Source organism: Schlesneria sphaerica, assembly GCF_044336245.1.
Lineage (GTDB): Bacteria > Planctomycetota > Planctomycetia > Planctomycetales > Planctomycetaceae > Schlesneria > Schlesneria sphaerica.
In genome coordinates this window covers 3,137,179-3,194,849 of the sequence record NZ_CP172346.1, presented here as the reverse complement: position 1 = coordinate 3,194,849, position 57,671 = coordinate 3,137,179, and the positions used below count along the sequence as shown (strand labels likewise).

Annotated in this window: 47 protein-coding genes, 1 tRNA gene and 1 other RNA gene (1 of these 49 running past the window's edge); 25 read left to right on the top strand and 24 right to left on the bottom strand. The window is 56.9% G+C overall.

What is annotated here, in order from left to right; genetic code table 11:
* The 3 genes from clpB to ACGY09_RS11690 form a co-directional block, all read left to right on the top strand.
* Positions 1-754, top strand: partial view of an ATP-dependent chaperone ClpB gene (clpB, locus tag ACGY09_RS11700; RefSeq protein WP_397571661.1) — the final stretch only. 1,868 nt of this gene lie to the left of the window's left edge; 754 of the gene's 2,622 nt are visible here — the last part of the coding sequence; the start codon falls outside the window, past its left edge; the stop codon is at positions 752-754.
* 428 nt (positions 755-1,182) lie between these two features.
* A complete protein-coding gene (locus ACGY09_RS11695; protein WP_373650073.1) occupies positions 1,183-1,644 on the top strand; it encodes a MarR family winged helix-turn-helix transcriptional regulator in 462 nt (153 codons plus the stop codon).
* 330 nt (positions 1,645-1,974) lie between these two features.
* On the top strand, positions 1,975-2,379 hold the full coding sequence (locus ACGY09_RS11690; protein WP_397571660.1) for a DUF1398 domain-containing protein: 405 nt from the start codon (positions 1,975-1,977) through the stop codon (positions 2,377-2,379).
* A gap of 42 nt (positions 2,380-2,421) precedes the next feature.
* Here the strand turns inward: ACGY09_RS11690 and ACGY09_RS11685 are convergent, their stop codons facing one another.
* The 5 genes from ACGY09_RS11685 to truA all read right to left on the bottom strand — a co-directional run bounded on the left by ACGY09_RS11685 (position 2,422) and on the right by truA (position 10,586).
* The gene (locus ACGY09_RS11685) at positions 2,422-5,274 is read right to left on the bottom strand and encodes a protein kinase (RefSeq protein ID WP_397571659.1); all 2,853 of its coding nucleotides are present in this window, start codon (positions 5,272-5,274) and stop codon (positions 2,422-2,424) included.
* A 57-nt stretch (positions 5,275-5,331) separates the two neighbouring features.
* Entirely contained in the window at positions 5,332-7,203 is a 1,872-nt protein-coding gene (locus tag ACGY09_RS11680) for an adenylate/guanylate cyclase domain-containing protein (protein ID WP_373650080.1), read from the bottom strand.
* A gap of 18 nt (positions 7,204-7,221) precedes the next feature.
* Complete coding sequence (locus ACGY09_RS11675; RefSeq protein ID WP_397571658.1) at positions 7,222-8,748, bottom strand: cyclic nucleotide-binding domain-containing protein; 1,527 nt, start codon at positions 8,746-8,748, stop codon at positions 7,222-7,224.
* A 173-nt stretch (positions 8,749-8,921) separates the two neighbouring features.
* Positions 8,922-9,533 carry a carbonic anhydrase gene (locus ACGY09_RS11670; protein WP_397571657.1) on the bottom strand — a complete coding sequence of 204 codons (612 nt, stop codon included), beginning with the start codon at positions 9,531-9,533 and terminating at the stop codon, positions 8,922-8,924.
* 180 nt (positions 9,534-9,713) lie between these two features.
* Complete coding sequence (gene truA, locus ACGY09_RS11665) at positions 9,714-10,586, bottom strand: tRNA pseudouridine(38-40) synthase TruA (protein ID WP_397571656.1); 873 nt, start codon at positions 10,584-10,586, stop codon at positions 9,714-9,716.
* A 224-nt stretch (positions 10,587-10,810) separates the two neighbouring features.
* Here truA and ACGY09_RS11660 point away from each other — a divergent pair, with 224 nt between their 5' ends.
* On the top strand, positions 10,811-12,286 hold the full coding sequence (locus ACGY09_RS11660; protein WP_397571655.1) for a GDSL-type esterase/lipase family protein: 1,476 nt from the start codon (positions 10,811-10,813) through the stop codon (positions 12,284-12,286).
* A gap of 66 nt (positions 12,287-12,352) precedes the next feature.
* Here ACGY09_RS11660 and ACGY09_RS11655 read toward each other — a convergent pair whose 3' ends face one another.
* Entirely contained in the window at positions 12,353-13,309 is a 957-nt protein-coding gene (locus tag ACGY09_RS11655) for an HAD family hydrolase (RefSeq protein ID WP_397571654.1), read from the bottom strand.
* A gap of 240 nt (positions 13,310-13,549) precedes the next feature.
* Between ACGY09_RS11655 and ccsA the strand changes: the two genes are divergently transcribed.
* A complete protein-coding gene (gene ccsA / locus ACGY09_RS11650) occupies positions 13,550-14,431 on the top strand; it encodes a cytochrome c biogenesis protein CcsA (protein ID WP_373650086.1) in 882 nt (293 codons plus the stop codon).
* Entirely contained in the window at positions 14,428-15,699 is a 1,272-nt protein-coding gene (gene hemA / locus ACGY09_RS11645) for a glutamyl-tRNA reductase (protein WP_373650087.1), read from the top strand. The genes ccsA and hemA overlap by 4 nt, the downstream gene beginning before the upstream one ends.
* A 158-nt stretch (positions 15,700-15,857) precedes the next feature.
* Here hemA and ACGY09_RS11640 read toward each other — a convergent pair whose 3' ends face one another.
* Positions 15,858-16,799, bottom strand: a complete 942-nt coding sequence (locus ACGY09_RS11640) for a hypothetical protein (RefSeq protein ID WP_397571653.1) — start codon at positions 16,797-16,799, stop codon at positions 15,858-15,860.
* 18 nt (positions 16,800-16,817) lie between these two features.
* The gene (locus tag ACGY09_RS11635; protein ID WP_397571652.1) at positions 16,818-17,297 is read right to left on the bottom strand and encodes a hypothetical protein; all 480 of its coding nucleotides are present in this window, start codon (positions 17,295-17,297) and stop codon (positions 16,818-16,820) included.
* Between the two features lie 242 nt (positions 17,298-17,539).
* On the opposite strand from ACGY09_RS11635, the gene hemE reads away from it, so the two are divergent.
* The 3 genes from hemE (at position 17,540) to ACGY09_RS11620 (ending at position 20,827) form a co-directional block, all read left to right on the top strand.
* Entirely contained in the window at positions 17,540-18,595 is a 1,056-nt protein-coding gene (gene hemE / locus ACGY09_RS11630; protein ID WP_373650090.1) for a uroporphyrinogen decarboxylase, read from the top strand.
* On the top strand, positions 18,579-20,135 hold the full coding sequence (hemG, locus tag ACGY09_RS11625; protein ID WP_397571651.1) for a protoporphyrinogen oxidase: 1,557 nt from the start codon (positions 18,579-18,581) through the stop codon (positions 20,133-20,135). The genes hemE and hemG overlap by 17 nt, the downstream gene beginning before the upstream one ends.
* Positions 20,136-20,416: 281 nt before the next feature.
* Positions 20,417-20,827, top strand: coding sequence for a thiol-disulfide oxidoreductase DCC family protein (locus tag ACGY09_RS11620; protein ID WP_397571650.1), 411 nt, complete (start codon positions 20,417-20,419; stop codon positions 20,825-20,827).
* A gap of 46 nt (positions 20,828-20,873) precedes the next feature.
* On the opposite strand, the gene cmk is transcribed toward ACGY09_RS11620, so the two are convergent.
* Positions 20,874-21,536, bottom strand: a complete 663-nt coding sequence (gene cmk, locus ACGY09_RS11615; protein WP_397571649.1) for a (d)CMP kinase — start codon at positions 21,534-21,536, stop codon at positions 20,874-20,876.
* 191 nt (positions 21,537-21,727) lie between these two features.
* Positions 21,728-22,123 (bottom strand): glyoxalase superfamily protein, encoded by a 396-nt coding sequence (locus ACGY09_RS11610; protein WP_397571648.1) that lies wholly within the window; start codon positions 22,121-22,123, stop codon positions 21,728-21,730.
* A gap of 221 nt (positions 22,124-22,344) precedes the next feature.
* Here ACGY09_RS11610 and ACGY09_RS11605 point away from each other — a divergent pair.
* Both ACGY09_RS11605 and tig read left to right on the top strand, forming a co-directional pair.
* Positions 22,345-22,417, top strand: a tRNA-Gly gene (locus ACGY09_RS11605).
* A gap of 32 nt (positions 22,418-22,449) precedes the next feature.
* Positions 22,450-23,919, top strand: coding sequence for a trigger factor (gene tig / locus ACGY09_RS11600; RefSeq protein WP_373650095.1), 1,470 nt, complete (start codon positions 22,450-22,452; stop codon positions 23,917-23,919).
* Between the two features lie 280 nt (positions 23,920-24,199).
* On the opposite strand, the gene ACGY09_RS11595 is transcribed toward tig, so the two are convergent.
* From ACGY09_RS11595 to mqnE, 6 genes are all read right to left on the bottom strand, one after another.
* Positions 24,200-25,531: a DUF1552 domain-containing protein gene (locus ACGY09_RS11595; RefSeq protein ID WP_397571647.1), complete on the bottom strand. Its 1,332-nt coding sequence runs from the start codon at positions 25,529-25,531 to the stop codon at positions 24,200-24,202.
* An 88-nt stretch (positions 25,532-25,619) separates the two neighbouring features.
* Positions 25,620-28,604 carry a DUF1592 domain-containing protein gene (locus ACGY09_RS11590; protein ID WP_397571646.1) on the bottom strand — a complete coding sequence of 995 codons (2,985 nt, stop codon included), beginning with the start codon at positions 28,602-28,604 and terminating at the stop codon, positions 25,620-25,622.
* Between the two features lie 250 nt (positions 28,605-28,854).
* A complete protein-coding gene (locus ACGY09_RS11585) occupies positions 28,855-29,901 on the bottom strand; it encodes a hypothetical protein (protein ID WP_397571645.1) in 1,047 nt (348 codons plus the stop codon).
* 163 nt (positions 29,902-30,064) lie between these two features.
* Positions 30,065-30,478: a VOC family protein gene (locus ACGY09_RS11580; protein ID WP_373650099.1), complete on the bottom strand. Its 414-nt coding sequence runs from the start codon at positions 30,476-30,478 to the stop codon at positions 30,065-30,067.
* Positions 30,479-30,597: 119 nt separating this feature from the next.
* Positions 30,598-31,185: a hypothetical protein gene (locus ACGY09_RS11575; RefSeq protein ID WP_397571644.1), complete on the bottom strand. Its 588-nt coding sequence runs from the start codon at positions 31,183-31,185 to the stop codon at positions 30,598-30,600.
* 130 nt (positions 31,186-31,315) lie between these two features.
* Positions 31,316-32,437 (bottom strand): aminofutalosine synthase MqnE, encoded by a 1,122-nt coding sequence (mqnE, locus tag ACGY09_RS11570; RefSeq protein WP_373650101.1) that lies wholly within the window; start codon positions 32,435-32,437, stop codon positions 31,316-31,318.
* A gap of 372 nt (positions 32,438-32,809) precedes the next feature.
* On the opposite strand from mqnE, the gene ACGY09_RS11565 reads away from it, so the two are divergent.
* Together ACGY09_RS11565 and ACGY09_RS11560 are read left to right on the top strand one after the other, a co-directional pair.
* Positions 32,810-33,193 carry a diacylglycerol kinase family protein gene (locus ACGY09_RS11565; RefSeq protein WP_373650102.1) on the top strand — a complete coding sequence of 128 codons (384 nt, stop codon included), beginning with the start codon at positions 32,810-32,812 and terminating at the stop codon, positions 33,191-33,193.
* Positions 33,194-33,385: 192 nt separating this feature from the next.
* Positions 33,386-34,627 (top strand): cell surface protein, encoded by a 1,242-nt coding sequence (locus ACGY09_RS11560; protein ID WP_373650103.1) that lies wholly within the window; start codon positions 33,386-33,388, stop codon positions 34,625-34,627.
* Between the two features lie 94 nt (positions 34,628-34,721).
* On the opposite strand, the gene ACGY09_RS11555 is transcribed toward ACGY09_RS11560, so the two are convergent.
* A complete protein-coding gene (locus ACGY09_RS11555; RefSeq protein WP_373650104.1) occupies positions 34,722-35,045 on the bottom strand; it encodes a DUF6793 family protein in 324 nt (107 codons plus the stop codon).
* 259 nt (positions 35,046-35,304) lie between these two features.
* Here ACGY09_RS11555 and ispD point away from each other — a divergent pair, with 259 nt between their 5' ends.
* The gene (ispD, locus tag ACGY09_RS11550; RefSeq protein WP_397571643.1) at positions 35,305-36,039 is read left to right on the top strand and encodes a 2-C-methyl-D-erythritol 4-phosphate cytidylyltransferase; all 735 of its coding nucleotides are present in this window, start codon (positions 35,305-35,307) and stop codon (positions 36,037-36,039) included.
* Between the two features lie 79 nt (positions 36,040-36,118).
* Here ispD and ACGY09_RS11545 read toward each other — a convergent pair whose 3' ends face one another.
* Positions 36,119-37,510, bottom strand: coding sequence for a sigma-54-dependent transcriptional regulator (locus tag ACGY09_RS11545; RefSeq protein ID WP_373650106.1), 1,392 nt, complete (start codon positions 37,508-37,510; stop codon positions 36,119-36,121).
* Between the two features lie 372 nt (positions 37,511-37,882).
* Here ACGY09_RS11545 and ACGY09_RS11540 point away from each other — a divergent pair, with 372 nt between their 5' ends.
* The 4 genes from ACGY09_RS11540 (at position 37,883) to ACGY09_RS11525 (ending at position 41,932) form a co-directional block, all read left to right on the top strand.
* On the top strand, positions 37,883-39,295 hold the full coding sequence (locus ACGY09_RS11540; protein WP_397571642.1) for a glycosyltransferase: 1,413 nt from the start codon (positions 37,883-37,885) through the stop codon (positions 39,293-39,295).
* A gap of 237 nt (positions 39,296-39,532) precedes the next feature.
* A complete protein-coding gene (locus tag ACGY09_RS11535; protein ID WP_373650108.1) occupies positions 39,533-40,519 on the top strand; it encodes an energy-coupling factor ABC transporter permease in 987 nt (328 codons plus the stop codon).
* A complete protein-coding gene (cbiQ, locus tag ACGY09_RS11530; protein ID WP_397571641.1) occupies positions 40,509-41,171 on the top strand; it encodes a cobalt ECF transporter T component CbiQ in 663 nt (220 codons plus the stop codon). Before ACGY09_RS11535 ends, cbiQ begins: the two co-directional genes overlap by 11 nt.
* Positions 41,168-41,932 (top strand): energy-coupling factor ABC transporter ATP-binding protein, encoded by a 765-nt coding sequence (locus tag ACGY09_RS11525; protein WP_397571640.1) that lies wholly within the window; start codon positions 41,168-41,170, stop codon positions 41,930-41,932. The genes cbiQ and ACGY09_RS11525 overlap by 4 nt, the downstream gene beginning before the upstream one ends.
* On the opposite strand, the gene glgC is transcribed toward ACGY09_RS11525, so the two are convergent.
* The 3 genes from glgC to ACGY09_RS11510 all read right to left on the bottom strand — a co-directional run bounded on the left by glgC (position 41,929) and on the right by ACGY09_RS11510 (position 46,360).
* The gene (gene glgC / locus ACGY09_RS11520) at positions 41,929-43,146 is read right to left on the bottom strand and encodes a glucose-1-phosphate adenylyltransferase (protein ID WP_373653850.1); all 1,218 of its coding nucleotides are present in this window, start codon (positions 43,144-43,146) and stop codon (positions 41,929-41,931) included. The two genes, ACGY09_RS11525 and glgC, sit on opposite strands and share 4 nt — an antisense overlap.
* A gap of 14 nt (positions 43,147-43,160) precedes the next feature.
* Positions 43,161-44,630 carry a neutral/alkaline non-lysosomal ceramidase N-terminal domain-containing protein gene (locus tag ACGY09_RS11515; RefSeq protein ID WP_373650111.1) on the bottom strand — a complete coding sequence of 490 codons (1,470 nt, stop codon included), beginning with the start codon at positions 44,628-44,630 and terminating at the stop codon, positions 43,161-43,163.
* Positions 44,631-44,824: 194 nt separating this feature from the next.
* Positions 44,825-46,360 (bottom strand): YifB family Mg chelatase-like AAA ATPase, encoded by a 1,536-nt coding sequence (locus tag ACGY09_RS11510; protein WP_397571871.1) that lies wholly within the window; start codon positions 46,358-46,360, stop codon positions 44,825-44,827.
* A gap of 631 nt (positions 46,361-46,991) precedes the next feature.
* Between ACGY09_RS11510 and rpiB the strand changes: the two genes are divergently transcribed.
* From rpiB to ACGY09_RS11490, 4 genes are all read left to right on the top strand, one after another.
* Complete coding sequence (rpiB, locus tag ACGY09_RS11505; RefSeq protein ID WP_373650112.1) at positions 46,992-47,447, top strand: ribose 5-phosphate isomerase B; 456 nt, start codon at positions 46,992-46,994, stop codon at positions 47,445-47,447.
* A 194-nt stretch (positions 47,448-47,641) separates the two neighbouring features.
* Entirely contained in the window at positions 47,642-49,288 is a 1,647-nt protein-coding gene (locus tag ACGY09_RS11500) for a hypothetical protein (RefSeq protein WP_397571639.1), read from the top strand.
* 128 nt (positions 49,289-49,416) lie between these two features.
* Positions 49,417-49,838, top strand: an RNA gene (gene rnpB, locus ACGY09_RS11495) — RNase P RNA component class A.
* A 395-nt stretch (positions 49,839-50,233) separates the two neighbouring features.
* Positions 50,234-50,530: a hypothetical protein gene (locus ACGY09_RS11490; protein ID WP_397571638.1), complete on the top strand. Its 297-nt coding sequence runs from the start codon at positions 50,234-50,236 to the stop codon at positions 50,528-50,530.
* Positions 50,531-50,568: 38 nt separating this feature from the next.
* Here the strand turns inward: ACGY09_RS11490 and ACGY09_RS11485 are convergent, their stop codons facing one another.
* The 3 genes from ACGY09_RS11485 to ACGY09_RS11475 form a co-directional block, all read right to left on the bottom strand.
* A complete protein-coding gene (locus ACGY09_RS11485; protein ID WP_373650115.1) occupies positions 50,569-51,273 on the bottom strand; it encodes a DNA topoisomerase I in 705 nt (234 codons plus the stop codon).
* A gap of 163 nt (positions 51,274-51,436) precedes the next feature.
* The gene (locus tag ACGY09_RS11480; RefSeq protein WP_373650116.1) at positions 51,437-51,850 is read right to left on the bottom strand and encodes a hypothetical protein; all 414 of its coding nucleotides are present in this window, start codon (positions 51,848-51,850) and stop codon (positions 51,437-51,439) included.
* 54 nt (positions 51,851-51,904) lie between these two features.
* The gene (locus ACGY09_RS11475; RefSeq protein WP_397571637.1) at positions 51,905-52,693 is read right to left on the bottom strand and encodes an MBL fold metallo-hydrolase; all 789 of its coding nucleotides are present in this window, start codon (positions 52,691-52,693) and stop codon (positions 51,905-51,907) included.
* 433 nt (positions 52,694-53,126) lie between these two features.
* Here ACGY09_RS11475 and ACGY09_RS11470 point away from each other — a divergent pair, with 433 nt between their 5' ends.
* The 3 genes from ACGY09_RS11470 (at position 53,127) to ACGY09_RS11460 (ending at position 57,276) form a co-directional block, all read left to right on the top strand.
* Positions 53,127-54,200 (top strand): FAD:protein FMN transferase, encoded by a 1,074-nt coding sequence (locus ACGY09_RS11470; protein ID WP_397571636.1) that lies wholly within the window; start codon positions 53,127-53,129, stop codon positions 54,198-54,200.
* A gap of 154 nt (positions 54,201-54,354) precedes the next feature.
* Entirely contained in the window at positions 54,355-55,593 is a 1,239-nt protein-coding gene (locus ACGY09_RS11465) for a hypothetical protein (RefSeq protein WP_397571635.1), read from the top strand.
* A 102-nt stretch (positions 55,594-55,695) separates the two neighbouring features.
* Positions 55,696-57,276: a Gfo/Idh/MocA family protein gene (locus tag ACGY09_RS11460; RefSeq protein ID WP_373650120.1), complete on the top strand. Its 1,581-nt coding sequence runs from the start codon at positions 55,696-55,698 to the stop codon at positions 57,274-57,276.
* The last annotated feature ends 395 nt before the right edge of the window (positions 57,277-57,671 follow it).

Sequence of the window (57,671 nt, the reverse complement as noted above, 5' to 3'; positions counted from 1 at the left end):
GACAGAGCTGTGCAAGGCTCTGGCCGAGTTCCTGTTTGACGATGAACGGGCGATGGTGCGAATTGATATGAGTGAGTTCATGGAGAAGCACTCGGTCGCGCGTCTCATCGGGGCTCCTCCGGGATACGTCGGATACGAAGAAGGGGGCAAGTTGACGGAAGCCGTTCGTCGACGCCCCTACTCCGTGCTGTTGCTGGACGAAATTGAGAAGGCTCACCGAGACGTCTTCAATGTCCTGCTGCAGGTGCTCGATGACGGGCGGCTGACGGACAGTCACGGCCGGACGGTCGACTTCACTAACACGATTATCGTGATGACGTCCAATATCGGCAGTCAGACCATTATGGATCTGGCTGGGAAGGAGGATGATCATGAAATCCAGCGTCGAGTCCTTCAGGCATTGCGGAAAGAGTTCCTGCCGGAATTCCTGAATCGTATCGATGAGGTCATCGTCTTCCATCCATTGACGAAGAACGAGATTCGGCAGATCGTGGATCTGCAACTCGTCCGGCTGGAGAAGAGACTGGAGGAAAACGACTTCAAACTGATTGTGACCGATGCCGCACGGAAGCAACTGGCCGAAGAAGGATACGATCCGGTCTACGGAGCTCGACCGCTCAAGCGAGTGATCCAGCAGCGACTGCAGAACGAACTGGCGAACGCGATTCTCGGTGGCCAGTTCGAAGAAGGGACGACCATCACGATCGATGAGCAGAATGGCGAATTCACGTTCGCCGGAAGTCTCGATGAGTAACGAGCCCGCCCGGTCAGGGAATGGCACCAGACGGTTCACTGTCTGGATGAGGTGATCTCAAAAGAAACTCTCCCGGTTTTTTCCGGGAGAGTTTCTTTTTTCCCTGGTAGCGAAGGTGGCTGAAGAGATCGGTGCAGAGTTGAGGTAGCCCATGCCCAAGTCAGAGCCCAGGTCGGGCAAGCTGTCGGCAAGGCCGCTGAAACGGGAGCCCCTGGAATGGCCGCACGACCCTTTAGCGATCCGATTCTAAGCACTGTGTTCGTAGAACTGTCGACGTGGTGTTGACGTGTCAGGTTTTGTGAAGTAGTGTTTCCTAGGAAACTTCTTGTGGCTGTGGGTCTCAGGTCTTTGTGAGTTTCAGGTCAGGGGAAGTCCAGCAAGTTCGTGAGGCACGGGTGATGAGGTGATCGCGGTTCTGGAGATGACTCATGGAGAAGCAACCTCAGGTCAGTGAGCTGGAAACGCATCTGGGATATTGGTTGCGGTATGTTTCGAACCATGTCTCACATGCCTTCATGCAGAGGCTGGCAACGCACGGGGTGACCGTGGCGGAGTGGGCTGTGCTGCGGCGATTACTCGAGTATGAGCGTCTCAGCCCCAGTCAGCTAGCTGATCAGATGGGGTTGACTCGCGGGGCGATCTCCAAGCTCGTCGACCGACTTCACGGGAAGGCACTGGTTGAGCGTCTGACTTCGAAGGATGATCAGCGGTATCAGACCGTCGAACTGACTGCCGCAGGGCGACGACTCGTCCCGGAACTGGCGCGACTTGCCGATGAGAACGATCACGAGTTTTTTGGGCACCTTCCACCGCAAGAGGCTGCGTCGTTGATGAAAGTGCTGCAGGACATCGTCAGCAGCAACGGATGGAAAGACGTGCCTGTTGAATGAAGGTGGTTAATTACCCGTAAGCCGGAACACCCACGCATGGAGCACGGTGATTCTCTTTACGATCCGTCTCCTGCTCCACTGAATTGACGACTCGGCCACGCACGGGGCGGCCTCGGGGGAGTTCCCGAATGCGTTGAACGCTTGGTTTGGTATGCCCCTTCATCGTAAAGATTTCGCTTCCTGCCCGGTAAGAAGCTCTTCAGATCGCAATTCCCGACCGTGATTCCTGTTCAGGCAGGGCGACGCTACGGACTGCGTGCGCCACACGGGGACCGTACGCACGGCAGTGGGTGTCACCCTTAGATAAATTCCCAATTCAAAGGACAATCGATGGACGACCAGAAAGCCCAGGTGATGCGTGAGTGTGCTGCAGGTTCAGGCTCCGGCGAATTAACCTTCCCAGAGATTGTGGGACGCCTGATGGACATTGGGGTCGAGCGGTATCACGCCGACTACAGCCGTCAGGAAATCACCTATTACTTGCCCAGCGGGCAGTCTCTGGTCGTCGCTTCGCCGCACGAGCCTTTCCCCACCGGGGGCGAATTCCTGGTTGCCGCCGTCCAGGACGCGGTCGGGCAAAGTCAGCGGAATGAACACAGCTACTGCGATTTCGTTCGCAAAACCATGGCTGCGGGCTGCGTCGGTTACTTCGTACAAATCAGTGGCCGACGGGTCATCTACTTCGGACGAAACGGCGAAAGCCACGTCGAACACTTTCCGGGTGCCGACGCATAGAGGGCGGGAGTTTCTGCCAGCCCTCGTCCGAGCAGGTGTTGTTTACTCTTTGATCGCTTCCCGCACCTTCTGACAAAGCTGACGGTACAGCGGACCATACTGCGGATCTTCATCAAGATTTTTCAGGCCCGAGCCCCGGAGTTTTTCGAACCGGACCGGGGTATTCTCGCCCCGTTCGACCGCCTCCTTCAGCGCCTGATAGGCGGTTTCGACATTTCCCTGCAGTGAGGCGGCGATTGCCAGAATCACCTGTTTGCTGCGGCTGCGTTTGATGGAGCCGTCGCTGCGGAGCATCAGATCCTCGGCCCGTCGCGCGAGGGTCTTTGCTTCTTTCTCATCTTTGTTCACAAGTGCAATCGAGGCACGCGTGACCAGACACCAGGCAAAGTCATCCTTGCTGTTCGGATCGTTCTGCACCTGCTGCTCGGCGATTGTCACCGCACTGCGGGCTCGGGCGAGATACTGCGCCGCTGTTTCCGGATGGTCGAGCGATTGCCAGGTCAGAACCTCAGCAAGGCAGTTCTGGTAATAGGCCAGATCAGAAGCGTAGATTCGGATGCGGGGGAATTCCCGTGTCAGTTCCATCTGAAGCTGGACGGTCTTTTCAAGCTGCTTGACGGCGAGTTCCAGGTCCCCGCCGTAGCTCCGTTCCAGCATTCCGAAGTTGCCCAGCCCGCGTGCATACTGAAAGCGAAACTCTTCATCCTGACTGTTCGATTCATAAAGCTTTCGTCGCAGGTCCTGTGAGTCGTTGTAGCGCCGCTCGGCTTTCGAGACGTAACCTTGCGCCAGATGCAAGTCCCCCAGATATCCGTAGCTGCGTGCCAGGTCTCGCTCCAGGTGACTCTTGTCGATCTGGCTCTTCTCACGCAGCATGAGCCTTTTCAGAATATGAACACTTTCGTCGAAGCTGCTTTCCGATTCGACGAGAGCCCGCTTGTAGTCCTGATCATCGGCCTCACGACTGAGGTAAACCTGTCCCAGCAGATGGAAAATTTCGGCTTGATCCCGCTCCAGCAGCGCGTCGTTGCGGTTGATCTGGTGCAGCGTCTCCGCCATGTCGCGGGCCTGCTTCAGCAGACCTTCCGCCAGTACGTACTCTTCCCGCTGCAGGTGGACGAGACTTTTGTTGAGTTTGACATCGACTAACCGCCGCTGCAGTTCGTTCTTCGATGCGGCGGGCTTATCGCTGTCGAGCTGCTTTTCGTAAGTCTCTTCCGCCTGATGGAAGTACTTCAGGACGTCATTGGTGTCTTCCCCCAGGACGCGAGCGACCGTAGCGCGGAGCTGATAGACCCGACCCGTGTGCAGGGCCATCCCCGGCACGTTTTCGTAATCCTGCAGATAGTCGACGGCGAAATCGTTGATCCGGTTCATCGCGGGTTCGAGCACTGACAAATTGTGCGTTTCCCCGTTCGCCAGCGGTCGGCAAAGGTCTTCCAGCGTTTTCAGCGAGGTATCGAGAGTCTTCTCGACGATCGCATTCTGATCCTCGATGTAGCGTCGTTTCTCTTCTTCAATTCGCTGTGAGAATCGGAAACGGTCCGTTTCGTAGATCATCCACGCGGATACGATCGAAACCGCCAGCGCCGCAGTCCCCAGACTGATCGCGATTCCGCGATGTCGTCGAGCAAGTCGAAAAAATTTGTGGTACCAGCGGTCTGGCGCCACCAGCAGTTCGTCGTCCCGCATCCAGCTCGTCAGATCGCGTGCGAGCAGTGTGGCAGTGGAGTAGCGCGAGCCAGGTGAGAGGCTCATGGCCTTCAGGCAGATTGCTTCGAGGTTTCGCGGGATCGAGTGGATGACCTGATGAGGTCGCGGGAACTGAGCGTTCCGAACCTTTTCGCGGACCTGGGGGTCACGGCCGTCGAAGGGGGGCTTGCCCGTCAGAATTTCATAAAGGGTCGCACCAAGGCTATAGACATCGCTGGTCGGCGAGATGGGTTCGTCCGAACTCAGTTGTTCCGGACTGATGTACCCGTAGGTGCCCCCCCGCAGACTGTTTCCTGCTGCGTCACCAGCAGATTTGGGCCGTAGCAGGTCGAGTTCATTTTTCATGAACGTCTTGGTCCGTTCGAACGTCGAGGCGAGTCCCCAGTCGAGAACAAACGTTTCGCCGTATTGTCCGACCATGATGTTGGCCGGTTTGATATCGCAGTGAATGATCCCGACGTCGTGTGCATAAGCAACGGTTTTGCAGGCGCTGATGAGATGTTCCAGCAGGGTCAGCAGCATGCGGCGCGCTTCCTGGCTGTTGGGGCGTACGCTACGCACGGAGTGATACTCGCGGATGGCAGCGGCCAGTTCACGACCGTTGATCAGTCGCATCACATAGAACGGCCGGTGCTCGGCGTCTTCCCCATAGCCATAAACGGGGACGACGCCGGGATGGTCCAGTCGCCCCGTGATCTCGGCCTCGATCCGAAATTGTGTCAGCAGCGCAGGTTCCGAAGCGGCACGATCGTTGACCCGTTTGACTGCGGTTTCGCGATTCAGCGATTCGTCATAAGCACGGTAGAGGTCACCCAGGCCCCCCTTGTTGAACAACTTCAGTTCGCGATAGCGGGCATGGGAGGAGACGGAACCTGCTGTCACATCCGTGTTTCCGAGCGATACGGCGGTGACGATACTCTGGGGACTGGATGAGTGAACGGAAACAGGACGGCTGGACGAGGTGCTGTCGGGTTTGGGAGTTTCCCCGGCGTTGTGCTGGTCGATGCGACTCTGAATGATCGTAAAATTTTCCAGAAACGCCTGAAGTTCCGTCCGGATCTCAGGATAGCGTGTCAGGAACTCGACACTGTTGGGCTCGGCCCCTGCCCTGATCTCGCGAAACCATTCGGAAATGGCGGCGTCCAGGGAGTTCCTCTCGGATGATCGGGTATCTGTCGACATAGGTTCGGTCGCTACAGGCGGATTGCGGTGGCGTAGGTCACGGCGTGATTATGTTCGCTATTTTGACGCGAGCGTCCAGACCGGATCATATTCTCGCTGGTCTCGTGACCAGGCGTCGACAGCGCGCGAGAGCAGCACCATCGTCGGTCCATCCTGGCTGGATTTTGTCACCAGGCGACTGAGAATTCCGATGGCAGCCTGCAAATCATGCTGTTCCCAAGCGAGCAGAGCCTGTTCATAGTCCGCGGCAAACTCGCGCCATCCGGGCCCGGGATGCGCGACGAGTTCAAACAGATCGACAGGGATTTCTATGTTCTTCAGGCGGACAGAACAGAGTCGCCGGGTTTGCACCTTGCCCTCCAGCCGACGAGCGGTGTCACCCGTCATTAATGCCGGCGTGCGTAGAAAGCGAGTTGCCCCCTGGACACGGCTGGCGATGTTCACGTGAGCCCCCAGCGGTCCGTACTTCAGCTTATGCTCACTCCCCGTATTGCCGACGCGGACAACACCCGTGTTGATCCCAATCCCGATCTGCGTGGTTTCCTTATCCGGCAGCACGTAACGCTCATTAAACTCTTTTAAGGCATCCAGCATCAGCAGCGCGGTTTCGGTTGCGGCCGCAGCGTGATCTTCCATCGCGAGCGGTGCGCCCCACATGGCGATCAGTTCATCCCCGACGTAGTCGATCAGTGTTCCTCTGGTCGACAGGACACATTGGGAGAGCGTCTCCATGACGGCGTTGATCCAGCGAAAGGTTTCCGTGGGATTCAGCAAGCCTGAGATGCGACTGAAGCCGGCAATATCGCAGAACAGCAGAGTCACGTCGGCATCCCGACCGACTAGAGCTTCGGGATCCTCTTCGAGACTTTGCGCGACTTCTTTCGTCACGAACCTCTCGAACTGGATGCGCTTTTCGATGGCGGCCCGTTCCTGTTCCACCCGCGCCCACCCCCCCGCGACTCCACAAGCCAGGATCTCCACCAGCTTCGCGTCGAATCGATCGATGGGGGGGCGACTGGTGGAGCCGCCCAGACGGCGGTCCCCGTAGACGGCACCAATCACCACGCCGTCAGGATCGAGAATCGGTGCTGCAACCATGGCTCGCAGGAATGCCAGACTTTCGGAATGTTGAGCGTCGATCGCTCCGGGACGACCCCACAAGGTTCGACGGTCCCGCAGCAATTGGGTCAGCAGTTTCTGGCTGGGCTGCCATCGCTCGGCCCCTTCGTTCTGTCCTTCGGTGGCCACGGCGACGACTTCCCAGAGATCACCCGTCCGCTTGAGCACGGCGGCGCGGTCGAGGTTCACCATTTCGAGCGTTTTTTCGGCGATCTGTTTTGAGAATTCGGTCGTCGAAGCGACCTGCTGAAGAACGGCGACCAGTTGCTCAAGTCGATCCAGCATCACGTCAGCGTTGGAGGACTGCAGCGACGCAACGAACGACTCGCGGGCGGGCGGCAAGGAGGTCGGGGGATCGACGCGACTTCGCGTGAGTTGACTCAGCGACTGGGGCTTGGGTGGGGTGTGGGCAAAGGACTGGAAGAGATCGTGTTGTTCCGGCGCAAGCGCCTTCCTCCCCCCGACCGCCTCGATACAGAGCTGAAATCCGCCACGAGTCAGCCTGACGGGAAGTTCTCCTTCGTACGAGTCGCCCGGATTCAATTGGCGCTCGTTGACGATGGCCACGGTGTTCCGCTCGTTGATATTCGTCACCCGGACTCGCTGGCTGCCCAGGGCTTCGATTCGGAGCTGTTTGCGGCCGATCTCGTTCTGATCGCGTGCAGCAATCACGAGCCGAACGGGGCTGGCGTTCGGGACGACCGCCAGAGGAGCGGGGTCGTCCTGCGACTGCCGCCCCAGTTCCAGAAGCCGATCATGGGGTTCCATCAGAACGCTGATGTAAGTTGCAAATCGTTCCAGACGAGCCATATCCGTGGCGCCTTTGTTTCAGCTCACGCCGAAGTACTTCTGAATCTTTGCTAACAACGAACTGGCCCGTTCATCGAGGTTTTCAGGGGCGGTGCCGACGTTCAGTCGGTCTCCCAGTTCCTTTTGTCGCGCCGCCACTGTGCGACTGAGAGTATCCGTCATTTCAGGCGACTGAGCGAGCGCTGCGGCCAGTGCCGGCTTGTCGATCACAAGCAGTTCACAATCCGTGACTGCCGTGACGGTCCCGCTGCGAGCCTCACCCAGCAAAAGTGACATTTCTCCAAAATAATCACCAGGCCCCAGTCGCGTGATTTCCACTGCCGCTGATCCCGATCGGGCCGACGCGACACTGACCGTTCCGGTGTGAACAATAAACAGTTCTCTGCCCGGTTCATACTGTCGAATGATCACTTCGTTTGCGTGGTAGCGTCGGAGTTTGCTTTCCCGTGCCAGGATTGCTAACGCCTTGTCAGGTAACCCCTGACTGAGTGAAGCACCCCTCAGAACCCGTTCGTGGATTTCTTCGCGAGTCGGGACCGGCGTCTCTTCCGTGGGAAGCTGTTGCAGTTGCACGTTCATCACGGCGGGCGGCATCGTGATTCCCTCACGCTGAAGTGCGTACCAGACGCGGTCTCGCACACCCCCGTCGACGCTGTCGCGGATTTCGAACTGGTCGGTGAAGAACCGCAACCAGTACTCCACGCCCCGTTCGGTGAATGCGTTCGTAATGATCGTCGGGGCAGGTTCTGCGAGTACGCCTCGGGATCCCGCGATCGCGTTGAGAACGGTGGAATGCACTCGTCCGGGGGGAATCGAATAGGGACAGACAAAGTGGACAGACCGGCGTGTATGCCGCTGGGGACGCATGAAGTTCGCCAGGGGCATCTCGGCCAGTTGGGTGTTGGGGATGACAATTTCGACCGAATCGAGCGTGACAACCGTCGTTCCCCGCCAACTGATTTCCTTGACCTTCCCGATGTGGTCCCGTCGATCGTTGAACTGAATCCAGTCACCCACGGCAAACGGGTGATGAACGTTGATGGCGATGCCGGCGAAGATATTTCCCAGGGTTCCCTGCAGCGCCAGGCCAAGAACCAGGGTCAGGACGGAAGTCCCTGTAATGAGGTCAGAAGACTTCAGGCCAGCGTTGCTCAAGAGAGGAACCAGCACGACGCCGTAGATTAAGACCAGGCAGATGTCGAGGTAAATCCGCTGCGGCGACCATTTCATCGCGCGCTGCAGGATCGTGATCACGCAGAGGAAGCAGGTCCTCACAACGGCAGTCAGCAGCAGAAACTCAGCCAGCAAACGGAAGAAACCGTCCATCTGAAGGTGAGAGAAGAGGGACGATATTCCCAGCAGGGTGGCGGCCAGTACGAGAAAGACGATCGGGTGGACAGCCAGCCGTCGCTGGGGGCGGGGCAGGACGATGAGAGCCGCGACAATGAGAAAGACCAGCATCCCCATTTCACGCAGGATCGTCGGTGAAAAGATCTGCGATGCCGCCGCAGCAATGTCGGGAGCGGCAATGATATTCGAATCCACGGTGTCCTAACCTCTAGACGGAAGCAATGATCATCAGTGAGCGGTGTGGCCGAGGTCATACGGCGGGGGAATAGGGCTCGCCCGTTTCCTCGCAGCCCACGAGTCCGAAAGCTGCGGAGACGTTGGCTCATGCGGATGATCAGCGTTTTCGATCTCGCCGCATCCCGACCGGACTATCCGGGTCGATGGGCCGCAGCGGCGTGTCCGTCAACCAGTACCTCGATCTTGCCCGTGTCCACCGAATACAGCCAGCCGTGAATGCGAGGAATCGACCCTTTCTCGTGCATCCGCCGGATAAACGAGAGTCGATTCAGGTGTTTAATCTGCAGTTTGACGTTCTCTTTCGATAGCAGATCAAGCTTCTGATCGTGGCTCAGTCCCTGTTGCTGGGCCAGAACTTCCACCTCATCTCGAATACCGGCAGCAATCTGCAGCCAGTCCGCGATGTAGTTCTCTTTAACCCCTTCGACAATCGCCTTGATTCCCCCGCACCGTGTGTGGCCGCATACGACGATGTCCGGAATCTTCAGGTACGTCACGCCGTACTCGAGCAGCGCGGCGAAGTTCACATCGTTGTACGCGATGATGTTGGCGACGTTCCTGTGAACAAACATCGTTCCCGGTTTACTGCCCGTGATGACGTCTTCAGAAACACGGGAATCAGAACAGCCGATCCACAAAACAGCGGGTGTCTGAGCCGCGGCAATCGAGTGATAATAGTCCAGATTCCGGTTGAATTCGGATTCAACGAACCGCTGATTTCCGGTCAAAAGTTGCGAAATCATGCCTGGTGCGACCTCCTTGCAGCTTGCCTTGGAATCCAATTTCCGGATGTCAGCCAGATTCGGTTGAGACGCATACCTGGGCGGGGGCATCACGCGAAGTTTTAGAACCGCCGGCACTGAAAAGCAACCATTTGTGCACTGTCCCTGACGGTGGTCGTCCCTGAAGTGGTCGAGGTTCGATCAGTAGTCGACTCGCATCAGGTACAGCCCCTGGGGGGGAGCCGTTTCCCCCGCGTGCGAACGGTCGCCAGATTCGAGGATCCGCTTCAAATCAGCGGGAGACCAGCGCCCTCGGCCGACATGGATCAGTGTCCCGACGATGGCACGCACCATGTTGTAAAGAAAACCGTCTGCCATCACATCGAAACAAAGGAATGCCGGGTCCGGATGGGAGGCGACAGCAGCCGGATTTCGTCCTGGCGCGTCGGACGCTTCGGAATCCCATGCGTTCCAACCGGCGGTGCGGGTCACCGACGCATGAGAAATGGTGCGAACGCTGGAAGAGCGATTGGGCCACTGGGTCTCGAAGCAGCGGAAGTCGTGCGTCCCCACCAGGCATTGCACGGCGGTATTCATGGCGATGTCGTCCAGTCGCGACCGTTGCCACAGAACGGCATTTCGCAGAAACGGGACGCGGATCGGGCTGTTGTGAATGACATACCGGTACCACTTGCGCTTGGCATCGAAACGCGCGTTGAAACCGGGTTCGGCCACTTGAACGTCGCGGACGACAATGTCGTCGGGGAGATAACGTGGTAAGCCCTGCAGAAAGCCATGACAGGGGGCCGTGCTGCGGGTGGTGAAGCTGATGACCTGTCCGACAGCATGAACTCCTGCGTCCGTTCGACCTGATGCCACGACCCGCGTCGATTCTCCTGTGAAATCTGCGAGCCCCTGTTCGACCAGGGCTTGCAGCGCGATTCCATTCGGCTGGACCTGCCACCCGCAATAGTTCGTTCCCTCATAGGAAATGGTCATGCGCAGGGTGCGAACGTCGTTAGGAGAGGTGGACTCCATGGGGGGAGAGGCCGGGTTGTTGACAGTGTCGTTCAAGGGAGTCTCGGGGCAGATCAGAGTGCGGAACAGGGGATACGCGGGTTTCAAAACACCGGCCGTAAGCGCAGGACCGGCTTGTGGTCCGTGCTCTTGGGGCTTCCACAACGTGCGAGTACTGCGAGAGCTTTCCTTCGCATCGGCAAGTTGCTTTCACGACATACGTGGGATCTCTATCTTAACAGATTCCTGGCGGACATTCTTTTCTCGATGGAGACTTCACCGTGCGACTTTTTGCAGCCTGTTGCGTGCTCCCTCTGATTCTGGCTTCCTCACTACTGGCTCAGACAGACAAGCCGGCTGAACCACAAAAGTACGAACTGGGGAAGGATTCCTTCCCTGTTGAGGGGGTTCCCACGGGAACCGTCACCCGGCATCAGTGGACCAGCCAAGTCTTTGAAGGAACCGTGCGGGACTATTATGTCTATGTCCCCGCGCAATATGACGCCGCCAAGCCGACCGCGGTCATGGTGTTTCAGGACGGGCACGCCTATGTCAATAAAACAGGCGAATATCGCGTTCCTGTGGTGTTCGATAACCTGATCCATCAGAAGGCGATCCCCCCCATCATCGGAATCTTTATCGATCCGGGGCATCGTGGGGACTCGCTGCCTGACAGCCGCTGGCGCGCAAATAATCGAAGCTTCGAATACGACACGCTCAGCGATCAGTATTCCCGGCTGCTGCTGGAAGAGATTCTGCCCGAAGTCGGCAAAAGCTATCACCTCACCAATGATCCAGCACAGCGGGCGATTTGTGGTGCCTCCTCGGGCGGGATCTGTGCCTGGACCGTTGCGTGGGAACGGCCCGATGCGTTCCGCAAAGTGCTCAGTCACATCGGCAGTTTCACGAACATCCGGGGTGGTCACAATTACCAGGCGATGATTCGCAAAACGCCCCGCAAACCGATTCGCGTCTTTCTGCAGGATGGTGATCGTGATCTGAATAACGAACATGGCAACTGGTGGCTCGCGAACCTCGAAATGGAGTCCTCGCTGAAGTTTGCCAGATACGACGTCAAGACTGTGTGGGGACACGGCGGCCACAGCGGAAATCACGGGGGAGCGATACTGCCCGAATCCTTGCGTTGGCTCTGGCGGGCCGAAGAGGGGCCCTACCGATTTGAAAATGAGATTGCTGCGTTCATCGCACAGGACAAGTCAAATCCCCCACCCACCGGTGCCGTCCTGTTTGCAGGCTCATCGAGCATCCGGATGTGGAAGACTCTGGAGCAGGATTTCCCGGAAGCCACAGTCCTCAATCGCGGCTTCGGCGGATCTCAGATTTCAGAGAACACGTTTTTCGCAGATCAGATTGTGTTCCCCTACAAGCCGAAACTGATCGTGCTGCATGCCGGGTCGAACGATATTCACGCAGGGAAATCGCCGGAACAGGTCGCCGCTGACTTCAAGGAATATGTGGCCAAAGTTCGAAGCCGCCTACCCGATACACGAATCGTGTTCATGGAAATCAATTCCAGTCCCGCTCGCTGGGCCGAAGCGGATCGACAGAAAGAAGCGAATCGCCTGATCCGCGAAATCTGCTCGACGGGATCGAACCTGGGGTACATTGAGCTTTTTGACGCTTTACTGGGTCCCGACGGGAAGCCGCGCGAAGACCTGCACATTGATGACAAACTTCATCCCAATGAGGCGGGTTATATGATCAGAGCAGAACTGGTGCGACCTCACCTCAAATGAGTCGGGACGCGAAATGAGTCAGGGCACGACGAGAGCGACCCTGATCGGTGAACGATCGTCGTCACGTCAGATCTGGAGAATCTCGCGTAACTGTGGCAACTCGGTAATCAGCCGGTGGGGCCGCGTTTCGGGGTTCTTCAGATCTTCGGGCGTGACCGCCAGACTTGTCTTGTCGTCTGCCAGCAGGACGGTCTGAAAGCCGCAGGCCTTGGCCGGTGCGAGATCCCCCTGGATACGGGTTCCGACGTGCAGGATCTCGTTTGGCTCGATTCCGATCTCCTTGAATCGCAAAATTGCCTGTGCGTAGAGTGACAGGGACGGCTTACAGATACCCCACTCGTAGGACAAGGTGTTCAGGGATTCGGGCAGCAATTCTGTGACGTGAAACAGATTTCCCTGATGCCTGAGGGCGCGAGTCAACTGCACCAGGGTGAAGCATTGGGCATCGGCGAGTGCCGCTTGTCGCAGTCCGGCCGCAGCAATGGCGTTCAGCGTGTCGAGCGCGGCGGGGGTGGCCTCTGTCCCTTGCAGGCTGGAATGGAAGAAGTAGGCCACCTTCTGTGCCAGTTCGGTCATGCTGCCGTAGAGGGATTCATCGTAGGTGTAGTCCTTTTTATGCAGCATTTCGAGCAGCGTGTGCCAGACCTGGGCCGCATCGACTTCAGGAAGATCTCCTTTTTTGTTGCTGGACCTGAGTCGGATTTCTTCAATCGCATTCAGGTATTTCGGCAGAAGCAGATCCGACGGCTTTCCCGGCCGGCGGGTCATGCTGTTCCACATATTGAATTCATCGATCGTCTTTTCGATCGCCACTTCCATCCGCAGGGCCTGAGGGTGCTGGAATACCAGTTCACCGTCGGTAATTCTCAGCAGGGTTCCGTACAGGTTCCAGGTGACGGCCCGAATTCCTGGCAGCGGCTTCAGAGATGGGGTTGCCTGAACGGGTACAATTTTGGGTGGCGCGGGCCAGCGCAGATTGCGACCATCCAGCAGTTCAGCGTATTCGAGCAGGGTTTTTGCCATGGTGTGGGAAACTCGTGCGACTTGCCTTCGTGGCTGCCGGAACACAAGATGTCTCTAGAGAAAGTCTCATATTCTTCGGTCGCAGGCAATCCTGGAAACGAATCTGGGGATTTGAATCTTGCTCTGGTGTGACGTACATTTCAATTCGTTGATCGGTGCGGTTTTCCAATGCAGAGTCCCCTTTGGACGATTGGACGAAGACAACCGTTCTGAGACAGGCAATGGAAACGATCACAAGTGATGTTGAAAACAAGTGTCGTCTGTTTTCTCGCCAGCTATGGGGTGGCCTTCGCCTGCGAGGTCAGCCAGCTGAAGCGGCGCAGCACACTCAGCCGTATCGTCTCGTTCCTGTTCACCGTGGCGGGATTCGTCGCGCACACTCTCTATCTGCTGTATCGATCGCGCCAGGCGGACCTCCCTCCCCTGCTCAGTTCGGCACATGACTGGTATCTGGTACTGGCCTGGCTGGCGGTGCTGGTTCATCTGTTTGTGTCGGCCGTTGATAGCGAACTGGCGACGGGACTGGTCGCCTGGCCGGTGATATTGGCTCTGGTGGTTGCCTCATGGTTCGTTACGGACCAGCCGGGACACCGTCTTGACTACGATCGCGGCTGGAAGATGCTGCATGCATCGACACTGATGCTCGGTACCGGTTTCATCTTGCTTGGATTTGTGCTGAGTCTGCTGTATTTGTGGCAGCACCGCCGGTTGAAGCAACGGCAAACGTCGAATGATTCCGTCAAACTTCCGAACCTCGAGTTGATCGAACGGCTGAATCGTTTTGCCATTCTGGTGGCAGTTCCGTTTCAGATGGTGGGAATCATTTCCGGGTTCGGACTGGGGGTCTTCGCGACAGGGGGAGGAATCCCGATGACGTGGACTGACCCGGTCGTGATTGGTGGCATCTTCACGGGTCTATTAGTGGGGGTCCTCTTCGTATGGCTACTGATTCAAAAGCGGTCGCCGGGTCGACAGATCGCTCTGCGGACGGCCTGGGCATGCGGATTTCTGCTCGTGACGCTGATTGGTTTGCAAATGCTGACCGCAGCCGCAAAATGGCACTCAATACATGGATCGGCACCGACTCCGTCGGCCAATGCGACGCGAGGACTGGCACCGTGAACCTGCTCGCTTTGTACTGTACTCATCAGACCACGCCGCTGAAGATCCGCGAGCGATTGGCCTTCGCTACACAGGATCAGCTCAACGCGGCCTATCAGCGGCTGAAAGAGCGTTTTCCCGAGACCGAGTCGGTCGTGTTGTCGACCTGCAATCGGGTTGAACTGTACATCGCCCGTGGGTCCGATGCAGAACCACTGACTCCGCCCCAGCTTGCTCAGTTTCTGTCCGAATTCCATGGTGTACCGCTCGACGAATTTGTGGGGGAACTTCGGGTCGCTACAGGTTCGGAAGCGGTTCGGCACCTCTACGAAGTCATTTCGTCGCTCGACAGCATGGTGCTCGGAGAGCCGCAGATTGTGAACCAGGTGCGCGAGGCGTACCGCGCCGCCGAAGTGACGGGATCATGCGGACCAATCTCACACGCTTTGTTCCAGGGTGCCATTCGGACTTCCGCGCGGGTTCGGACCGAGACGCGATTGTCCGAAGGTAAAGTCTCGATCGCCAGCGTCGCTGTCGGGGACTTTGCCAAGAGTATTTTTGATCACTTCGATGACAAGATGGTTCTGGTCATTGGGGCGGGTGAGATGGCAGAAGAAACGCTGCGGTATCTGAAGGACGAAGGGGTCCGCGATATCGTGGTCGTCAATCGCAGTCCTGAACGGGCCGAACGTGTCGCCGCCGAATGGGGCGGGCGTGCCGCTCCATGGTCTGAGCTGGAAACCTGGCTCGGTCGCGCGGATGTCATTGTCAGCACGACGGGGGCCGACCGGCCGATCGTCGATGCAAAACTGTTTAAGCGCGTGCGTCAGGCCGATCCCCGCCGCACCGCCTTCATTCTCGATCTCGGGGCCCCTCGCGATTTTGCGACGGATGTCGGTGAACTTGATAACGTGTTCCTGTACGACATCGACAGCTTGCGAAACACGTGCGAAGAAAATCGCAAAGCCCGCGTCCGTGAAATCGACAAGGCACGGCAGTTGATCGACGACGAGACCGCTCGCTTCATGGCGGAATACTACCACCGTGCCAGTGGCGAAGTCGTTTCAAGACTGATGCAGGATTGGCACGCGGTCAGCAAGGACGAACTGGAACGACTCTTCAACAAGCTGCCGCAACTGACCAGTCACGACCGAGAGCAAATTGAACGGACCGTCGGACGGATCGTCAATAAACTGCTTCATCCGCCGCTGGAAGCACTCAAGGACGAGGCTCGGGCCGGCACTCCACATGGGCTGATCAACGCTCTGAAGCGACTATTCGGTCTTTGATCTCCGGTCGGTCTTTGATTTCCGGCGGCGGCGGTTCGGAAAAACATTTCCGAGTACAACGTCCCGCGTCTCTCACCTGATTGACTCAGCGGGCCGTGTGGGAATTTCAAGGGGTGGGAGACGAGGTGTGTTGCCGGGCTTGCAGACCGAAACGGGCCCTACTTTTTCTTCCGCGCTTCCCACTTCGCAATCCATTTTTCTGGATCTTCTTCGAATGCCGCTTTGCAGCCTGTGCAGCAGACCCAGAACGATTGTCCCTTGTAGCTGACGGAGATCGTGCCTAACCCCTGAGAGATGATGCACGTCTTGCTGCCATAATCAGACTCACTGAGTGCGAACGAGGTTCCCTCGCGCTGCGTGTGGATGGTGTCGACACGGCTGAACGGGCCGTTGTTCCGCTTTCGATCCACCTCCAGAATGTAGCGATTGTTTTCCTGCTGATTGAAGGTCAGTCGCCACTGAATGTCGGATGGTTGGGCCGTTGTTTCGGTCAATTGCAGTTTGAAGGTGCGCTGAAGCTTCTTTTCGTCTGTGGTGACATCGCGGATCGGTTCGATGAAGGTCCCTTGAAAGGTGCGGTGTGAACCCTCGGCGTCGGTGGTCGTCAGTTCAAACTGGTCCGATTCAGGTCGGTATGTCAGTCGTCCATTACGGATATAGACTCCAGCGTCCGAGGCGATCCGTAGTCCGGGGTGGTTGGGGTCAGTCACCCAGTCGTATTCCCACTTGGGCTGATCTGAGTGGGCTTTTCGCGACAGGCCTTTCCAGTTTCCCAGCAGTACCTGAAGGGGTTTCAGTGCCTCGCGCTGACGTTCGAGCTGTTCCGGCGAGAATTCCGCGTCGGTGGCTTGAGATGTCGCGGCAGGAGCGATTTCGATGGGAGTGGCTCTTCTGCGGGGTGACCGCGGAAGAGGGTTCTGCTCTTGCGCGGCACCTTCGGGCGCAGCGACCTCGGCGGTGGCAGGAGTTTCGACTGCGGCAGGCTTGCGATCCGTCGGGGGGAGGGGCGAGTTTGACTGTGGGGCTGACTGGCTGCTGCAACTGACTGCCGTGATGGCAAACAGCATAAGACCGTAGTTTTTAACGCCGCTGGAGTGCATCGGTGGCCCTCGCCTCTGTCAGGACTGGGTGGTCGAGTCGTTCTTGTTTGATGCGGTGTTTGCCTGCGTAGCTCGATAGTGACGAATCTGTTCCTCGAGCTCGCGTCGTTCCAGATGCAGCCGAGTCCTGGCGATCTCGGAATGAGTAATCGTGGACAGCCAGTCGCCCATCGCCAGCAGGACCATCCACAGTACCAGTGCAAAGACCACGGCGACCCATACAAAAAACAAATGCGGACGCTGCACAAAGAGCTGATCCATCTGGTCTCCCACGGCGATCACGATGCCGATGACGGCCAGCATGATACTTATCTGCAGGCGTCGCCTCATCTGGCGGTTGGCATGCAGCTTCGTCCGAGCATCAACGTCCCCGTCCTGTTCCAGTGTTCGACGAGCGCGCCAGACAAACAGGCCCAGTAGTGCTGCCAAAACAACCAGAGCCGCTCCAAAAATCAGGGCGGGTAAGGTCGTGGCGTCGATGCGAATGAAAAGAATCATGATCCTTGGATATTAATCGACGGCGTCCTCGGTTCCCAGCGGGAATCGGCCGCGCTACAATCCCGGAGTAAGCGTTCACCGGCAGGTGCTGACGCAAGTTCAGGGCGGGCCAGAACGAACTCGGGCGGATTCGCACGAAGTCGTATCCCGCTGACCCTCTTCCGAATCGAGAATGCAGGCCGACGGCCCTCATTCTTGCTCGTCGACGCTTACAGATCGGGCATACATCGACCGGAGACACCATGCTGACCCCCGCCTTGCAGAACAGCCGATTCCTCAAAGCCGCACGACGTGAGGTCACGGATACCACCCCGATCTGGATCATGCGCCAGGCAGGTCGGTACCTTCCCGAATATATGGCGGTTCGCAGCAAAGTGACGTTCATCGAGCTTTGCAAATCGCCCGAACTTGCCGCTGAAGTGACTCTGACCGCTCAGCGGGTGCTGGGTGTCGATGCGGCAATTCTGTTCGCCGATCTGCTGCCCATGCTGGAACCCATGGGGATCGATCTGGAATATGCCAAAGGGGAAGGCCCTGTCATCCATAACCCCATCGTCACGGCCAGCGAGGTTGATCGATTTCGCGAACTTGAAGATGTTGGTTCGATGCAGTTCGTTTTCGATGCGGTGAAGCTGATTCGCCGGGATCTCCCCGCTGACATTCCGCTGCTGGGGTTTGCCGGTGCTCCGTTTACCCTGGCTTCGTACGCCATCGAAGGGGGCGGCTCGAAGAATTACATCCGGACCAAATCCATGATGTACACCGATGAAGGGGCCTGGCGGACGCTGATGCAGCGCCTGGCACGCAGTCTCGTTCGGTACATCAACGCACAGATCGATGCGGGATGTCAGGCGGTTCAGTTGTTTGATAGTTGGGCAGGCTGCCTGTCGCCGGACGATTACCGGACCTATGTGCTGCCTTATACGCGTCAGGTGATCCAGGGGATCAAGCCTGGTGTGCCGGTGATCAATTTCCTGACGGGAAACCCGGCGCTGCTGCCGCTATTGCGTGAGGCGGGTGGGCAGGTGATCGGTCTCGACTGGAGAGTAAATCTGGCAGACGGATGGAAGACGGTGGGGCACGATGTCGCTGTGCAGGGAAACCTTGATCCGGTGTCATTGATGGCCGATCTGCCGACGCTACGTCGCCGGGCAAAAGATGTTCTCGACGCGACGGGTGGTCGTCCCGGTCACATCTTCAATTTGGGACACGGTGTCTTTCCCGAAGTTCCTCCTGAGAGCGTGAAAGCTCTGGTGGAAATGGTGCACGAGATGGGGCGTCATGCAGGCTCACGATAAACCGCGGCGAATCGCCGTCATCGGGGGCGGGCTGGCTGGTCTGTCGGCCGCACACCGCCTTTGTGAACTTGCGGGCGAATCGCGAGACGAGCTCTCGGTCACGCTGTTTGAAGCGGGTTCCCGACTGGGGGGACTCGTTGGGACTGAACGTATCGGTGACTATCTGGTCGATCTCGGAGCGGATTCGTTCCTGACGAACAAGCCAGCGGCCGTCAGCCTGTGTCGTCGACTGGGGATGGAAGATCGACTCGTTTCCACCGACACGCGATTCCGCGGAGCGCTGGTTCTGTTCGACGGTCGGCCTGTGCCCATTCCGGAGGGGTTTCAGTTATTGAGTCCCACAGCCATCTGGCCTGTTGTCACCTCCCCGCTCTTCTCGGTTTGGGGGAAAGTTCGGCTGCTGTCAGAATGGTTCCTCCCCCGCCGCCAGGGGGGCATGTCGACTCAAGCGGGTAGCCAGCAAGGTGGCGAACCGCGAGGGATCGAAGATGAAAGTCTTTCCAGTTTCGTACTTCGCCGGTTTGGGCGCGAAGCACTCGAACGACTGATTCAGCCGCTGGTGGGGGGGATCTACACCGCCGATCCAACGCGTCTGAGTCTCGCGGCCACGATGCCCCGCTTTCTTGAAATGGAACGTGACTACGGCAGTCTGATTCGTGCCTCGCTGTTTCAAAAGTCCAAGGCCCGAGCCAGGTCCGGGAAGCGGCCCCCTGCTTCGGATCGTCCCTCCGCCGCTGCCACGGATACGTCCAGTGGGGCCCGGTACGGGTTGTTCGCAGGACTGAAAGGGGGGATGGAGGATCTCGTCGACGCCTTAGGAGCGAAGGTGCGCTCGCGTTGCGATGTTCGTCTGCAAAGCGAAATCCGGAGCATCACTGAGTGTTCGGCGGGCGTGGATCATGCGGATGTACCTGATGCCGCGCGGTATCGTATTACGCTGGCGGATGGTTCTGCGGAGACATTTTCGGGGCTGGTCATCGCCGCGTCGGCTTCTCGAACTTCGCAATTGGTTGCCTCGCTGGATGCCGAATTGAGCGAAGCCCTGGCGGGAATTGAATACGCGTCCAGCGCGATCGTCGTCTCCGGGCATCGCCTGTCTGACATCCGCGATCCACTGCATGCATTCGGTCTGGTGATTCCTCACCGGGAAGGTCGGCGAGTCCTCGCTGTCTCGTTCTCAAGTCGCAAGTTTCCGGAGCGGGCGCCTGCGGGACATGTGCTGTTGAGGACTTTTGTCGGCGGAGCGCTGCAGCCCGAAATTCTTGAAAACTCCGATGAGCGAATCATCGAAATCGTTCGTGAAGAGTTGGCAGAGATGCTTGGCGTTCACGGGCAGCCTGATTTTATGAGAGTGGTTCGTTACCGGCAGGCGATGCCGCAATATCACGTCGGGCATCTGGAACAGGTCACGCGAATCGAAAAATGGGAGCATCGACACACGGGTCTGGCTCTTGCAGGGATCACGTGCCACGGTGTGGGGATCCCGGATGCGATCGCAAGTGGCGAACAGGCGGCCGAGCGAGTCTGGTCGGCGCAGTGACAGGCGGGCTCTTTCCTGCCTGAAAATTCCTGGCGGCGATGGAGTCCCTCCACAATTCGATGTTATTTGATTCTCGAACAGCCTGATCAGACTCTGTCCGGATTTTTCTCGGCAATCGCCAGTGAGTGGGATAGGCTTTTGCGTACCTCGGTTAATTGCCTGAGGGGGCTGCGGTTCATGGAGTGGGGTGGGCTCCTGGGCAGATTCAGAGACCGTTTCAGTCGGAATCCTGCAGACCTGGAGAGTTACGCCGGCTCTATCGATTCGATGGGAGGTGTGGTGTGTCAGATACCAATACGACGCCGTTTGAAGTCGAAGTCTTTTATGACGGTGGCTGCCCGCTGTGCGTGAGGGAGATCGCTCTTCTGCGCCGCTGGGACCGTAAGGGAAAGATTCGCTTTACAGACATCGATGCCCCGGATTTTCGAGCGGAAGATCTGGGGAAGACACAGGATGATCTGATGGCACGGATCCAGGGCCGGTTGCCCGATGGAAAGTGGATTGAGGGGGTCGAAGTGTTTCGACGCCTCTATCAGGCCGTCGGGTTTGGGCCCGCCGTGACGCTCACGCGACTACCGTTAATTTCCCAGTTACTCGATCTGGGTTACACACTGTTTGCACGCAATCGACTGCGACTGACGGGGCGGTGTCAGGGTGGAAGTTGTCGCATCGACACGGCGACGAAGCCTTGACCGGTAGTCACGCGTCGTGGCCAGGCCGTTAAAGCAATGTCTGTTTCTAGCGGCTCGAGTTGGCCGAGACTGCTGCCACGATTTGTTCCAGGCGGCCGGTGACGTGGGCAATCGTCATATCTGTGGTGTCGATGATGATCGCGTTCGGGGCGGGCTGCAGCGGCGAGCACGCGCGAGTCTCGTCGCGATAGTCGCGGAGGGACTGTTGCTCCAGCAGTTCTTCGAGCGAGACTTGCTCACCCTTTTCTTCGAGTTCCCTCAGGCGCCGGCGGGCTCGCTCCTCGGGCGAGGCGGTCAGGAAGAACTTGCAGTCGGCGTTCGGGAAAACGATCGTCCCCTGATCGCGTCCTTCGGTGACGAGATTAATCCCATGGGCGATCTTCCGCTGCAGATCCACCAGACGGCTGCGTACGGCGGGGTGAGCGGCGACGATTGAAGCTGATTGGGTGACTTCCTGCTGTCGGATCGCGTCGGTCACGTCCTGATCGCCGAGCAGTACCCGGTTGTTTGCGAAAGTGATTTTCAGTCGCAGCGTTTCATCAGCGACGGCTTGTTCGTCGTCGAGAGGGAGTTGCTTCTTCAGGCAGGCGTAAGCGACGGTCCGGTACATGGCTCCGGTATTGAGGAATTCAAAGCCTAACCGGTCGGCGAGCGTTCTCGCCACGGTGCTCTTTCCGGTACCCGCTGGACCATCGATCGTCACTATCATTCGTTCACACCAGAAACATGGTCCATGGAGCTCGTTTCGCGACAACCGTCACGCCTGTGAGCAATATCGGTCGAGCGAAATACGAACTCCCATCGTAACATTGCGGCGGCGCTGAGGACATCAAGGCGGATGAATTTGAGTGACGTCCAATTTCGGTGCGATTCCCCAGTCGATCTCGCTCTCACGGGTTGTCACAATCGATGTTCGCAAACGCGAATGCGATTTCCGCTCGGGTCAGTCAACTGGAAGGCACGCTCACCCCAGTCTTCCCGGCGAATCTCGCAGGTGATTCGGGTCTTCGATTGAATGGCCTGCTCATAAATCGCGTCGATTCCGTCGACTTTCAGGAAGAGGTAGCCGGTGCCAGCGATCTGCCAGGGATGTTCGTGTGGCCCTTCGTCAAGAATCAGATGTACTTCGGCGGAATCCCGGCGAAGGATGGCATAATTCCCTTCGGGATTTTCGACCGGATCAGTGTGCAGATATACGGCTTCGAACCCCAAAGTGTGCGAATACCACTCACGGGCAATCGTAAGATGAGACACCGGGAGGACGACGATCCCTTTAAGGAGTTTCGCAGCATTCATTTGAGAAAGATTCCTTGTGGTTCAGTAGCCAATCCAAAATGAAATCATTATAGTTCCGGCTCAGGGAAACCGATTCGCATCCTCCAGAGGTGCAATCTGCAGCTTCAATTTGGAATTTCCTTTTTGAACGCAGGATCTTTGGCAGAGAGTGACCTGTTCGCTTGACGAGACGGCTTGAAGTTGGATAATTCCCTCCCGGCTTTATGGTCGGGCCGAAATAAGCGGGTGTAACTCAGTTGGTAGAGTACCACGTTGCCAACGTGGTTGTCGTGGGTTCGAGTCCCATCACCCGCTCTCTCTCGTTTCTTCCATAAAGGACGTCATTTGTGAGTGAAGCCGAATCCCCCGTCGCGGACCCAGTCTCGGAAGCGACTGAGGACCTGAAGTACAGGCTCTCCCTGAAGGTAGACATTCAGAACATCGGCCCTTGCCGCAAGCATGTTCGAGTCACTGTACCTCGTTCCGACATCGACCATTTCTCTGGCGAAGCGCTGGAAGAAGTCGTCAAGACCGTGGCGGTTCCCGGTTTTCGTAAGGGTCGCGTCCCTGCCAGTCTCGCCGCAAAGCGATTTCGCGAAGATATCGCGAACAGCGTTCGTCAGCGGATCTTGATGCAGAGTCTCGAGCAGCTTGCTGAAGAGAACACGCTCGATCCCATCAACGAGCCCAGCTTTGACGTTGATAGTCTGGTCATCCCCGAAGAAGGTGACTTCGAATACGAATTCGACGTCGAAGTTCGTCCTGATTTCGAGTTGCCCAAGTACGAAGGCCTGGTCATCCAGCGGCATGTTCGTGAAGTAGGCGATGCCGATGTCGACGTCTATCTGAATCGCTATCTCAGCCAGTATGCTGTCTACGAAACTCATGAAGGTGCTGCCGAAGCGAATGACGTTGTCGTCGCTGCAGTCGAGTTTACGAAAGACGGTCAGCCGTTCCGCAAGATTTCTTCGGTCGAATTGCAGCTGAAGCCAACCATTCGCTTCCGCGATGCAGAACTGAAGGATTTCGACAAGCTGATGGCTGGCGCTGTTGCGGGTGATGAGAAGAAGACGCAAGTCACGATTTCTCAGGAAGCCGAACAAGTCGAAATGCGTGGTGAGACTCTGGATGTCGTCATCACCGTTGGCGAAGTTCAGCGAGTCAAGCTGCCTGAACTGAACGCTGCATTCTTCGAACGAGTGGGCTATGCCGATCTGGCCGCTCTTCGCGCCGAAATCCTGGGGATGCTCGAACGTCAGGTTGTCTACGAACAGAGACAATCGGTTCGCCGACAGGTCATCGAAAAAATCACCGAATCGGCCACATGGGATCTTCCAGAGATGCTTGTCCGCAAGCAGACTGAGAACGCCCTGCGGCGCGAAATTCTCGAGATGGAACAGGCTGGCTTCACAACACAGCAGATTATGGCGCGGGAAAATCAACTGCGACAGAACGCTGTGACGTCGACTCGTCAGGCTCTGAAAGAGCACTTCGTCCTCGACAAGATCGCCGAGACCGAAAAGATCGAAGTCACTCCTGCCGATCTCGAAACCGAAATTCAGTTGATGGCCATTCAGCGTGGCGAAACCGCTCGACGGGTTCGTTCTCGTCTGGTCAAGACCGGCGTCATCGAGAACCTCGAAGCTCAGATTCGCGAGCGCAAGGCTGTCGATGTTCTGCTGAAGTCCGCTGTTTACGAAGACGTTGCTGTTCCTCCGAGCAACGACGACGATATTCAGGCTCTCTCTATCTCGGTCTGCGGAAACTCGGCTGTTGCCGTGAATCCGAAGGATGAAGAAGAAGACGGCGAAGAGTGATTGTTGAATCGCAACCTGTCACCGGGTTGAGTGAATAATGAAAAAAGCCTTCCGAGTTTTCGGAAGGCTTTTTTCATTATTCCGATCGAGTGATCACACCGGGGATTCAGGCGGCGGGATTGGAGATGCCACCGAAGTTGATTGGTTTGGCGGCAGCGTGCTGTATTTCACGCGGTGTTGGGCGTCTGCCGTTGGCTGTGTTTCGTCGCGCGGACTGCGGATGGTGTGATCCGCCGGAAGGTTCAGGGTGGGCGGTCTAAAAACGCGACAAGATTTGTGGTTAGAAATTCTGGAGGCGAGAGTCCGCATCGCCGAATTGCGACGCTTCCACACCCGCGTAGTTCAGCAGGGAAAGGTACAAACTGCAGAGCTTGCGATGCTGATCATCCTGATAGCCGTAGTCGAGGACTCGCCCGGTCGCGATGGTTCCTCCCAGTCCCCCTGCGAGCAGTAGAGGCACTTTGGAGGAATCGTGCTGGCTCCCGGACCACATATTGGAAATGAACATCAGGCAGGAATGGTCAAGGACGGTCCCGTTTCCTTCCGGCATGGCTTCGAGTCGAGATGCAAGATACGCGAGCTGCGAAACGTAGTAACGTGAGACGCGTTCATAGGCATCGGATAGATCATCATGCGACGCGGGGTGATGGGCGAGGCGAACGTCGAGGAAGGGATAAAAGAGCCCCGAAAGATCTCGACAAAGCAGAAGTGTGGCGACGCGGGTTTTATCGGTCTGGAAAGCGAGTGCGATGATGTCGCACATCAGCCGCATATGATCGCGAATGTCTTCGGGCAGTCCGTTTTCAGGGCGCTTCATCAGGTTCATTTGCCGGGCCGCGTTCTTCGCTGCGGCTTCCGCCTGGTTTTTTACGGACCGAACTTTCTCAACCTGTTTTTCAACTTCACGGACACTGCTGAGATATTCTGTCAGTTTCACCTGATCGGAATGGCTGATGCGCCGGCTGAGGTGAGAGGCGTGGTCTTTGACGCGATCGAGAATGCTTTTTGTCCGTTTGCTGCCCTGATTGTCGAACAGACTGTCGAACGCGAGTGACGGGTAGACCTCCATCGGGACGGGAGAATTCGCGTCGTGCCATGAGATGTGTGAGCTGTAAGCCATCGAGAAATTGGTTTCATGATAGCCCGTAATGGGTTGCTCACATCCCAGGACCAGGCTGGACTGCGGCGTATCGTCGTTGAAGCGCAGTGCCAGCACCTGATCCAGGCTGATCCCCCCTCGCAGTACGGCTCCTTTCTGCAGTGGGGCACCAGAGAGGATATTACCTGTCTGGCCCGGATGGATTCCGACACCAGTCGCTTCTTTGTTAAACAGGCCATTGATGACATTGATTTTGGATTTCAGTGGCGCGAGCGGTTCCAGGCTTCGGCTGAGTTCCATCTGGTCCCCGGCCCCTTTCGCCCACCAGTGCTCTGCATTGATGCCGTTTCCCATGAACAGGGCCGCGAATCGTCGCGGATGCTCCGATCGTTGTTCGCCGGTGACCGAATCATCGCCCCAGACCGGAAGGGATTCGAGCCAGGGGAGTGACATCGCCACTCCGACACCGCGAAGAACTGTCCGTCGATTAACCCGGATGCTGTCGGCACTCATTGACACTCTCCGCATTGATGAAGGAGCTGAATTCCAGAGCCATTACGATACTGATCGGAATTCGATGGAATGTGGCACTAAGGCGTCGTCAGTCAGGGTTGCGTCCCCGTTTGTGCAGGAACTGGGGGCTGGTGACGATTTCTTCGACAGCTCGCACAAAGCGATGGTCGTCGGCCTCGAGTGACTGGCGCATCCGTTTGATCGTTGCCTGGTCTGAGAGCAGCAGGCTGCGGCCTAAGGCGTATGTCAGCAACTTGCGGCAGAAATTGTTGACGAAGTCGTCACGTCGTTGTTCTGCAAGATACGTACGAAGTCCGTCGAGACCTTCGCGATCGACGTCGTCGGGATATCGTCCTTTCGCCTCGATCGGGCGTCCTCCCAGATCACGGTCCCGTCGTCCACCAATCGGGTCAAAGCCTTCGAAAGCCAGTCCGATCGAGTCGAATCGTTGATGACAGCCTGAGCAGGCTTGATGGTTCCGATGTCGGGCGAGGATCTGAGGGAGGCTCAATTCGCCCAGTTGCGCTTCATCTTTGGGAAGCTCAGGAACTTCGGGGGGCGGAGGCGGGATGTGTTCACCGAGCAGATTTCTGACGACCCAGTAACCTCGTTTGACGGGACTGGTTCTCAGCCCGGGGGAGTTCCGGGTCAGGAAGATCGACATCGGTAGCAAGCCCCCCCTACCGAAGTCCGCTGCATTCGGGACATGCACCCATTCTTGACCAGACGAGTCATTCGGGAACTCAATCGGCATGCCGTAGTGTTTGGCCAGGACGGAATTCACGAATGTGTCGGGGGAATGCAGGAAATCGAAGAGAGAACGATTCTGTTGAGCGACATCGATAAACAGGCGGATCGGTTCTTCGTACATCGCCTGACGAAGAGTCGCGTCAAACGCAGGGAAGCGTTCACGATCGACGCTGTTGTGTTCGTCAAAACGGTTGAAGCCGAGCCAGTTGCCGGCGAACTCCGTTGCGAGTCCATGGACGCTGTCGTCCTGGAGCATGCGATGAACCTGTCCAAGAAGGACTGCTGGCTCGTGCAGGTTCTGCTCACGAGCGTGAGTGAATAACTCTTCATCCGGCATACTCGACCAGAGGAAGTAGCTGAGTCGGTTGGCCAGCTCAAAGTCGTTCAGCGGCTGAATGTCCTGGTCTGGTTCCGCGAGGTCCACGCGAAAGCAGAAATGAGGCGACATGAGGATGCTGGCTACACAATCACGCATCGCGTCCTCATGGGACAATTCATCTTCGTGGCGCAGGTGATGATAAAACGTGAGCTGTTCTTCCCGTTCGTGTTCGGTCAGTGGCCGGCGATAGGCTCGTTCGGCGAAATGGATGAGTGCTTCCAGATGCCGCTTCCGGGATGAAAGCTGAGTCTCTTCGATCCAGCGGACGTCTTCGATCATCGAGTCGAAGTAATGTTCAATCGCTTCGATTGCGGAGGGACTCGCTTCATTTTCCCTGGCTTTGGCGAGGTACAGAGTCCGCATTTGATTGAGCCGGGGCTCTGACGTCACGTCCTTATTCTCGGGGCGAGCAAAGTCGAATTCCGGTCCGCCGGCAAATTGGGGCGGTTCAGCCCGTTCGAAGAACAGGAAGTCCTTGTACTGCCGAATCGGGGCCAGCGTTACAAAGTTCAAGTTCTGCCAGAGCGAATCGAGTTCTGTCTGTTCGGCTTCATTCAGGACAAGATCGTAAAGCGGCGCGTCGTCGCGGAAGTAGCCCTGCATCAGGTGGAACCCCGCAGTGAGCAACCGAACGTCATTTCCGAGATTGGGGTCGGCGTAGAGTCCCCGACTGGTAATCGAGAATGCGTTTGGGAACGTCTCGCAGAATCGTTGACGGGCGGCATCTAGATGCGGGTTCTCACCAGTTCCGACGTACCGCATCCTTCGGTCGGCGATCTGTCTGTTCCACCACAGGATCAGTGGCTGACTGCCGTCTGAATTTCCTTTCACATGTAACTTTTCAACAGGCCGGTCCAATTCTTTTCTCAGAGTAACGACAAGCTCCCGCAGCCTCTGGCACTCGACCTGGACCTCGGCCTGTTGGGTGACATCATTTGACAGCTTTTTCCATTCCTCCTGAAGCTGTCGCAGTGGCCCTGCCGCGACGGGAGCGGTGAGTGCTTTCCAGACAATCTTCAGGTATTTCCCACTTAGCCGTTTGCCGACAGTTCGTGACAGGTGTGCGGGGGGATCCGCAGGGGAATGTGACGGACGTGCAGTCTGGTCGCCGGGGTCGCTGACACGGTTGAAGTCTCGGGCGAGATCCTCAAGGTTCGAGGTGGTGAGACCAAGTTCGCTTCGATGCTCGTACTGCCAGCAGGCAAAGAAATAGTCAGCGAGGTCGACTTCGTGCCGATGGTAGAACCGGACAATCTGCTGGACGCAAAACTTGTCACGGTCGGTTTCCGCCACAGCTGCATCGGGGGCAAACACGAATCCATCGGGAAGCAGGACAAGGTGATCAGCGACGCCGCGAGCCGCGGTCAGGTATTTCTTGACCAGCGCCGGGGACATTGTCAGTGACTCGCCCGAGTTATCAAATCCCGCCTGATTCGCAGGATCGACGGGAAATTCCCGTGTCGGTCGAATGTCCACACCCGTCAGATCCCGAATCGTATGATCGTACTCCGCGTTGCTCAGCCGCCGAGCGAGCACAATGCCCGGGTCGCCAGCGCGACGATTCGCCTCAAAGTCTCGCAGGTCGCGAATCCAGTTAACGAGGTCAGACCGCTCCTCCTGAGTAAGATGGTTCGAATCGGACTGGGGGGGCATTTCTTCCGCTTCGACCCGTTCGAGGATCGTTTCCCACACCGCATGCTTTTTCAGTATGGCGCTGATGGTCGAGAATTCGCTCAGGCTGAGCTTTCCTTCCTGTGTCGTTGAGTTATGACAGGACAGGCAGTGCTCAGATACCAGCGGCCAGATGCGGTTTGTGAACGTCGTCTGAAGTGCATCGGGAAGTGGGCTGTCCGGCGCCGCTGTGACATTCTTCCAGTTCACGCCGATGAGAGCAGCAAGAAAGAGGATCGTCGTCGCGGTGATTACTATCCGGAACGTCTTCATGCTTCCGATCATCTCCCGACAACGGCGGTGGGGCTGCGTTGGTCTCACTTCAGATCGTGCGGAACGAAGCGATTGAGGTTCGGTTTGGGCAATTCGTCCCGACGCGTGCCGAGTGACCGCAGCGGCTTGTGGCCTGCCTGCGGCGATGCGGAATAAACGTATCGGAATCTTACTATGTGAACGCGGTTTAAAGAACCGTATCGCTGCCCCGATCGGGCGATCATTCCGACTTGAAATGGTCGAGGCTCTGTCAGGGGGCCGCGAGTGTCGAATGGATTTCCGTCACTTCGTCGATGACACGCTCCAGTTCTTTCGCGGAATACCGCTGATCGATGTGGAAGCTGAGAATCGATTTCGAGACTTCGCTCTGTGAATCGGCCCAGTGAATGACCGGGAAGATTCGCTTTGTAAACAGGTGCTTCCTGTACCGATCACGATCATTCGTTGTGATCATGAAATACATGTATTCGCCCGGCAGGATCTCGATCTCGGGAAACTCGTTCTGGAATCTCTGTGCGAGAAACTGATGGTTGGCTTTCCGACATTGAAGGACCGAGTGGAAATCGAAGGAGGTTCCTCTGGCGATTTCGTCCGGGTGCGCCGGGGCAATCTCAGGGACGCAGAGGGCTTCGTCCGATTCCTGGCCGAGCTGCAGGAACAATTGCTCGCGCTCTTCAGAGGGGTTCTGCAGGAACTCACTTCGGGCTCGTTCGGCTGCTTTCCGCAGCAGTCGATAGTTTGTTGTGAGCGGCGGGATCGCGATGGTGGACCGATGGTAGGCGACGGCGATATCGAGGCTGCTGAATTTTCTCAGACTGTTGAGTGCGTAGTCACCGCAGAAGCGGGAAATATCGAGGGGGGCCTGAACGAAGTCTTCGATCACCGTCACGCCCGTCGTCTGTTTTAGGTGGCGGATGAAATCGAAGGAGGCGGAGTTGTATCGATTGAAGTGCAGGTACAGCAGCACATCCGTCGGTGGGATTTCGACCAGTTCTTCCACCCGCTGGTAGAAGCGGAAATGAATTCGGCCATTCAGTTTCAATGAGAGTCGATCGAGCGACTCACGACAGAAATTATCCGCCGTCCACAATGTGAGTGGCTCTGGTGTGCGGTGGCAGTCTTTCAGGATCGCGGCGAGTGCATCGACACCGGTTTCGTACAGATGGCGCGTCGTCTGTCGAATCGTGATGGGAAAAAAATCGTCGAAACTGGCCTCCGCTGAATCGACCAGAAAGCGGTCGTGGTCGGAGGCTCCGAACATCCCACCCACAGTCGGCAGTGAATAGTCTTTGCTCATGCGATCATCCCTGATCTGAAAAGGCCATTCCCAATCTCTCGGTTTTCCCTCACGCAACAGGCGACGACCGAGCGAGCCGGAGAGGAGGTGTATGGTTTAATGACCGGTCAAAAAGAACTTCCGAGTGCAGTCCGAATGTGACTTCCTCGACGCCGGCACGCGTCTACGTTCCTGCATCAGCCGCCGAGCAGAGTTCGACGAGATGCCCGTCCGGGTCATTGATAAAGAGTTGCACGGCACCGTCGGGTCGCTGTTTCGGTGGTGAGACGAACTCGATGCCCCGTTCGATGATTTTCCGAGCGGCGGCATGACAGTCATCAACGAGGAAGGCGAAGTGGTGTCCTCGCGAGTTGGCACAGGCGGCAGATCCAGCGGGGCCGGACCCTTCGAATTCGAGGATGGTGTGAATCAGAGTCGGGCCAGCCTGAAACCACTGTCCTTCGAACGAGAAAGCGGGGCGAGGTACCTCCTGCATTCCCAGCAAATCGACATAGAATCGCCGGGTTGCTGCGAGGTCTTTCACAACGATGGTCACGTGATCGAGTGACCGGACACCAATGGATGCTGCGCTGCTCACGACGTTCCTCTCTCCAGAAAGTATTTGGAAACAGATCATCGTCGATAGGACCGACGATGAAAACCGTGATGGGGGCCGCAGAAGTCCTGTCGTGGCAACGCGAAATTCTTCCGCGAACTTCAGGGCGTTTCGAAGCTGATCTCCTGATCGGAACGGAGATCAGCTTCGTCATCCGTTTCAGTGGCGCTGGCGAGAGCCGCTTCGAGCTTGTTCAATTGTCGATAAGCATTGAATCCCAGCAGCATGCAGTAAAGCGCATACCCGTGAAACGCTGCGCTCAAGAGGTCGCCAAAAGCAAGATAGATCAGACCATCCAGCAGGTACAGGAACATCCCCGCGGCGAAGATCCACAGGAATCGTTTCATCGCAAGCAATCCAAACCCGATTGATGCAGCGGCAACGACTACGGAAATGCCAATCGCAATCATTTTGAAAGCGGTCGCCAGACCCGGCTCTGCCTGTCCCACCTCGGAAGCGATCGCATCCACAATAGCGGTGACAGCCAGTCCCACGATGAAGTGGACCTCGCCACCAAAATGGCTGATCGCGGAATTCACTAGAGACAACCCGGCAATCCAGAAGAACCAGCTCGCGCCGGAATCGCCGGCGGCTTTCAGCGTGGCCATTGCCGCACCGACTTGATCGGGCGTAAAGCGGGATTCCTGTGAGACCGCATCGTCACCCGGGAGCGCATCAGGCGAAGCCATCGCAAAACCTTTCAAACCTACACCAGGAAGAGATCAAGCGATCTCTCAAGGATGTCAGCTGGGGGTTCCGCACTGGGCAGACGGGTTCCGGGCTGATTTGAGAAAGGGCCAGATCGGATGACGAAAAAGTCTAACTCGCCATCAGCGGTTCGCCAACACTCCACTGGGCACCGTCACGGATCACGCGGCGGTAGAGGGTGTCTCGTTCGACAGGATCGCGGCCGGTTTCGCGAATCAGGCGGTGCAGGTGCTCAACTGTCAGGCCTTCGGGCGTTTTGGCTCCCGCGTCGTGATAGATGATTTCGTGGACCACGGTTCCGTCGATGTCATCGGCACCAAATCCCAGAGCCACCTGAGCGATCTGCTCACCCAGCATGATCCAGTAGGCTTTAATATGGTCGAAGTTGTCCAGCATGATTCGCGAGAGGGCGATCATTCGCAGGTCCATGCTTCCCGTCGGTTTGGGGATGGAATCGAGACCTGTGTTTTCAGGATGAAACGCCAGCGGGATGAAGGTCTGGAACCCCTTCGTGTCATCTTGAAGGGCGCGAAGCTGGCACAGGTGATCGATCCGATGCTTTGCCTGTTCGATGTGTCCATAGAGCATCGTTGCATTCGACCGCAGGCCAAGTTCGTGTGCAGCGCGGTGAATGGCGATCCAGTTCACGGAATCGGCTTTGTGCTCACAGAGCTGATCGCGGATTTCCGGATGGAAGATTTCGGCACCACCTCCGGGCATGCTTCCCAGCCCGGCGTCGATCAGTTCCTTCAGCACCCATTCCACAGGCTTTTTGGTGATGAAGCTGAACCAGCCGATTTCGACGGCCGTCCAGGCCTTGATGTGGATTTCGGGGCAGGTTTCGTGCAGCACCCGGACGATATTCAAATACCAGTCGAACTTTTTCTGGTGGTGCAGGCCGCCGACGACGTGGATTTCGGTTGCGCCATTCGCACGGGCTTCGAGTACCCGGTCGCGCAGCATCTGATCGTCGAAGACGTACGCTTTGGCGTCGCGCAGGTCTGCCCGGAATGCGCAGAAGCGGCAGCGATAGACGCACACGTTCGTCGGGTTCAAGTGGACGTTGGTGTTGTAGTAGGCGAAGTTGCCGTTCTTCCGCTCGCGAATCTGGTTTGCCAGGCGACCCAGAGTCATCAAATCAACATGCTCGTCGAGGTACAGACCCTCTTCGGGAGTGATTCTCTCTGAGTTGTCCACTTTGCGTTGAATGCGTAACAGAATGTCTTCGGTCATGTTCGTCGTACTAAACGGGTGCGAAAATTGACGTTTTTGAAAACGAGTCTTGTGCATCGTAGTTGGCGCAGCCCATTTCGGCTACTAACTCTGTGGATGCTGGTCTCTCCGTGAAAGAAACTGATTCCGAACCGACGAATGCGGGGGAATTTTGGCCCGGAGACGGACGTGTCGTGTCCGCTTGCGATGCGAGGGTCTCTTCACTGCGGCGGATTTCGACCTCGCGTTACAACAGCCGCTCACCCTGCCCGCTGCCGTTTCAATTTCTCCGGGGACTTGGTTAATTATGACGTCTTGGTGCCAGCCAGTATCCGATGCCGTTCACGGATCAGGGCGATCGCGCGAATTGGACGCTGCAGGAGTCGACGTTACGTGAAGCAACCCGGGTTTTTCCGCAGTGTCTCACACGCATGGGACGGGCTGGTTTACACCGTCCGAACCCAGCGAAATGCGAAAATTCATCTGGTCGCGGGGACCCTTGTACTTCTCGTTGCGGGGGGACTGGGGCTGGATACGGCGCGACTCAGTCTGCTGGTGTTGATCATCGGGGGTGTGCTGGCAGCCGAAACGATCAATACGACTGTCGAAGCAATCGTCGATCTGCTCTCTCCCGAATGGCACGCTCAAGCGAAAGTGGCCAAAGACGTCGCCGCCGCAGGGGTGCTGATCCTCAGTTTGACAGCCATCGTCATTGGTCTGCTGATTCTGGGGCCGCCGCTCTGGAACTGGCTCAATACGCTGTTCGGCACGACCTGAGCGACCTCTAGCGCGGCGCAGAAGTATGGCCAGGCCGGGTAAACACAGGGTGGAATCTGTCGCTGGAGAGGGTCGCGATCGCATTTTCAGGTTGGTAGATTAGAGCGGCATCGATACGGCACCTCTCTCTTCCTTTCACCTTCAAAGCCGTCCATCGGACTGTCTCTCAATCTCCAGAAGGGTAATTGGACTATGGCCAAATCGTCTTCTCAAGGTAGTCGTAGTGACACCACCACTGAAGTCATTCCCGCCATGCCTGCGGGAATCCAGGTCTACCTGGACAGAGCCGTCGGTGCGCTGAAAAAGTTCGGTGTCGCCACGTCCAATGAACCGACCGAACTCGTCAAAATGCTGGACGAAGTGAAAGACGTCGACGAACCCAAGGTGCTGGCGATTGCCAAGACCATTCAGCATATGAGCACGTTCAACCAGCTCGTGCGTGACAATGTTGAGAGCATCAACATCGGGACTCGCTATCTCGAAATTACGCAGATGTTCGATTCGATCCGCGAAGATTCGAAGATGCTGATTCGGCAACTGGACGACGGCAGGTTCAGCATTCCCGAGAGAGCACAGAACCTCTGGATGCGTCTGCGTCGCGGTACTCCTTCCGCTCGTTTCGAGAAGATCGCAGAACTCTACAAGAGTGTTTCGGTTGATACGAAAGACCAGTTGCTGCGGGAAGAGGCGATTATGGACGCCTACATCGACTTTCGCTTCGCGTTGAAGCAAGCCGAAGTCCTTGCCCGTGAAGTTCTCGATGAGCATACTCCGAAGCTGCTGAAGGCCCAGGAGGCTCTTTCCGAGGCTCAGGAAGCGGTGACTGCCGCAGTGAATGAGGAACCGGGTAAGCGTTCAAAGCTGGAACTCACCCGCGACGAAGCGCGCTACGCGTTCGAAAAAGAAGATCGTACCTATCAATTACTTAAAGATATCGCCGAGAACCTGAGTGTCGGTTATGACGTCGGTGAAACGCTTGTGACCAAGCTCAAACAGACACATGATGTCAAGGATCAGGTCTATCGCCGCTCGGTCACCTTCTTTACGACCAATGAGCACGTCTTCACGATTCTGGGGACGGTCTATACCTCGCAACAAGGTTTAAACGAAGCGACGAAGTCGACCGAGGCGATGAAAGAAGGGGTCAACAAGGGGCTCGAGGATGTGGCGGAGCTGGGCCGGGAACTGGAACGAGCCGCCATCAAAGCGGGTTACGGTTCGACGATCCGCCCTGAATCGGTCGAGAAACTTGTCACTGCGATCTCGGATTACCAGATCGAATCGATCGAGATGATCGCAGAACTGCGACGTGAGAGTGAGCAGAGTGCTCAGGAAATCAGGCGCGTCGTCGAAGAAGGAAAAAGACGCTTTCAAGAGACCGTGCTCAAGTTCGAAGCACCAGGTTCAGCCCGAAAGCTTGAGCAGACGAAGTGAGAGCTGTGAACTAAGTTGTCAGGTCAACGGCATGCAGAACGCCCTCTCGAGGGAGCGAGAGGGCCAGGCAGCAGTATGACGTGATCGGTTCAACTCACCATCCTAATGACATGTTTGTTTCAATGACCCGTTGAGCTTCGTGCAGGTCCGTTCCGGTGTCGTGCATGTATAACCGGATGGCGTGGACTTTGTCGCCGTGTGAACGACTCAGGCAATCCCGTGCTCTGTCACACGGTTCTCCCGTTCCTTCGATCCCGAGCAATCTTTTTGAAATCACCCAGACATCGTGGGGACGTCGGGCAATGCGCTTGATGTGGTCTTCCGGGTAGTTCGACAGGGTAATGGCTTCAGCGCCTGCCTGATCTTCAGCCCAGGCGATCATGATGTGTGCGTCGGTCTCGATTTCAAACAGAGCCATGAATGCACCTCGAATTCCAATGAAAGGGAAAGGTGAGAACGGCAACGAGTGACCTGTTGTCTGTTACTCGCGTCAGTATAACGCCCGGATTCCGTCTGAGTCTATCACTTTGATCGAAGCGTCCTGCGCGGCCGTAAATGGGGCCGTCGACATTGATCTGGCGGAGCGTCACCGGTTGTGCGCTGTCCGATTCTTCCTAGAATAAAGGAACTCGTCAGATCTATTTGCTTTTGACCTTCCCGAAGCCTTCGAGTTCATCATGCCCAAATTTGCTGTGATTCTGCCCGCTGCCGGGAAAAGCAGCCGGTTCTCAAAACAGCGCAGAAAGGTTTTTGTCGAGCTGAAAGGTCGCCCTGTCTGGGTGCGGACGGCCGAACAGTTTGTGAACCGCGGCGACGTCGTTCAAACGATCATTGTCGTTTCCCCTGAGGATCTCGAATCATTCAAAGAGAAGTTTCGCGCTAACCTGGCGTTCATGGACATCGAGGTCGTAACGGGGGGAGCCGAGCGGGCTGACTCAGTCGAGCGCGGGCTGGCTCGGGTACGGGCCGATGTGGATTTCGTCGCGGTCCACGATGCGGCCAGACCATTGATTGTCAAACAGTGGATTGACGAAGTCTTCGCCGCCGCTGAAAAGCATGACGCGGCAATACTCGCAAACCCCGTGACCAGTACGCTGAAGCGGGTCGGTGAAGATCACAGTATCCAGCAGACAGTGTCGCGTGCTCATCTCTGGGCAGCACAGACCCCGCAGGTGTTTCGGCGTCAACTTTTGCTCGACGCCTACGCTCAACGTGGGTCGTATCAGCCGACAGACGAGGCGGAATTAGTAGAGCGGTTCGGAGCGACAGTCAAAGTCGTGCCGGGGTCACCTCTGAACCTGAAAATCACCACACAGGACGACTTCCACATCGCTGAACATCTGCTCGACGCGTTACCCAAGGACAAGCGAATCGGTTTCCTGCATCCCTTCGAGGATGAACCTCGGGACTGAGGGGGGGCTTGGGTGCCTGAGGGCATCCCGGTGAAGGTGATGCCCCCCATTTGTGGCTGTGCCAGTCGCCTTGACAGAATCAGCCTGCCGCTCGCGTCTGGTCGGCGTTCAGTTTGTTGTACAACGTCTTCAGGGCGATACCGAGTTCAGCAGCCGCCTTCGGCTTGTCTCCTTGATACTTGTCGAGCGCCTTGTAGATCATGTCCATCTCGATTTCCCGCAGGGTTTTCGGCGAGGACTGGACCGCGGCCGAGACAGGCAGCGTCTGCGGTGCGTCGATATACCGGTGCAGGTGAGAGGGAAGATCCTCGGGCCGGATGGTGACGCCATCCGACATGATGAGTGCTCGTTCCAGGGCGTTCGCCAGTTCTCGCACGTTCCCGGGCCAGTCGTGCTGCTTGAGCACGGTAATCGCCTCGGCCGACAGAATCGACTCGGGGATATCGCGGCGTTTGAGATAGCGTGAGATCAGAGTCCGTGCGAGTTCGGGAATGTCATCCCGACGTTCGCGCAGCGGCGGCAGGGGAATTTCGAATGTATTGATGCGGAAGTAAAGGTCTTCGCGGAAGAGTCCTTCAGCAACCATCTTCTGGATATTGCGATTCGTTGCACAGACAACTCGGACGTCGACGTGGAAGGCTTCGTTTTCACCGACCCGTCGGACTTCGCCCGATTCAAGGAATCGCAGCAGCTTGACCTGCATCGACTTATCGAGTTCCCCGAATTCGTCGAGGAACAGCGTTCCCCCGTTGGCGACTTCGATCAGTCCTTTTCGAGACTTCTCGGCACCTGTGTAGGCACCTTTGCCGTGTCCGAAGAGTTCACTTTCGACGAGATTCTCGGCCAGTGCACCGCAGTTGACGGGCACGAACGGCATATTGGCTCGCTGGCTGAGGTCGTGAATCCGACGAGCCACCAGTTCCTTACCGGTTCCCGTTTCGCCCTGGATCAGGACGCTGGAATCCGTGGGGGCGATCTTTTCGCAGAGCTTTTTGACTCGCAGCATCGGAGGCGAATGGCCAATCAGATCTGGCGAGCCTTCGACGGCTTTCAGCCGACTTTCGAGAGCGATTGTCTTGTTGGTGAGCGTTCGTTTTTCGGCGACACGCTTTAGCGAGGCCGCAATCTCGGCCATTTTCCAGGGTTTACGGAGGAAGTCATATGCCCCCAGGCGGATGCCTTGAATGGCAGCATCCATATCTCCGTGGCCGGTGCTGATAATCACTTCCGTCTCTGGCGAGACCTTTTTGATGTGTTCGATGACATCCCATCCGCTGAGACCTGGCATTCGCAGGTCAACGATGGCCGCATCAAAGGCCTGCTTGTCGAGTGCCTTCAGAGCGGCGTGTCCATCCTCACACATGACAACATCGTGTCCCATGCGAGGAAGTTCAATTTTCATCACGTCGCGAATGGCTTGTTCGTCATCAACGAACAACACACGCAACTTTTGTGTTGAGGCAACAGTCAACGGGCTATCTCCTTGCCCAACCGGGTGGCATCCATGTCACCGGGCCGACGCAGTTCCAATCCTTGGAATGGCGAGCCGAAACCTTCGCTGGAAGGACCGATTGATATCAGAGAAATCGAAATGCCGCAATGGGCATTATCCGCATTTCGTGCTTCCGGAAGTGAACATTGATACCATGCCTTTTTGATCTTGCAATTGAACGATTCTTCCGCTCACGCGAAGACTTACGAAGAATTTCCGTGGTCGAAACCAGGCCTGTATGGACGTCCTCCATGCCTGTCACGCCCCCATAGAGAGTGGTCTCACCCGAGGTTCCCCAGCGCCGTGACCGTGCCACCACATTTTCTTTTCGGACCGGCATTCGGTTAGAACGTGTTGATCACGGAAATCGGAACAGTCTCGGCGGCGATGCCGCTCATCAACTCAGAAGTCGTTGTGACTTCCCTCAAACTTCCTCAAGTCGTCGAGTTGCCTAAAGTGCGCAAAGTACTGCTGACCACATTCGGGTCCTACGGTGATCTGCACCCCTATCTGGCGATGGCGAGAGCGCTCAAAAGCCGGGGTGACGAAGTATCGATCGCGACGCATCCGGAGTACCGGGATCAGGTGGAGCGACTTGGGGTTCGATTCGTGCCGATGAAACCGGGGTTTGAGGAATTGGGGCCCGATGACGAGTGGGCGGCGAAAGCCAATCATTCGATTCATGGGTCGGAATTCATCATTCGCGTGCTGATCATGCCCTATCTGGAGGCCAGCTATGAGACGATTAAGTCGGAAGCGGCGACGCATGACCTGATCATCAGTCATGTCCTTACCTTTGCCGCGCCGATCATGGCCGAAGAGTTGCGGATTCCCTGGATATCGACCGCGCTGCAGCCATCCATTTTCTTTTCTGCATACGATCCCCCCGCACTCGGTTTTCTGACGATTCTTCCTCGTCTCAAGTTTCTCGGTCCGCGTTTCATGCGCGGGTTGCTGGACCTGATGGCGAAAGCGACGATCCCCTGGCAGAAGCCGATCGGAGCCCTGCGCGCACGGATCGGGCTGCCAGCTTCGACCGTCAATATGCTGACGGAGGGGTTTTCGCCTTATGGCACACTGGCGTTGTTCCCTCGCTCGTTCGCCTCGGCAAAGCCGGACTGGCCCGGGAACGTGCATCACGTCGGGTTTCCTCTGTTTGATGAAGAGACGACCCGCGACATCTCCGAGGGGCTGAGACGATTTCTCGACGCGGGGGATGCTCCTGTCGTGTTCACGCTGGGGTCAGCGGTCGTGCGAATGCAGACAAACTATTATGAAGTGGCCTATCAGGCGGTGAAGAAGCTGGGGATGCGGGCTGTCCTGCTGGTCGGAAAAAATCCGCATCGCGTTCCCGCCGCAGCGATGTCGGATCCGAACGTACACGTTTCGGATTATGAACCTTTTTCAGGGTTGTTTCCTCGGGCAGAGATCGTCGTCCATCAGTGTGGAGTGGGGACGACCAGTCAGGCACTGGCCTCGGGACGTCCCCAGATTCTGGTTCCGTTTGCTCATGACCAGCCGGATAATGCCCGTCGGGTCGCCGAACTGGGGTGTGGTGTCGTGGTTTCTTCGCGTCGCCTGAGTGTGTCTCGACTCGTGGCGGCTCTCCGACGCCTGAAGGACTCACCCCGATTCGCGGAGCAAGCCCGGCAAGTCGTCGATCAACTCGAGCTTCCCGACTTCAATCAGCGGCTTTTCGCCGCCGTCGACTCGATCCTTTCCGAACCGGTGGAGACATCGGCGGCGCACAAGGTCGATATTTAACGCGCTGGATACTCTGGGCAGCCGTTAGAACGGAAAAACTTTCTCCAGCTGCTGGAATGCACAAAACCTTAACCGCTAAAGTATCGCCGACATTCAACCTTGCCCAACATTTCGTCCTTCCCCGCTACGACGCCCGTTCGGGACACGGGTCCAGTCGGAACAGTCGGTGTGGAATCCCGTGTTGAAGCGATGAAAATCTGGCAACATAACCTCAGTCAATGAGATGAGTTTCCGAATATGCATATCCGAGATGGAATCCTGAGCCCTGAGGTGTGTCTTGTCACAGGCCTGCTGAGTCTTTCCGCAATCGGATTCAGCTTGCGTAAGCTCCGCTTCGATCTGGAGGATCGCGCTGTTCCGCTGACTGGCATGTTGGCGGCCGTGATCTTCGCCGGGCAGATGGTCAATTTCCCCTTGATTGGACTGCCCGTGTCGGGACACCTGCTGGGGGGAGTGCTGGCTTCGGTCATCCTGGGTCCTTGGGCGGGATGCCTGGCCATTTCGCTCGTGTTAATCGTACAGGCGGTATTGTTCAACGACGGCGGGTTGCTCTCGCTGGGGGCCAATATCCTGAATATGGGTGTGGTGGGAGCGTGGGGCGGGTATGCGATTTATGCCACGCTGCGTAAGTGGATGGGAAACCGTTCTGTCTCCGCTGTCCCTGCTGCTGTGATTGCGGCGTGGCTTTCTGTGCTGGCGGCGGCCACGCTGTTCTGTGTCGAGTTTGGCCTCTCAGCAGGTTCACGAGGCTTCAGTCTCCGCAGCATCTTAACCCTGATGGTTCTCTACCATGCGTTGATCGGGGTCGGAGAAGCCTTGATCACCGGGGGGATCGTTGGATTCGTGTTGTCGAGACGTCCCGATCTGGTCCCTTCGTCTCAGCCCGAAAGTCGCGCGGGGAACGTGGGCGCTTTTGCCATCGCGGGATTCATGGCCGCTTTGGCCGTGGCGGCGTTTGTCGCTCCTTTCGCCTCGGAGAATCCTGACGGCCTGGACATGGTCGCGGAAACGACAGGGATGGACGTACTGAATGTTGAACGTGAGGCCCTTGTCCTGGATGACTATGCCATCCCCGGTCTCGAGGGGGCGGGATGGCCGATTCTGGCCACTTCGCTTGCCGGAGTTCTTGGGACCACGGCCGTCTTCGCGATTGCGGTGACCCTTGGAAAGGCGGCACGCTGGAACAGCCCTGCTCTGGCTGCGGATGGTGTTCATGGCAACTAGTGGGGAAGCCATCAAATCAGTCAGCCCTTGTCATGCGTTGTCGCCGAATACCAAACTCGGCATGACCTTGGCGGTCATCATCCTTTCGAGTCTGATTCCTGCTGAACACTGGCCCGCTCAGGGGCTGCTCATGGCTTTCGTCTTTGCAGGACTCAGTCTGGCGGGTATCGAACTCGGCTATCTGGCACGGCGCGTGGGGCTCTTCCTGCCCATGCTGCTGATCTTCGGTTTATCCATCCCGCTGGCGCAGATGGATCGGGAAGCGGCATGGGTCTGGACGATCGGACTCTGGTTACGCTGTCTGATCTCATTTCTGGCAGGGTTGTGGCTGATTCACGTCCTTCCCTTTCCGGAACTGCTGATGACATTGCGGAACTGGAAGTGCCCGGCATTGCTCGTGGCGATGCTGGCCTTCATGTACCGTTACATTTTCATTCTCTGGGACGAAGTGAACCGGCTTCGCAATGCGCGGGATGCACGCGATTTCGGTACGGCCTCACTGTGGATGAAATGGACAACGAATGCTCAGCTCATCGGACTGCTTCTGTTACGTGCCATGGAGCGTGCCGAGCGAACTCATCATGCCATGCTGGCCCGGGGTTGGGATGGTTCACCAAAATTCCTCGGTGATGATTCGAGAAAGGTAACATGAACGCCGCACCCCCGATGAGAGCGATTGAACTTCGCAAGCTCTCGTTTCGATACCCGAACGGCCGCGTGGCGCTGGAAGATCTTTCCTGTTGTGTGGATCAGGGGGAACGAATTGCCGTGGTCGGTCCCAGTGGTGCCGGCAAGTCAACCTTGCTGATGCATCTGAACGGGTTGTTACCCAGTCCTGCAATGACACAGGAAGCCCAGGCACAGGTCTTTATCGAGTCGATCCCGGTCATCAAAGGCCGTCTCCCCGAAGTGAGACGGAAGGTTGGCTTTCTTTTCCAGGATCCCGACGATCAGTTGTTCTGCCCCACCGTCCGGGAAGATGTGGCGTTCGGCCCGCTCAACCTGGGACTGGCTCAAGCCGAAGTCATGCTTCGCGTGAACCGCAGTCTGGCAGCGGTCAGCCTTCCCGAGCACGGTGCACGAAATCCGTCACAACTCAGCACGGGCGAACGCAAACGCGTTTGTCTGGCAGGTGTGCTGGCCTGTGAACCGTCGATGCTGGTCCTTGATGAGCCGACGAGCAATCTGGATCCGCGAGCTCGCCGCCAACTGCTCGAGATCCTGCGCAGCTTTAAAGGGACGCAGATCATTGCCACCCACGATCTGGACTTTGCTCTGGATCTGTGTCAGCGCGCGTTCGTGCTGGATGGTGGTAAGATCCAGGCAGACGGACCTGTTGAGCAGGTCCTTGCCAATCCCGTGCAGATGGAATGCCACGGTCTCGAGGTTCCCTGGCGATTGCGTCGCGGTTAATCCGCCTTCCCGATGACGACAATTCCTGAATCGGTCACGGTGTAGCCCGCCGCACGGTCCTGGGCCAAGTCGTAACCGACCGTCGTTCCTTCCGGCAGTTGGACCCGTTTGTCGATGATGGCTCGTCGGATCTTGCAGTTCCGACCGATCTCAACTCCGTCGAAGAGAATCGAGTCTTCGACCGTCGCCCAACTGTTCACGCGTACGTTGTAGCCGAGCACAGAACGCCGGACGGTCCCGCCAGAGAGGATCGAGCCCGAGCAGACCATACTGTCGAGCGCATGGCCCGTTCTCGGGTTGGCTCCGGCTGTTTGAGCGAAGACAAACTTGGGAGGGGGCTCCTGAGGCATGTAAGTTTTGAGCGGCCAGGACCGGTCGTACAAGTTAAGTTCCGGTTCAACGGCGACCAGATCCATATTCGCGGCGTAATACGCGTCAAGCGTTCCGACATCGCGCCAGTAAAGGCTGCGCCCCGTGTTCTTGTCGTGGAACGGAAATGCTCGCACCAGCTTTGACTGGATCAGTGTGGGGATAATGTCTTTGCCGAAGTCGTGAGAACTGCGGGGATCAGTCGCATCACGACACAACTGGTCGAACAGGAAGTTCGTGTTGAAGACATAGATCCCCATCGAAGCCATGCAGCGTTTGGGGTCACCTGGCAGCGGTTTTGGCTGTGCTGGCTTTTCCTCAAAGCTGATGATCTTGCGGGAATGATCAATTTCCATCACCCCGAATTCCCGTCCCTCTTCGAGGGTGCACGGAATGCAGCCGATGGTCAGAGCGGCTTTGGATTCAATGTGATCCTTCAGCAGGTCCGCATAATCCATCTTGTAGATGTGGTCACCCGACAGGATGACGATGTAATCAGAACCCGCCTGTTCGATGGAATAGATGTTCTGGTAGACGGCGTCGGCCGTTCCCTGATACCAGTTCGAATCAACGCGCTGCTGGGGAGGCAGCACGTCGATGTACTCGTTCAGTTCGCGGCAAAGAAATCTCCAGCCCAGATTCAGATGCCGGTCGAGACTGGCGGACTTGAACTGCGTCATCACCAGGATTTTTCGCAGCCCACTGTTGATGCAATTGGAGAGAGCGAAGTCGATGATCCGATAAGCCCCACCGAACGGGACCGCAGGTTTAGCGCGGTCGCGTGTCAGTGGTTCCAGTCGTGTCCCCTTGCCTCCTGCCAGGATCAATGCCAGCACTCGTTGCATCATCGTCTATCCAATCACTTATTCAGTTCTGACAACAGTTCGAGAGCGGTCGCCCGAATCTTGGGTTCCGAGTCCTCAGCGAGGTAGCTGGATCGGGCGCGCCATGTTTCGTAACCCCCTAACAGGAATTGCCCGGGCGGTGGCAGATAACCGTTGTAGCCGTTCGCCAGTTCGATTGTGAACGTCTGATTGAACGGGCTTTCCTTCTTGATGGCAAGTCCTGTTTCAGTGAACGTTTCGCAAGGCGAAGTCGCAATTCCCAGGGAGCCGATCCGGATTGCCTGAACCTTCACCTTTACCGTCGCAGGATACTCAGACAGCAACACGGTCTCGCGAGCATAGATCGAGGGCATGTCACCCAGCGGCCGGGTTTTAATGGAATCAAGTTTCATTTTTGCCTGATCAATGTCCTGTTCGCTGGGCTTGCGGACACCCAGTTCCAGTTCCTTTTCGCGACAGGCCAGCGGGACATAGTCCTGGTACTGAATCTGATTGCAGACCCGCACTGCGTCCTGAGCCAGCAGTTCGGCGACAAACTGAATCTGCTCGTAGGGGGCGCGTGCAGGAATCGACTTCTGACTGAAGTCAACGTTGTTGACGTCGCCGCTTGTCCCGTTGGACATGATGCCGACGAATGCCGGTTCTACGGTCGAGGCGTTCAAGTGTCGTTTGATCCGCTGAGCAAACTCGCCGTAGTAATCGGCAGAAGCCAGCCCCCCTTCCACCCCCCCGACGTAATGCAGGGAATAGTTCGCCAGCAGCGCGATCGGGCGTCCGCTGCGGGACTGGATCGACAGGATGCTCAGTTGCGGGTCGATCAGACCGATCGATGCCGTCACCTTGGGGTTGCCGAGACCGGGGTTCATGAGCGCCCGGTCTGACGTTCCGTTGAACGGGTTGACGACGGTTTCCCCTTCTTTCAGCAACCATCGGCGATTGAACAACTGCGATGGTTCGTCGATTGCCCCCCAGCCGATTCGAGCCGGCTCCAACTGGCTCTGGGCCTGTTCGATTCCCTTCGCAATCTTCTCAACGAGAAATTCCACATAGTCGGCATCCGGCTCACTCTGGAACACCCCGGTGACGGTGGGGCATGAGTGGGCGTGTGTGGCCGAAATCAGGATGTTGGACGTCGGGATGCCCGTCTTCTTCGAAGCGAGCACTTTTGCCCGGTCCATCAGGTCGCGCGGAATCATGCAACTGTCGCAGACGACAATCGCCAGCGAAGTTCTGTCGTCACTGGCGGGGTTCTTGGAGTTCAGCACGATGCAGCGAGCGTGAAGTGGATCATGCACACCCTTGGCCTGTTGGTCCGACATTCCTCCATTCAGCGAGATCGGAAACTTCTGAGGAGAGATATCCTGTGCGTAAGCACCTGCCAGGAATGTCGCTGACGTATCGGCGGCCTGACTCGGTGAAGAGCCCAGCAATCCCAGACAAAGAATAGCGGTACACCAGACTTGCACCCGTCCAACACGATTCATCGTTCTGACCTTTCCTGACTCAGTGTGAGTCCATTTCATGACACGCCTATCCGGGCACAGCATGGCTGATGCCGGGTGTCAGGGCAACCTAGTCTCCTGTCTGCCAAACGGCAAGACCGGCGGCTTTAAGTGGGCAGGCTGCAGTGCGAAAAGAGTCTTGACGGTCGACAGAATTTGGCGCGGGTCGCAATCGGCTATTTCCAGTATGAACGGTCCAGCGTGCGGTAGTTGATCGCTTCGCTGAGGTGTGACGCGGTGATGCGTTCGCTCGCTTCCAGGTCGGCAATCGTGCGGCTGATCCTCAGAATCTTGTCGTGAGCCCGAGCCGAAAGACCCATCTCTTCCATTGCGCTTTTGAGCAGGGATTCTGCGTCAGATTCAAGTTTACAGAACTGGCGGATCTGCTGAGGCGGCATGCGACCGTTCAATCGAAGCGATCCCTTTCCAAAGCGGCGCTGCTGGATTTCTCTGGCCGCGACGACCTGGGACTTCATGGATTCACTGTTGGTCCCCGCCGTCTGGTTCGACAGTTCGCGAAACGGAACGGGCGGAACTTCGATATGGATGTCGAGTCGATCGAGTAAGGGGCCGCTGATACGGCTCATGTACCGCTCGATCACCATCGGATTGCAGTGGCACTGGCGTCGGGGGTCACCGAAATAGCCGCACGGGCAGGGATTCATGGCAGCCACCAGCATCAGGTTGGCGGGAAATGTCAGGCTGCCCATCGCGCGACTGATCGTGACGCGACCATCTTCCAGCGGTTGCCGCAGGACTTCCAGCGTGCGTCGATTGAATTCGGGGAGCTCGTCGAGAAACAACATTCCGTTGTGAGCCAGGCTGATCTCGCCCGGTGTCGGGATGCTCCCACCCCCGACGAGTCCTGCTTCGCTGATAGTGTGGTGCGGTGAACGGAACGGACGCTGCAGCATAAGGGCCTGTCCCGGCTGCAGCCGTCCCACGGCACTGTAGATTCGCGTCGTCTCGAGACTTTCTGCGGGGGCGAGTTCCGGGAGGATGGTTCCTAACCGCGAGGCCAGCAACGTCTTACCGGTGCCGGGGCTTCCCAGCATCAGCAGATGGTGGGCTCCTGCGGCAGCGACAGTGACGGCTCGCTTGGCTGATTCCTGGCCGCGCACATCTGAGTAATCAACGCCGTATTGCCCGTAGCTGGCAACCGCGTCGGCCCAACTGAAGGGTTGGGGAGGAATCTCCAACTGGCCGCTGTAAAAGCCGACCGCTTCGGTCAGGGACGTGACGGGAATAATATCGATTCCTTCCACAACCGCCGCTTCCTGAGCGTTGGCAGCGGGCAGCACGACCCCTCTCCAGCCCTGCTCTTTGGCGGCGAGGGCCATTGAGAGAGCCCCTTTGGCCGGGCGGATCGTCCCGTCGAGGGCCAGTTCACCGATGGCGGCGTATTGGCTCAGTGCGTCGGACGTCAGTTGTCCGCTGGCGACGAGCATTCCCATCGCAATGGGAAGATCGAAGGAGGCTGCTTCTTTCGGGAGGTCCGCGGGCGACAGATTGATCACGATCCGATCAAGCGGCCGGACATAGCCACAATTGACAAGCGCTCTTTCGATGCGATGAGTGCTCTCGCGGACTGCGGCCTCGGCCAGTCCGACGAGAATCGTTTTGGGCATGGCACCCGGAGAGATATCGACTTCGACCTCCACCGGCAGCGCGTCGATTCCGAGCAACGAATAAGTCGTCAGTTTGGCGAGCATCTTCGTGCGGAACTCCGGCTTGAGTAGGCCATTCACTGACACGTTTTTGTCGGAATGTCGATCGACAAGAGACCGTTAACTCGGTCCTTACGAAAGCTTCCCGACGAGTCGATCGAGGCAACACTGTTCGTGCGGAAACGTCGAGAACACAGGTGCGCCAAGATACGAAAAAGCGATACTCCCGAACAGTCCGCAGTAGAAACTGACTCAGGACGTTGGGGAGTTCTTAAATACGGGCATCCTCTCCCGTTACTTTGAACCGCTAAGCCTGCGCGGCCGGTCGGATCAGGTGCTGTAAAAAAAACAGCGACGAGAATCCGTGGCGTCCTGGTCGGCCAATGCCCGTCGTCCCTGTTCTGGTATTCGTTCCCGAAGCGCCGTCAAAACAAGCTTCAAGCGAACCGGAGGGTCATTCTGCGGTCAATCAGCCATTCCGGCCTGACGCAGCTCCATCCTTGAGAAAAAGCGAGTATTGCCGGGTGGTGGTCGTGAGGCGGCGTCCTGTTTCCCTTCCGATAGATCGCCTATGATAGTGTGAGATGAAGGATCATCTTGAACTCACAATAGTACCCGGTTTCCGTTCAGGACGCCGGGTCGCGCTACGTCCCTACCCCAGTGACGAATACGATCTATGAAAATCGCAGTTGCCAGTGAACACCGTGGATTTCGAGCCAAGGATCGAGTCCTGGCGTGTCTGAGAGAGCTGAATCACGTCGCGATTGATTTCGGGCCGAACTCGGAAGAGATGTGTGACTATCCTGACTATGCGTCGCTCGCCGCACGGGCTGTTTCCCGTGGAGAAGTCGATCGTGCGATCCTGATCGGGGGGACCGGAATCGGGATGACGATCGTCGCAAACAAATTCCGTGGTGTCCGGGCCGCACTTTGTTGTGACGAACTTTCTGCGCGAATCAGCCGAAGTCACAACGATTCCAATATCCTGTGCATGTCAGTGAATTTGTCCGGTGACTGGATCGATGCCCGGATGATCAAAATCTGGCTCGAAACCCCCTTTGAAGGGGGGCGTCACTCCCGGCGAATCGCCCAGATTTCCGAGCTGGAACAGGAACTGAACAGTCCTCACTGACAATCGATTCTCACGAAGATTGTCCGTTCTCGCCTGGCAACACTTCGGTGGGCGACCCTCTATGGAGAGCGCAAGTTCCTTCTGCCAGTCGCCATGGTGGCAGGAAAGTAATTTCGCGCTTGATTCGGAATTTCTGCGGGGATAAGCTACCTCATGTTGAACTGAGACAGAACGTCTACAGAAGGGTCTCGCAAATGCCAGAAGCCTCTGTCACCTCGCGGCTATTAAACAGCGTGTTAAATCGAATGCGGCTTGCGTCCGTAGGCCAGAGCTTCTACTGGACGTTGCTCGCCATTTCACTGGTATTTGCCGTCGTCCTTATGGTGGCACGTTTCACCGGCTTGTTTGCGATGCCCGATACACCTTCGACATGGGCCGCATTTGCCGTTGTTCCCCTCGTGGCGGGTCTGCTTGCCTGGCTGGTTCATCGCCGGCCGACGCTGCCTGACGCAGCACGGCTGGTCGATCGGACCACCGCTTCGAAGGATCTGTATCTCACCATGGCGCTGCTGAATAACTCGGCCGGCGAATATCAGGCTCTTGTCGTTCAGTCTGCCGAGACCCGGGCGGCAGGGATTAAGCCTGACCAGGTTGTTCAATTCACCTGGCAGCGGCGATTCTGGCATGCGGTGTGGGTACCCGCGCTGGTCGCTCTGGGGGTCTACTTTCTCCCTCAGTATGACCCCTTTGGTAAGGTTGCGAGCGCAAAGCTGAGCGAGAAACGGAGCGAGCGGTTGACCGAAGGCAAAAAGGCCACGGAACTGCGTTTAGAAGAAGTTAAACGGGCGATTGCGGATCATGAGGAAAGTAACTCCACCGATCTGGCCATCGAAGAATTGAAAATGACCTTCAACAAAATGAAGGCCGACCAGAAGCTTGAAAATCTGAAAATGCTGTCGAGCGAACAGAAGGATATCGGCAAGCTCTGGAGGCAAATCAGTAGTGAGCATTTGAAGGATCTCATGAAGTCTTCTCCGTCGAGTGACCAGCAGTTCGGTGCCAACCAGGATGAAAAGCTTCAGAAATGGGTGAAGGAGCTTCAAGAGGGGGATGCCGGAGGTGTCCAGAATGAACTTCAGGAACTCCAGGAACAGCTCCAGCAGCTTGCCGCTACCAAAGACCCTGTAGAGCGGGGTGAGTTGATGCAGGAATTGAAGGAGCGTCTTCAGAACCTGGAGAAGCTCGCGAGCGACAAGCTGAATAACGAGCAGCTCTCCGCCGCACTCGAACGAGCCATGCAGCAGATGGACCTGTCGGAGAACAAAGATCTCCAGGAAGAGGCCTTGCAGGCTGCGATGCAGTCGCTGGAACTGAGCGAGCAGGAACTTGAACAGCTCGAACAGTCAGTGAAAGACATGAAAGAGCTGGAAGAGGCACTCAAGACCATCCAGCAGGCCAAGAAAGTCAACGACCAGGAAAAGCTGAACGGAGCCCAGTCCGAGAATTGCAAGACGCTCGCAGACTATCAAAGTCTGTATGACCAGATGCTCGCCGAATCCGGTGAGAGTGATGAGGTACAGGAGAAAGAGGGCGAGTTCGGAATGGGGGGCCCCGGCTTTGGAAAAGGGGGCGAAGCCCCGGAAGACGACTCTGTCGAAACCGGATTTAAGAACGAACAATCCAAGTCGGCCGTCGTGGCAGGCAAGATGCTGCTGTCGATGCAGACCAAAGGAGAGGCCGAGAAGGGGGAAGTTGTCCGTGACTACAAGCAACTGATGCAGTCGGTCAAACAGGGAGCCATGGAAGCCTTGAACACCGAACAGATCCCCCCTGGCTATCACGAGAGCATCAAGACTTATTTTGATTCTCTCGAGAAAGGCAAGGAAAAGGCCGCGAAGTAATCGACGTCGCCGTAATGAATTTGTGGCTCACGCCGGTTTCATGACGGTGTCCCGCTGGACGAGATGCGGAAATCTGCCGTACCCTCTATCGTGGATCGCGTCGGTGACGTAGAGTTAATCGTGTTCGCGGAGTGGGCTAGACGATCGCTGTAAGTGGAAGTTCGCTTCCCTTAGGGAGGAAAGTCCGGGCTTCACAGGACACGGTGGTGGGTAACGCCCACCGTCCGCAAGGACCGGGATAGTGCCACAGAAAGTATACCGCCAAACGGCCTTTTCGACTCAGGCTCATACCTTGAATCGGAGTGGACGAGGTAAGGGTGAAACGGTGCGGTAAGAGCGCACCAGCGGATCGGGTGACCGATCCGGCTAGGTAAACCCCACTGGAAGCAAGACCAAGCAGGGCATAGTTCGTCAGGCTGGCAACAGCATGACGGCGCGAGGCGGTCCGTCTCGTCCACTGTCCGGGTAGGTTGCTAGAGCCGTCGAGCAATCGGCGGCCCAGAGAAATGATCGTCCACGACAAAACCCGGCTTAACGGCCCGCTCCGCGAACATTTTGAACTTGTCCCGACTTGTTTAACCGTCTTGCTCAGTCCGCAGCATCGACGCGAGGCTCGACGAGGCCGCTGCACCGGCCCGACACGATCATCGCACATCGTCGGGGTGAATACCTTTCGTCATCGGGCTCCCCTCTTTCCCGACGTGATTGCCCCGCAGATGCATGCCACGCCGCGTAAACGAGAGTGCGAATAAACTGCCGGTGCGCCGCTTGAGTTTGCTGCGATTTCCAGTTGTTTTGATCTGGCAAAGACTGCCGAAAATTCTTCCCGAAGTCTCTTGCGCGAAGTCGGATGGATTGGAAAAGTTTCCGACGAGGATTGCCGATCTTCCTTCCCTGCCTGACCACGGCTCCATTGATGTCCAACACACGATTGAGGCAATTTCGATGAGCAAGGTGACGACTGACGTCAACAGCCTGGAAACTCTTCGCGGTTATGTTCACGAGCGACTGTGTCGGCACGAAAACCTTGTGCCAGAACAGTTTGGATTGGAAGTGACTCCCCTGACAAGAAAAGGGGCTTTGTGCGGCCTTCAGTTCTCATTGCGAGGCCCCCGCAGCGTTCGGCTCGGAGCCGTCTGGGCCGCTGATCACAATCAGCTTTATTTATATGACGCCCGAGGGGAGCGCTTCCATAAGGAAACGCTTTCCGCCCAGTTCGACATTCAACTCGAAGCTGCGTAATTGCAAGGCGCTCGCGGCATCGTTTGGTGGCAGTTTCACTACATGAGTAAATCGATATCGGAATTCGGGGGGGGCAAGCGAGGCTGAGTTGCTTTCGATCCGTCGGCGGGCGGATGCTGCATCTCATGGAGAATTTCGTTCCGCTGCCGTTCGACTGCTTCGTCAAACTTCGAGAGGACGTCCAGCGCCTTATCTTTTGATGTCACCAGCCCAATCAGCAGATACTGCGCGATCGCCAGACTGTAACAGACCCATCCCAGTGTTCCCGAATGGAGGACTGAGAGGATAGCAAACACAGGGGTCGCGCGATTGAGGTGCTGACACGCGAGCCCCTTGATCAGCTTCGGGATATAGTTAATCAAACTGCCGATCACGTTTCCCTTCTGGATCACCGGCTTCTGTGGGCCGGGGTGAATCAACGCAAACAGCGACTGGTCGGGCATTCCTTCGATGACCCCGATGGCGAGCAACAGGCGGCCTGCCATGAAATAGGGACTCGATCTGGCCGATTCCGAGACCCAGCCGAACAACGCCCCTTCCATGTTGTCGGTTGCAACCAGCAGCAGCAGCGCGCCACGAAACCATTGTTCCAGATCCTTCTCCAGTTCTTCGTTGATCTCCTGGACTCGCACCACCTTTCTCATCAACAGACGGAAGGTCGGAATGGCGATGAAACCCAGAAAAAAACGGGTCAGCGGCTTCAATAGGGGCTGAAGTATCCGGCTGGTCAGGATCTGAAACACAACGAACTCGGCAATCTAGAAATGACGGAAGCCTGATCGCAAAGTCATTCGAGTCTTTGCTTCTGCAGACAACGAACGAATCTCACGATCAACAGGATCACACTGCAGTGGAAAGAGTGAAACTGGTGCAAGTTCCTGTCCCCGTAGGCCAGGCGAACCTGTCCTAGGGAGGCATGTGATGTGGTCGATCGGCATGAGCCAGCAATTTGAGCATTAATTCTCCCGCTGATCCCTCTGCTTCATCCCACGGAAGGGGTTGAAGTCCGTGTAGAAGTAGCTCCGCCTTCTCAAAGGGGCAATACCGTTCCCAATGGGCGACGAGTTGCTGGAAATCAGGATCCCTCAGAGCAGCTGCCATCGTCGGATGACGACCAGCCTGATGTGCGGGATTGGACTGAACCAATCGCTCAAGGCATCGGGCTGCAACGTCAGGCCAGCCAGCCCGGCAGGCCTCTACACCACCTAGCAGCAGAAACCGGTCACGAACCAGCGGTTGTTGTTTCTGTTCCGACAGGACTGCCAGTTGTATGTAGACTGACATCGCTGCTTCGTGATCTCGCATGGATCTGGTCACCATCTGAGATGGTCTCCTCTTCAGTCTTGAGGAGTTCCCATCGGGCGCAGGTACAGTTCAGTACGGAATCCGTAACGAATCATAGGACAGCTCAACACCTGGCGGAAGACGAGCATTCGTCGTCGCATAGTCGAGGTAATGCGACACATGCGTCAGGTAAGTCCGTCTCGGTTTGACTCGTTCTACGGCGGCGAGCGCTTGCGGGATGCCAAAGTGCGTCGCGTGCGGCTGTTCGCGCAGGGCGTCAATGATCAGCACGTCGAGGCCCTCCAGCAGTGGCCAGCTCTCGTCCGGAATGTGACTGACATCGGTGCAGAACGCGACATCGCCAATTCGAAAACCCAGAACCGGCAGCCGTCCATGAATCAGGCGGATAGGCTGAATCTGCTGGCCGAGCACTTCGAAGGGGGACAACCCGATGCGACGAAATTCCAACAGTGGAATCGCCCCGAAGTGCAGTTCGGGATCGTGTGGAGCAAACGCGTACGAGAATGAAGCCCGAATCTGACTCTCAACATTCTCTTCACAGTAAAGCTGCACCGCGTGCTCGAGTCGGTAGCCAAACAACCTCAGGTCATCCAGGCCAAACAGGTGGTCGGCGTGAGAGTGCGTGTAAATGACCGAGTGAATCAGGTCAATCTTCTCTCGCAGCAGTTGCAGCCTCAATTCTGGAGAGGTATCGATCAGGAATGTTCCCTCGGGGGTGCGGACGGCGACGCCCGTTCGTGTACGGTGATTTCGTGGATCGGTCGATTCACAGACTTCGCAGTGACAACCGATCACCGGAACGCCATGGCTAGTCCCGGTCCCCAGCAATATCAGTTCTCGTTCTGACTGGAAGGGCATGAATGCTCTTTTTTCAATGACGAGGAGTGCTCAAACAGCAAGCGGCCACGATTCAGTGTATCAGACCCGTTTGCCTGTGACCAAAGGGGCAATCACGACACCCTTCCCCAGACGGTGTCAGGCACGATGATTCGCCGCCAGAAGATCGAATTGCAAGCCTTTGCGATCAGTTCGAAGGTTCGGAAATGGGAAGCGGATTCCGTCAAAGTTCACTCAATCGAGTGCGACGGGATTCGCGGACGTTTCCGAACTTCTTTTCTGTTGTGACAACTTGTGTAAGATGGAAACGTGCCAATACATGTTAATTCCTGATGGATTCCGGCTGTGAAGAAGTCAGGACGAAGGGCATGCCGGTCGCCGAAAAACCGGGTGATAGAATTCTCGAGACCCGATCTGGTTGCCATGCCGATCAGTCTGCCATGAAAGTGACGATGTGAGTGATTCGACGTCCAACCGTCGCGACTTCTTGACGGGGCGGTCTGCTCTGTCGCAAGTGGAAGCAGCGGGCAATCGTCTGGCGGAGGAACTGGTGCAGCGACCAGTCCCGTCGCGCGGACCGACGATGATGCTGCGCACCACCGCGATGGCGTGTGACTTCGACGTGATTGTTAATCCTGATGGTCCGGGTTCGCAACTCGAGGCGGCGTCGGACGCTCTGGATCTGGTCCATGTGTTGGAACAACAGCTCTCGATTTATCGGGAAGACAGCGAGCTGAGTTGTCTCAACCGGAATGCGTTCCCGAATCCCGCCACGGTTGAGTCAGAACTGTTTGACCTGCTGGAAAGGGCGAGGTTATTGTCTGCACAGACGGGGGGAGCATTCGATCCCGCCGCAGGCGCGCTCGTGAAATTGTGGAGCAACTGCCGCAAGAAGGATCGAATCCCGCTGCAGTCCGAAATCGACGAGGTGCTTGCTGCCGGGGGGGTGGCTCGCGTCGCCTTCGATCATCCGAAGCGGCAGATTGCATTTGAGCGGGCCGGAATCGAATTCAATCTGGGGGCGATTGGAAAAGGCTACGCCGTCGACAAAGCGGGTGAATACCTGCTCAACAAAGGGGTGTCAAACTGGCTGATCCACGGTGGAAGAAGCAGTATTCTGGCACATGGTGTTCACTCCCGTTGCGAAGGGTGGCCTGTCGGCCTGAGGAATCCACTTCTGCCAGATAAGCCTTTTGCCACATTGATGTTATGTGATGAGGCGTTGGCCACGAGCGGCACCGCCGTACAATGGTTCCGACATGGAGGAAGACGTTATGGTCATATTCTGGACCCGAGAACGGGTTGGCCCGTTGAATCGCTGCTGTCGGTCAGCGTGATTGCGCGGGACTCTGCCACAGCCGACGCCCTCTCCACGGCTTTTTTCGTGCTGGGAGTCGAAAAGAGTCTGGCGTATTGTGATAATCTATCCGATTCTGTGGGCGCAATCTTTTTCCCGATCCCGAAACAGGGGCAGATGCTAGAACCAGTTCTGCATAATGTGGCTGCCGAAAAATGGTTTCCGGCGTGAAGTCATAAATGGTCGGGCGTGAAGGGGTTGTGGCGTCAGGGCGGCTGACGGAGCATCGTTCCGGGCTGCAGGCAAGGTTGCTGACACGCAGAGTGAAAATTTAACTTGGCTCAGGCCTCAACACGAACCTCCCTTCACCTGAAAGTGATTTCAAGTGCCGTCAGACTTGCGTCGAATTTCCTTGCTTGCGGTCGCACTTCTCGTCGTACTGCGAATTTCTATTGGCTGGCACCTCTTTTACGAGGGATTGTGGAAGCTGGGGACTCAGAAGTCCGCCGCCCCCTGGACGGCAGAGCCTTATCTGAAAAACGCGACGGGACCGCTGCGGACGACGTTCCGTCGCATGACGGGTGACGAAAATGACTTGAAGTGGCTCGACTACGATACCATGTCGTCCAAGTGGGATGCTTGGCGAGACCGGTTCGTCGCTCATTACGGAATTGAGAAAGCGAAGCTTGATCGTCTTCTGGATGGCCCGGAGTCGGGTTTCAGCGTCCCGTTGAGTGAGCTTCCCCCAGGTGTCGATTTCGACGAAGTGGCGCGGAATGCCGGCGTTGTGAAAGGGGCCATTCGCTATGACAGCCCGTCGAAGCGAATGATCGTGGATGGAAAACTGCATCTTCTCCCCACTGAGCAGGCCAGGCTTCTCGAAGCGGTGAACCCCCAAAAGGCGAAACCGGGGGAAGAGGCCCTGTATGACAAGTTGACCAAGGCGATTAACGACGTTGCACGGCAGTCGTCCCGCCTCGCATTTCGTGAGCGACTCGCAGCCATGCTGAAGGGGGACCCCGAACGGGTGGGGATCGTTCAGAAAGCGAAAAGCGAGGGAGGAAGTGATCAGGTCATCATGGTTGGAGAGGTCGATTACTACAAGAAACTGATTGATCGATATGAGGCCAATTACGCCAAAGCCAAAACTCCGTTCGAATGGGACCACTTGGAAAAGCAGTGGAGTGACTTGCAGGCCCAGCGGCGGAAGTTGGTCGGTCCCGTTCAGTCTCTGGAAAAGGACCTCTTCGAGGAAGCAGCGAAGTTGCTCGGTCCCGAGCAATTTGCCAGGGGCCCCGTGCCGGCGGCCGTGACGGAAATGAGTCGCATTAACTTCCGGACGATGTGGGGGCTCACCATCTTCGGGCTTTTGCTGATGATTGGTTTCCTGACCCGGGTTTCGGCACTTGGCGGAGCGGCTCTCTTAACGCTCTTTTATCTCGCCATGCCCCCTTGGCCAGGAGTCCAGGAGATTCCCAGCATTGAGCACAATTTGATCGTAAATAAGGTCTTCGTGGAAATGTTGGCCCTGTTAGCAATTGCCGCGCTTCCGACGGGCCAATGGTTCGGTGTCGATGCAGCAATTTCTGCCCTGCTTCGACGTCGCCGTCCCGTTTCCGAATAATCCCACGTCTGATCACAACGAATCGGGGCGGACTTCGTTCGGGCCCTGGCAGTGACTTCTTCCATCCAAAAGACAAATAGAACTCGACAGGAGTAATCCAATATGCAGTTGACCCCGGAACAGGAAAGAATCGGCAAGGACAACTTTCACGAGGCTGTCGCCTTCACTCGGCGATCGTTTCTGGTCGGGGCTGCGGCAGCAGTTCCTACGCTCGGAGCCGCCTACTTCGGCTATGAGGCGCTCAAAGGGGATCCGATCAAGGTGGGGTTTATCGGAACCGGCGATGAAGGGTCGGTTCTGCTGACTCAGCATCCCCCGGCATATATGGATATCGTCGGGATCGCTGATCTTCGCGCCAAAAACCGCGTACGAGCCCTGCAGGGGGACGGTGACGAAATTCGTTGGGGGCTGATTCGCAAGCTGGGTGCTGAAAAGGCGCAAAAGATCGGTCTGTATCGGGACCACAAAGAGTTGCTGAAGCAGCATCCCGAGATCGAAGCGGTCGTCATCGCGGTTCCGCTCTGTCAGCATGCTCAGGTCGCGATCGACTGTCTGAAGGCAGGAAAGCATGTCCTGACGGAAAAGCTGATGGCTCACACCGTTATGCAGTGCAAGGAGATGATCCGTGTCGCGCAGCAGGAGAAGAAACTGCTCGCCGTCGGGCATCAGCGCCACTACAACGTGCTGTATGACAACGCAAACGCGCTCATTCAGAACGGCATGCTGGGCGACTTGAAATTCATTCGGGCTCAGTGGCACCGGAACAACAGCTTCCCCGGTAGCGATAGCTGGAGGCCGGGTGGTTATACCAAGGAGTCGTTTGGACGAAAGTTCCGACAGGACATCGATGGCCTCCTGGATCATGCCAAGGAGCGAGGCGTGTCCGACCTGGATCAGTTCCTGGCGACCGAGTTCGGCTATCCTTCGATGGAACGCCTGGTCAACTGGCGTCTCTACAACAATACGGGTGGCGGGCTGATGGCCGAACTGGGCAGTCACCAGCTCGATGCCGCCAGCATCTTCCTGAATAAGGTTCAGCCGATTGCCTGCTTCGGCTACGGAGGCAAGAACTTCTATGGAGTGAAGGGAATAGGCTCGCCCGAGCAGCAGTCTGACGATCGGGATATCGACGATCATGTCTACATGACGTTCGAGTTTCCTGGCCGAAACTATGCCGAAGACAAGAACGATGTCTGCATCGTGACTTACTCGTCGATCAGTACGAATCGCAGTGAGCCGTATGGGGAAACCGTGTTCGGCAGCCGCGGAACGCTGATCATGAAACAGGAACTCGAGGCAATTCTCTTCAAGGAAGCGACCGGTTCTTCAAAGGGGGGCGTTGATCAACGGCTTTATGCCATCGAGGGGAGTGACGGTCAGCCCGTATTGAGTGCCAGTGCCAGTCTTGGGCCCACCAAAGCGGCCGCAGTCGCCGACGTGGGGAAGGTTAGTCGTGGTTACACGGAAGAGATGGAACATTTTGCGTTCTGCATCCGCAATTACGGGGACAATCCCGAAGCGGCGCCACTGCGATGCCCGGGCAAGCAGGGAATGAAAGATGCCATCATGGCCCTGACTTCGAATCTGGCGATGAAGCACAAAAAACGCATCGTCTACAAGGACGAGTGGTTCGATCCAGCCAGTGATCTTGTCCCCGAAACGGATCCCGAAATTATTGGCTGATGTCGACGCGTGTGCCCGCGAGGGATCGCCAGGAGGGTGCGAGGCAACAACCCCCTCTCCGAAACGATGTCACAGTGGGTAGCTGACTCAAGCGACTGCCTGTCGAATTGAATTGAAAGCCCGTCAACAGCTCTGAAGAGGAGTGATGACGGGCTTTTTTGCTGTAACAAGCTGGTGTGCGCGGTCCGGATGGGGGACCCGTCGCCGTAAGAAGATTATTTTCTTGACGGCGCGCAGTTTACTCTACCCGCTTCGAAGCCCACAGTTCCGCCGCTCTTTTGCTTGGAGGGCCGTTCAAGCGGGGGAATGGGCTGAGTGTTGCGAGGCATGGTAGGGAATCTGAGCCCCAGGCAGAGTAAAGACTTCTGCTCGCCCGAGCCTCAGTCCAGGAAACA

Bases quoted from the DNA above. Each gene is read 5' to 3' on its own strand.
- cmk (WP_397571649.1), bottom strand. From the start codon at position 21,536: ATGATAGTGACGATCGATGGTCCAGCGGGTACCGGAAAGAGCACCGTG.
- ACGY09_RS11500 (WP_397571639.1), top strand. From the start codon at position 47,642: ATGCCAGAAGCCTCTGTCACCTCGCGGCTATTAAACAGCGTGTTAAAT.
- hemE (WP_373650090.1), top strand. From the start codon at position 17,540: ATGCTGACCCCCGCCTTGCAGAACAGCCGATTCCTCAAAGCCGCACGA.
- cbiQ (WP_397571641.1), top strand. From the start codon at position 40,509: ATGGCAACTAGTGGGGAAGCCATCAAATCAGTCAGCCCTTGTCATGCG.
- ACGY09_RS11460 (WP_373650120.1), top strand. From the start codon at position 55,696: ATGCAGTTGACCCCGGAACAGGAAAGAATCGGCAAGGACAACTTTCAC.
- ACGY09_RS11525 (WP_397571640.1), top strand. From the start codon at position 41,168: ATGAACGCCGCACCCCCGATGAGAGCGATTGAACTTCGCAAGCTCTCG.
- ccsA (WP_373650086.1), top strand. From the start codon at position 13,550: ATGTTGAAAACAAGTGTCGTCTGTTTTCTCGCCAGCTATGGGGTGGCC.
- ACGY09_RS11475 (WP_397571637.1), bottom strand. From the start codon at position 52,693: ATGCCCTTCCAGTCAGAACGAGAACTGATATTGCTGGGGACCGGGACT.
- ACGY09_RS11575 (WP_397571644.1), bottom strand. From the start codon at position 31,185: ATGGCTTCGCCTGATGCGCTCCCGGGTGACGATGCGGTCTCACAGGAA.
- ACGY09_RS11695 (WP_373650073.1), top strand. From the start codon at position 1,183: ATGGAGAAGCAACCTCAGGTCAGTGAGCTGGAAACGCATCTGGGATAT.
- ACGY09_RS11510 (WP_397571871.1), bottom strand. From the start codon at position 46,360: ATGCTCGCCAAACTGACGACTTATTCGTTGCTCGGAATCGACGCGCTG.
- ACGY09_RS11685 (WP_397571659.1), bottom strand. From the start codon at position 5,274: ATGTCGACAGATACCCGATCATCCGAGAGGAACTCCCTGGACGCCGCC.
- ACGY09_RS11610 (WP_397571648.1), bottom strand. From the start codon at position 22,123: ATGAATGCTGCGAAACTCCTTAAAGGGATCGTCGTCCTCCCGGTGTCT.
- ACGY09_RS11560 (WP_373650103.1), top strand. From the start codon at position 33,386: ATGGCCAAATCGTCTTCTCAAGGTAGTCGTAGTGACACCACCACTGAA.
- ACGY09_RS11635 (WP_397571652.1), bottom strand. From the start codon at position 17,297: ATGATTCTTTTCATTCGCATCGACGCCACGACCTTACCCGCCCTGATT.
- ACGY09_RS11515 (WP_373650111.1), bottom strand. From the start codon at position 44,630: ATGAATCGTGTTGGACGGGTGCAAGTCTGGTGTACCGCTATTCTTTGT.
- ACGY09_RS11595 (WP_397571647.1), bottom strand. From the start codon at position 25,531: ATGAGTGCCGACAGCATCCGGGTTAATCGACGGACAGTTCTTCGCGGT.
- mqnE (WP_373650101.1), bottom strand. From the start codon at position 32,437: ATGACCGAAGACATTCTGTTACGCATTCAACGCAAAGTGGACAACTCA.
- ACGY09_RS11490 (WP_397571638.1), top strand. From the start codon at position 50,234: ATGAGCAAGGTGACGACTGACGTCAACAGCCTGGAAACTCTTCGCGGT.
- ACGY09_RS11535 (WP_373650108.1), top strand. From the start codon at position 39,533: ATGCATATCCGAGATGGAATCCTGAGCCCTGAGGTGTGTCTTGTCACA.
- ACGY09_RS11655 (WP_397571654.1), bottom strand. From the start codon at position 13,309: ATGGCAAAAACCCTGCTCGAATACGCTGAACTGCTGGATGGTCGCAAT.
- rpiB (WP_373650112.1), top strand. From the start codon at position 46,992: ATGAAAATCGCAGTTGCCAGTGAACACCGTGGATTTCGAGCCAAGGAT.
- ACGY09_RS11590 (WP_397571646.1), bottom strand. From the start codon at position 28,604: ATGAAGACGTTCCGGATAGTAATCACCGCGACGACGATCCTCTTTCTT.
- hemG (WP_397571651.1), top strand. From the start codon at position 18,579: ATGCAGGCTCACGATAAACCGCGGCGAATCGCCGTCATCGGGGGCGGG.
- ACGY09_RS11585 (WP_397571645.1), bottom strand. From the start codon at position 29,901: ATGAGCAAAGACTATTCACTGCCGACTGTGGGTGGGATGTTCGGAGCC.
- ispD (WP_397571643.1), top strand. From the start codon at position 35,305: ATGCCCAAATTTGCTGTGATTCTGCCCGCTGCCGGGAAAAGCAGCCGG.
- ACGY09_RS11555 (WP_373650104.1), bottom strand. From the start codon at position 35,045: ATGGCTCTGTTTGAAATCGAGACCGACGCACACATCATGATCGCCTGG.
- ACGY09_RS11680 (WP_373650080.1), bottom strand. From the start codon at position 7,203: ATGGCTCGTCTGGAACGATTTGCAACTTACATCAGCGTTCTGATGGAA.
- glgC (WP_373653850.1), bottom strand. From the start codon at position 43,146: ATGCAACGAGTGCTGGCATTGATCCTGGCAGGAGGCAAGGGGACACGA.
- ACGY09_RS11480 (WP_373650116.1), bottom strand. From the start codon at position 51,850: ATGGTGACCAGATCCATGCGAGATCACGAAGCAGCGATGTCAGTCTAC.
- ACGY09_RS11670 (WP_397571657.1), bottom strand. From the start codon at position 9,533: ATGATTTCGCAACTTTTGACCGGAAATCAGCGGTTCGTTGAATCCGAA.
- ACGY09_RS11640 (WP_397571653.1), bottom strand. From the start codon at position 16,799: ATGCACTCCAGCGGCGTTAAAAACTACGGTCTTATGCTGTTTGCCATC.
- ACGY09_RS11690 (WP_397571660.1), top strand. From the start codon at position 1,975: ATGGACGACCAGAAAGCCCAGGTGATGCGTGAGTGTGCTGCAGGTTCA.